At 67.5% G+C, this 55,360-nt stretch carries 58 protein-coding genes and 1 tRNA gene (1 of these 59 cut by a window edge); 8 read left to right on the top strand and 51 right to left on the bottom strand.

All coding sequences use genetic code 11. The annotated features are described in order from the left end of the window. Positions 1–131: 131 nt before the first annotated feature. The 21 genes from rpsQ to ACQPWU_RS05385 form a co-directional block, all read right to left on the bottom strand. A complete protein-coding gene (rpsQ, locus tag ACQPWU_RS05485) occupies positions 132–425 on the bottom strand; it encodes a 30S ribosomal protein S17 (RefSeq protein ID WP_360687291.1) in 294 nt (97 codons plus the stop codon). Continuing rightward, a complete protein-coding gene (gene rpmC / locus ACQPWU_RS05480) occupies positions 418–654 on the bottom strand; it encodes a 50S ribosomal protein L29 (RefSeq protein ID WP_364112950.1) in 237 nt (78 codons plus the stop codon). Before rpmC ends, rpsQ begins: the two co-directional genes overlap by 8 nt. Then, positions 654–1,073, bottom strand: coding sequence for a 50S ribosomal protein L16 (rplP, locus tag ACQPWU_RS05475; RefSeq protein ID WP_344997584.1), 420 nt, complete (start codon positions 1,071–1,073; stop codon positions 654–656). Before rplP ends, rpmC begins: the two co-directional genes overlap by 1 nt. 2 nt (positions 1,074–1,075) lie before the next feature. Next, a complete protein-coding gene (gene rpsC, locus ACQPWU_RS05470; protein WP_185070622.1) occupies positions 1,076–1,921 on the bottom strand; it encodes a 30S ribosomal protein S3 in 846 nt (281 codons plus the stop codon). Beyond that, a complete protein-coding gene (rplV, locus tag ACQPWU_RS05465) occupies positions 1,921–2,274 on the bottom strand; it encodes a 50S ribosomal protein L22 (RefSeq protein ID WP_020542306.1) in 354 nt (117 codons plus the stop codon). Before rplV ends, rpsC begins: the two co-directional genes overlap by 1 nt. Positions 2,275–2,298: 24 nt before the next feature. Further along, positions 2,299–2,577 (bottom strand): 30S ribosomal protein S19, encoded by a 279-nt coding sequence (gene rpsS, locus ACQPWU_RS05460; RefSeq protein WP_026214153.1) that lies wholly within the window; start codon positions 2,575–2,577, stop codon positions 2,299–2,301. Positions 2,578–2,588: 11 nt separating this feature from the next. Continuing rightward, positions 2,589–3,425 (bottom strand): 50S ribosomal protein L2, encoded by an 837-nt coding sequence (gene rplB / locus ACQPWU_RS05455; RefSeq protein WP_080043237.1) that lies wholly within the window; start codon positions 3,423–3,425, stop codon positions 2,589–2,591. Between the two features lie 103 nt (positions 3,426–3,528). Further along, positions 3,529–3,831, bottom strand: coding sequence for a 50S ribosomal protein L23 (gene rplW, locus ACQPWU_RS05450; protein ID WP_080043238.1), 303 nt, complete (start codon positions 3,829–3,831; stop codon positions 3,529–3,531). Beyond that, the gene (rplD, locus tag ACQPWU_RS05445; protein ID WP_360687282.1) at positions 3,831–4,481 is read right to left on the bottom strand and encodes a 50S ribosomal protein L4; all 651 of its coding nucleotides are present in this window, start codon (positions 4,479–4,481) and stop codon (positions 3,831–3,833) included. Before rplD ends, rplW begins: the two co-directional genes overlap by 1 nt. Next, a complete protein-coding gene (rplC, locus tag ACQPWU_RS05440; RefSeq protein WP_360687279.1) occupies positions 4,478–5,131 on the bottom strand; it encodes a 50S ribosomal protein L3 in 654 nt (217 codons plus the stop codon). Before rplC ends, rplD begins: the two co-directional genes overlap by 4 nt. Positions 5,132–5,145: 14 nt before the next feature. After that, positions 5,146–5,454 carry a 30S ribosomal protein S10 gene (gene rpsJ, locus ACQPWU_RS05435; RefSeq protein WP_012887830.1) on the bottom strand — a complete coding sequence of 103 codons (309 nt, stop codon included), beginning with the start codon at positions 5,452–5,454 and terminating at the stop codon, positions 5,146–5,148. A gap of 252 nt (positions 5,455–5,706) precedes the next feature. Further along, positions 5,707–6,900 (bottom strand): elongation factor Tu, encoded by a 1,194-nt coding sequence (gene tuf / locus ACQPWU_RS05430; RefSeq protein WP_360687276.1) that lies wholly within the window; start codon positions 6,898–6,900, stop codon positions 5,707–5,709. Between the two features lie 252 nt (positions 6,901–7,152). Continuing rightward, positions 7,153–9,201 carry an elongation factor G gene (fusA, locus tag ACQPWU_RS05425; protein ID WP_433437332.1) on the bottom strand — a complete coding sequence of 683 codons (2,049 nt, stop codon included), beginning with the start codon at positions 9,199–9,201 and terminating at the stop codon, positions 7,153–7,155. Positions 9,202–9,285: 84 nt separating this feature from the next. Further along, complete coding sequence (rpsG, locus tag ACQPWU_RS05420) at positions 9,286–9,756, bottom strand: 30S ribosomal protein S7 (protein WP_219462039.1); 471 nt, start codon at positions 9,754–9,756, stop codon at positions 9,286–9,288. A gap of 2 nt (positions 9,757–9,758) precedes the next feature. After that, positions 9,759–10,133: a 30S ribosomal protein S12 gene (gene rpsL, locus ACQPWU_RS05415; protein ID WP_020542315.1), complete on the bottom strand. Its 375-nt coding sequence runs from the start codon at positions 10,131–10,133 to the stop codon at positions 9,759–9,761. An 896-nt stretch (positions 10,134–11,029) separates the two neighbouring features. Continuing rightward, positions 11,030–14,905 carry a DNA-directed RNA polymerase subunit beta' gene (locus ACQPWU_RS05410; RefSeq protein WP_360687268.1) on the bottom strand — a complete coding sequence of 1,292 codons (3,876 nt, stop codon included), beginning with the start codon at positions 14,903–14,905 and terminating at the stop codon, positions 11,030–11,032. A 17-nt stretch (positions 14,906–14,922) separates the two neighbouring features. Beyond that, entirely contained in the window at positions 14,923–18,393 is a 3,471-nt protein-coding gene (gene rpoB, locus ACQPWU_RS05405) for a DNA-directed RNA polymerase subunit beta (protein ID WP_433437329.1), read from the bottom strand. 435 nt (positions 18,394–18,828) lie between these two features. Further along, the gene (locus tag ACQPWU_RS05400) at positions 18,829–19,326 is read right to left on the bottom strand and encodes a hypothetical protein (protein WP_433437327.1); all 498 of its coding nucleotides are present in this window, start codon (positions 19,324–19,326) and stop codon (positions 18,829–18,831) included. Then, entirely contained in the window at positions 19,323–19,823 is a 501-nt protein-coding gene (locus tag ACQPWU_RS05395) for a hypothetical protein (RefSeq protein WP_433437325.1), read from the bottom strand. Before ACQPWU_RS05395 ends, ACQPWU_RS05400 begins: the two co-directional genes overlap by 4 nt. 297 nt (positions 19,824–20,120) lie before the next feature. Further along, positions 20,121–21,122 carry an ABC transporter ATP-binding protein gene (locus ACQPWU_RS05390; RefSeq protein WP_360683139.1) on the bottom strand — a complete coding sequence of 334 codons (1,002 nt, stop codon included), beginning with the start codon at positions 21,120–21,122 and terminating at the stop codon, positions 20,121–20,123. A gap of 167 nt (positions 21,123–21,289) precedes the next feature. Beyond that, positions 21,290–21,799 (bottom strand): TetR family transcriptional regulator, encoded by a 510-nt coding sequence (locus ACQPWU_RS05385; protein WP_433437323.1) that lies wholly within the window; start codon positions 21,797–21,799, stop codon positions 21,290–21,292. Between the two features lie 146 nt (positions 21,800–21,945). Here ACQPWU_RS05385 and ACQPWU_RS05380 point away from each other — a divergent pair, with 146 nt between their 5' ends. Continuing rightward, positions 21,946–22,338, top strand: a complete 393-nt coding sequence (locus ACQPWU_RS05380; RefSeq protein WP_433437322.1) for a nuclear transport factor 2 family protein — start codon at positions 21,946–21,948, stop codon at positions 22,336–22,338. Positions 22,339–22,689: 351 nt separating this feature from the next. Here the strand turns inward: ACQPWU_RS05380 and ACQPWU_RS05375 are convergent, their stop codons facing one another. The 9 genes from ACQPWU_RS05375 to ACQPWU_RS05335 all read right to left on the bottom strand — a co-directional run bounded on the left by ACQPWU_RS05375 (position 22,690) and on the right by ACQPWU_RS05335 (position 30,159). Beyond that, positions 22,690–24,639, bottom strand: coding sequence for an ArnT family glycosyltransferase (locus ACQPWU_RS05375; protein ID WP_433437321.1), 1,950 nt, complete (start codon positions 24,637–24,639; stop codon positions 22,690–22,692). A gap of 252 nt (positions 24,640–24,891) precedes the next feature. After that, complete coding sequence (rplL, locus tag ACQPWU_RS05370; RefSeq protein WP_358099763.1) at positions 24,892–25,284, bottom strand: 50S ribosomal protein L7/L12; 393 nt, start codon at positions 25,282–25,284, stop codon at positions 24,892–24,894. Positions 25,285–25,355: 71 nt separating this feature from the next. Continuing rightward, the gene (gene rplJ / locus ACQPWU_RS05365) at positions 25,356–25,880 is read right to left on the bottom strand and encodes a 50S ribosomal protein L10 (RefSeq protein WP_360683351.1); all 525 of its coding nucleotides are present in this window, start codon (positions 25,878–25,880) and stop codon (positions 25,356–25,358) included. Between the two features lie 238 nt (positions 25,881–26,118). Beyond that, complete coding sequence (locus ACQPWU_RS05360; protein WP_433437319.1) at positions 26,119–26,940, bottom strand: LppX_LprAFG lipoprotein; 822 nt, start codon at positions 26,938–26,940, stop codon at positions 26,119–26,121. Positions 26,941–27,524: 584 nt separating this feature from the next. Beyond that, complete coding sequence (gene rplA / locus ACQPWU_RS05355; protein ID WP_360683149.1) at positions 27,525–28,244, bottom strand: 50S ribosomal protein L1; 720 nt, start codon at positions 28,242–28,244, stop codon at positions 27,525–27,527. Positions 28,245–28,308: 64 nt separating this feature from the next. Continuing rightward, positions 28,309–28,740: a 50S ribosomal protein L11 gene (gene rplK, locus ACQPWU_RS05350; protein WP_138719455.1), complete on the bottom strand. Its 432-nt coding sequence runs from the start codon at positions 28,738–28,740 to the stop codon at positions 28,309–28,311. A gap of 174 nt (positions 28,741–28,914) precedes the next feature. Beyond that, the gene (gene nusG, locus ACQPWU_RS05345; RefSeq protein ID WP_360683151.1) at positions 28,915–29,679 is read right to left on the bottom strand and encodes a transcription termination/antitermination protein NusG; all 765 of its coding nucleotides are present in this window, start codon (positions 29,677–29,679) and stop codon (positions 28,915–28,917) included. 83 nt (positions 29,680–29,762) lie between these two features. Next, positions 29,763–30,008 (bottom strand): preprotein translocase subunit SecE, encoded by a 246-nt coding sequence (gene secE / locus ACQPWU_RS05340; protein WP_433437316.1) that lies wholly within the window; start codon positions 30,006–30,008, stop codon positions 29,763–29,765. Positions 30,009–30,086: 78 nt separating this feature from the next. After that, positions 30,087–30,159 (bottom strand) — tRNA-Trp (locus tag ACQPWU_RS05335). A 171-nt stretch (positions 30,160–30,330) separates the two neighbouring features. Here ACQPWU_RS05335 and ACQPWU_RS05330 point away from each other — a divergent pair. Continuing rightward, positions 30,331–31,539 (top strand): pyridoxal phosphate-dependent aminotransferase, encoded by a 1,209-nt coding sequence (locus ACQPWU_RS05330; RefSeq protein ID WP_360683154.1) that lies wholly within the window; start codon positions 30,331–30,333, stop codon positions 31,537–31,539. 12 nt (positions 31,540–31,551) lie between these two features. Here the strand turns inward: ACQPWU_RS05330 and ACQPWU_RS05325 are convergent, their stop codons facing one another. Genes ACQPWU_RS05325 through ACQPWU_RS05310 form a run of 4 tightly spaced genes read right to left on the bottom strand, consistent with a single transcriptional unit; the run spans position 31,552 to position 34,049 of the window. Further along, a complete protein-coding gene (locus tag ACQPWU_RS05325) occupies positions 31,552–32,058 on the bottom strand; it encodes a hypothetical protein (RefSeq protein WP_433437314.1) in 507 nt (168 codons plus the stop codon). A gap of 32 nt (positions 32,059–32,090) precedes the next feature. After that, a complete protein-coding gene (locus tag ACQPWU_RS05320; protein WP_433437312.1) occupies positions 32,091–32,627 on the bottom strand; it encodes a hypothetical protein in 537 nt (178 codons plus the stop codon). A gap of 43 nt (positions 32,628–32,670) precedes the next feature. Then, complete coding sequence (locus tag ACQPWU_RS05315) at positions 32,671–33,552, bottom strand: PASTA domain-containing protein (RefSeq protein ID WP_433437310.1); 882 nt, start codon at positions 33,550–33,552, stop codon at positions 32,671–32,673. Then, positions 33,549–34,049, bottom strand: a complete 501-nt coding sequence (locus ACQPWU_RS05310) for a SigE family RNA polymerase sigma factor (protein WP_433437309.1) — start codon at positions 34,047–34,049, stop codon at positions 33,549–33,551. Before ACQPWU_RS05310 ends, ACQPWU_RS05315 begins: the two co-directional genes overlap by 4 nt. Positions 34,050–34,118: 69 nt before the next feature. On the opposite strand from ACQPWU_RS05310, the gene ACQPWU_RS05305 reads away from it, so the two are divergent. Further along, complete coding sequence (locus tag ACQPWU_RS05305; RefSeq protein WP_433437307.1) at positions 34,119–35,141, top strand: adenosine deaminase; 1,023 nt, start codon at positions 34,119–34,121, stop codon at positions 35,139–35,141. Here ACQPWU_RS05305 and ACQPWU_RS05300 read toward each other — a convergent pair. Next, a complete protein-coding gene (locus ACQPWU_RS05300) occupies positions 35,130–35,912 on the bottom strand; it encodes a hypothetical protein (protein WP_433437305.1) in 783 nt (260 codons plus the stop codon). The genes ACQPWU_RS05305 and ACQPWU_RS05300 overlap by 12 nt on opposite strands. Next, positions 35,899–36,438, bottom strand: coding sequence for an RNA polymerase sigma factor (locus ACQPWU_RS05295; protein ID WP_433437303.1), 540 nt, complete (start codon positions 36,436–36,438; stop codon positions 35,899–35,901). Before ACQPWU_RS05295 ends, ACQPWU_RS05300 begins: the two co-directional genes overlap by 14 nt. A 124-nt stretch (positions 36,439–36,562) precedes the next feature. Here ACQPWU_RS05295 and ACQPWU_RS05290 point away from each other — a divergent pair, with 124 nt between their 5' ends. Continuing rightward, positions 36,563–37,306, top strand: coding sequence for a class I SAM-dependent methyltransferase (locus ACQPWU_RS05290; RefSeq protein ID WP_360683169.1), 744 nt, complete (start codon positions 36,563–36,565; stop codon positions 37,304–37,306). 3 nt (positions 37,307–37,309) lie between these two features. Here ACQPWU_RS05290 and ACQPWU_RS05285 read toward each other — a convergent pair whose 3' ends face one another. The 5 genes from ACQPWU_RS05285 to ACQPWU_RS05265 form a co-directional block, all read right to left on the bottom strand. Continuing rightward, on the bottom strand, positions 37,310–38,194 hold the full coding sequence (locus ACQPWU_RS05285) for a carbohydrate ABC transporter permease (protein ID WP_433445158.1): 885 nt from the start codon (positions 38,192–38,194) through the stop codon (positions 37,310–37,312). Next, positions 38,194–39,078 (bottom strand): carbohydrate ABC transporter permease, encoded by an 885-nt coding sequence (locus tag ACQPWU_RS05280; protein ID WP_433437301.1) that lies wholly within the window; start codon positions 39,076–39,078, stop codon positions 38,194–38,196. Before ACQPWU_RS05280 ends, ACQPWU_RS05285 begins: the two co-directional genes overlap by 1 nt. Positions 39,079–39,144: 66 nt before the next feature. Beyond that, a complete protein-coding gene (locus ACQPWU_RS05275) occupies positions 39,145–40,413 on the bottom strand; it encodes an extracellular solute-binding protein (RefSeq protein ID WP_433445157.1) in 1,269 nt (422 codons plus the stop codon). Positions 40,414–40,620: 207 nt separating this feature from the next. Then, positions 40,621–42,492, bottom strand: a complete 1,872-nt coding sequence (locus tag ACQPWU_RS05270) for an acyl-CoA dehydrogenase family protein (RefSeq protein ID WP_433437299.1) — start codon at positions 42,490–42,492, stop codon at positions 40,621–40,623. Between the two features lie 66 nt (positions 42,493–42,558). Then, positions 42,559–43,788 carry an APC family permease gene (locus ACQPWU_RS05265; protein ID WP_433437297.1) on the bottom strand — a complete coding sequence of 410 codons (1,230 nt, stop codon included), beginning with the start codon at positions 43,786–43,788 and terminating at the stop codon, positions 42,559–42,561. A gap of 81 nt (positions 43,789–43,869) precedes the next feature. Between ACQPWU_RS05265 and ACQPWU_RS05260 the strand changes: the two genes are divergently transcribed. Continuing rightward, entirely contained in the window at positions 43,870–44,325 is a 456-nt protein-coding gene (locus ACQPWU_RS05260) for an Lrp/AsnC family transcriptional regulator (RefSeq protein ID WP_357595709.1), read from the top strand. A 69-nt stretch (positions 44,326–44,394) separates the two neighbouring features. Beyond that, a complete protein-coding gene (locus tag ACQPWU_RS05255) occupies positions 44,395–45,774 on the top strand; it encodes a serine hydrolase domain-containing protein (RefSeq protein ID WP_433437295.1) in 1,380 nt (459 codons plus the stop codon). Positions 45,775–45,811: 37 nt separating this feature from the next. On the opposite strand, the gene ACQPWU_RS05250 is transcribed toward ACQPWU_RS05255, so the two are convergent. The 8 genes from ACQPWU_RS05250 to ACQPWU_RS05215 form a co-directional block, all read right to left on the bottom strand. Continuing rightward, complete coding sequence (locus ACQPWU_RS05250) at positions 45,812–46,237, bottom strand: cytotoxic translational repressor of toxin-antitoxin stability system (protein ID WP_433437293.1); 426 nt, start codon at positions 46,235–46,237, stop codon at positions 45,812–45,814. Next, positions 46,234–46,650: a prevent-host-death protein gene (locus tag ACQPWU_RS05245; protein ID WP_433437291.1), complete on the bottom strand. Its 417-nt coding sequence runs from the start codon at positions 46,648–46,650 to the stop codon at positions 46,234–46,236. Before ACQPWU_RS05245 ends, ACQPWU_RS05250 begins: the two co-directional genes overlap by 4 nt. Before the next feature lie 215 nt (positions 46,651–46,865). Continuing rightward, positions 46,866–48,011, bottom strand: coding sequence for an acetyl-CoA C-acetyltransferase (locus ACQPWU_RS05240; protein WP_433437290.1), 1,146 nt, complete (start codon positions 48,009–48,011; stop codon positions 46,866–46,868). A gap of 81 nt (positions 48,012–48,092) precedes the next feature. Then, positions 48,093–48,746 (bottom strand): hypothetical protein, encoded by a 654-nt coding sequence (locus ACQPWU_RS05235; protein ID WP_433437288.1) that lies wholly within the window; start codon positions 48,744–48,746, stop codon positions 48,093–48,095. 25 nt (positions 48,747–48,771) lie between these two features. Further along, positions 48,772–49,503: a class F sortase gene (locus ACQPWU_RS05230; RefSeq protein ID WP_433437286.1), complete on the bottom strand. Its 732-nt coding sequence runs from the start codon at positions 49,501–49,503 to the stop codon at positions 48,772–48,774. 44 nt (positions 49,504–49,547) lie between these two features. Then, positions 49,548–50,828, bottom strand: coding sequence for a hypothetical protein (locus tag ACQPWU_RS05225; protein WP_433437284.1), 1,281 nt, complete (start codon positions 50,826–50,828; stop codon positions 49,548–49,550). Between the two features lie 133 nt (positions 50,829–50,961). Then, positions 50,962–51,747: a class F sortase gene (locus tag ACQPWU_RS05220; protein ID WP_433437282.1), complete on the bottom strand. Its 786-nt coding sequence runs from the start codon at positions 51,745–51,747 to the stop codon at positions 50,962–50,964. Then, positions 51,747–53,096: a hypothetical protein gene (locus tag ACQPWU_RS05215; RefSeq protein WP_433437280.1), complete on the bottom strand. Its 1,350-nt coding sequence runs from the start codon at positions 53,094–53,096 to the stop codon at positions 51,747–51,749. Before ACQPWU_RS05215 ends, ACQPWU_RS05220 begins: the two co-directional genes overlap by 1 nt. A 185-nt stretch (positions 53,097–53,281) precedes the next feature. Here ACQPWU_RS05215 and ACQPWU_RS05210 point away from each other — a divergent pair, with 185 nt between their 5' ends. Next, the gene (locus tag ACQPWU_RS05210) at positions 53,282–54,427 is read left to right on the top strand and encodes an acyl-CoA dehydrogenase family protein (protein ID WP_433437278.1); all 1,146 of its coding nucleotides are present in this window, start codon (positions 53,282–53,284) and stop codon (positions 54,425–54,427) included. A 37-nt stretch (positions 54,428–54,464) separates the two neighbouring features. Continuing rightward, positions 54,465–54,626, top strand: coding sequence for a hypothetical protein (locus ACQPWU_RS05205; protein WP_433437277.1), 162 nt, complete (start codon positions 54,465–54,467; stop codon positions 54,624–54,626). A gap of 15 nt (positions 54,627–54,641) precedes the next feature. Here the strand turns inward: ACQPWU_RS05205 and ACQPWU_RS05200 are convergent, their stop codons facing one another. Then, positions 54,642–54,992 (bottom strand): transposase, encoded by a 351-nt coding sequence (locus tag ACQPWU_RS05200; RefSeq protein ID WP_433437276.1) that lies wholly within the window; start codon positions 54,990–54,992, stop codon positions 54,642–54,644. Between the two features lie 51 nt (positions 54,993–55,043). Next, positions 55,044–55,360, bottom strand: the 3' portion of a protein-coding gene (locus ACQPWU_RS05195) for an ester cyclase (RefSeq protein WP_433437275.1). Its footprint extends 88 nt past the window's final position; the window shows 317 of its 405 coding nt (coding positions 89–405); its start codon lies off the right edge, out of view; the stop codon is at positions 55,044–55,046.

The following is a 55,360-nucleotide window of genomic DNA, read 5'->3' as shown; positions in this document are numbered from 1 at the left end:
TTGTTCCCACGGCCACAGCCCTCCTCAGAGGGCCGCACCGCAGGCGACGCGAGGCCGTTGGCCCCGCGTCCTTGGACGCCGTCATGGGGGCTCCGAGAGCCCCCACGAGGCGCGGTATATGTCGAGAGGGCTTACTTGGCCTTCTCGAGGATCTCCACGACCCTCCACCGCTTGGTGGCGGAGAGGGGGCGGGTCTCCATGAGCAGCACGCGGTCGCCCACGCCACAGGCGTTGGCCTCGTCGTGTGCCTTGTACTTGGTCGTACGGCGGATGACCTTGCCGTACAGACGGTGCTTGACGCGGTCCTCGACGGCGACGACGACGGTCTTGTCCATCTTGTCGCTCACGACGAGGCCCTCACGAACCTTGCGGAAGTTCCGCTGGTTCGCCGTCTCGGTGGTCTCGGTGGTCTCGGTCTCAGCCATCGCTCGTCTCCTTCTCGACCGTGACGATGCCCAGCTCGCGCTCGCGCATCACGGTGTAGATACGGGCGATCTCGCGGCGGACGGCGCGCAGCCGCCCGTGGCTCTCCAACTGACCGGTCGCCGCCTGGAAGCGGAGGTTGAACAGCTCCTCCTTCGCCTCCTTCAGCTTCTGGACGAGGGTGTCCTCGTCCTCCACCCGCAGCTCGCCGGCGGTCAGGCCCTTAGCCATCACGCCTCACCCACTTCACGCTTAACGATCTTGCACTTCATCGGGAGCTTGTGGATCGCACGCTGAAGCGCCTCGCGAGCGATCGGCTCCGCCACGCCGGACAGCTCGAACATCACGCGTCCGGGCTTGACGTTGGCGATCCACCACTCCGGCGAACCCTTACCGGAACCCATGCGGGTCTCGGCAGGCTTCTTGGTGAGCGGACGGTCGGGGTAGATGTTGATCCACACCTTGCCGCCACGGCGGATGTGACGGGTCATGGCGATACGGGCGGACTCGATCTGGCGGTTGGTCACGTAGGAGTGCTCAATCGCCTGGATGCCGAACTCGCCGAACGTGACCCTGGTGCCGCCCTTGGCGGCTCCGCTGCGGTCGGGCCGGTGCTGCTTGCGGTGCTTGACCCTGCGCGGGATCAGCATGGTCAGCTCCCTTCAGCACCCGGCTGCGCAGCCGGGCCGGTCTCGGGGGCGGCCTGCGAGGCCGCCTCAGTGCGGGGGGCGCGGTCGCCACGACCGCCACCACGACGGGGACGGTCACCGCCACCACGACGCGGACGGTCGCCGCCGCCACCACGACGGTCGTCACGCTCGCGACGCTGGCCGGCACGGGCGCCCGCGGCGGCCGCCTCGCGCTCGGCGCGGCTGGTCGGAGCCTCGCCCTTGTAGATCCAGACCTTCACGCCGATGCGGCCGAAGGTCGTGCGGGCCTCGTAGAAGCCGTAGTCGATGTCCGCGCGGAGCGTGTGCAGCGGCACACGGCCCTCGCGGTAGAACTCCGACCTCGACATCTCAGCGCCGCCCAGACGGCCGGAGCACTGGACACGGATGCCCTTGGCGCCCGACTTCATGGCGGACTGCATCGCCTTGCGCATGGCACGGCGGAACGAGACACGGCTGGACAGCTGCTCGGCCACGCCCTGCGCGACGAGCTGCGCGTCGATCTCCGGGTTCTTGACCTCGAGGATGTTGAGCTGAACCTGCTTCTTGGTCAGCTTCTCCAGGTCGCCACGGATACGGTCCGCCTCGGCGCCGCGGCGGCCGATCACGATGCCGGGACGCGCGGTGTGGATGTCCACCTGCACGCGGTCCGTCGTGCGCTCGATCTCGACCTTGGAGATGCCGGCCCGCTCCATGCCCTTCTGCAGCATGCGGCGGATCGCCACGTCCTCGGCGACGTACGACTTGTACAGCTTGTCGGCGTACCACCGGCTCTTGAAGTCGGTCGTGATGCCGAGGCGGAACCCGTGCGGGTTAACCTTCTGGCCCACTATCGGGTCCTTCCCTTCGGCTCGCGGGACTCCACGATCACAGTGATGTGGCTCGTCCGCTTGTTGATCCGATAGGCGCGACCCTGTGCACGCGGACGGAACCGCTTCAGCGTCGGGCCCTCGTCGACCCATGCCCGGCTGACGACGAGCGTCTGCGGGTCGAGGTCGAAGTTGTGCTCCGCGTTCGCCATGGCGCTGCTGAGCACTTTGTAGATCGGCTCGCTCGCCGACTGGGGAGCGAACTGCAGCACGGCCTGCGCCTCCGAAGCGGGCAGCCCGCGAATGAGGTCCACCACACGGCGGGCCTTCTGGGGCGTGACGCGGACGAACCGCGCCTGAGCCCTGGCTTCCATCGCTTTCTCCTACTTCCGGGACGCTTACCGCCGGCTGCGGCGGTCTTCCTTGACGTGGCTGCGGAACGTCCGCGTGGGGGCGAACTCTCCGAGCTTGTGGCCGATCATCGACTCGGTGATGAAGACCGGGACGTGCTTGCGGCCGTCGTGCACGGCGATCGTGTGCCCGAGCATGTCGGGAACGATCATGGAGCGCCGCGACCACGTCTTGATGACGTTCTTGGTGCCCTTCTCGTTCTGGACGTCGACCTTCTTCTGAAGGTGATCGTCCACGAAGGGACCCTTCTTAAGGCTACGTGGCATTTCGGCTGCTCCTACCGCTTCTTCCTCTTGCTCCGACGCCGGATGATCAGCCGGTCGCTGGCCTTGTTGGCCTGACGGGTGCGGCCCTCGGGCTTACCCTTCGGGTTCACCGGGTGGCGACCACCAGAGGTCTTGCCCTCACCACCACCGTGCGGGTGGTCGACGGGGTTCATCGCGACACCGCGAACGGTCGGGCGCTTGCCCTTCCACCGCATACGGCCGGCCTTGCCCCAGTTGATGTTGGCCTGCTCGGCGTTGCCGACCTGGCCGACCGTCGCCCGGCAGCGCACGTCGACCATGCGCATTTCACCGGACGGCATACGCAGGGTGGCGTACTGGCCTTCCTTGGCGAGCAGCTGGATCTGAGCGCCCGCGGAGCGGCCGAGCTTGGCGCCGCCGCCCGGACGGAGCTCCACCGCGTGGATGAAGGTACCGGTCGGGATGTTGCGCAGCGGCAGGCAGTTGCCCGGCTTGATGTCGGCAGCGGGGCCGTTCTCGATACGGTCGCCCTGCTTGAGGCCCGTCGGCGCGATGATGTAGCGCTTCTCGCCATCGGCGTAGTGGAGCAGAGCGATATTGGCGGTGCGGTTCGGGTCGTACTCGATGTGAGCGACCTTGGCCGGGATGCCGTCCTTGTCATGCCTACGGAAGTCAATGATCCGGTAGGCGCGCTTGTGACCGCCGCCCTGGTGGCGAGCGGTGACTCGGCCGTGTACGTTGCGGCCGCCCTTGCTGTGAAGGGGCGCAAGCAGCGACTTCTCAGGCGTGCTGCGGGTGATCTCGGAGAAGTCCGAGACACTCGACCCGCGGCGACCCGGAGTCGTCGGCTTGTACTTACGGATGCCCATCTTTTTCGTTCATCCTTCGTCGGTTACATGGGTGAGCCCGCCGCACCGAAGTGCGACGGTCTCAGCCCCGCGGGCCTAGCGGCCCGCTCACTATCTATGGCTGCTAGCCGATCTGACCGAAGATGTCGATCCGATCGCCCTCGACCAGGCTCACAATCGCGCGCTTGGTGTCGGGACGCTTGCCGTAACCGGTACGGGTACGCTTGCGCTTGCCCTGCCGGTTGATCGTGTTCACGCTGGTGACCTTGACCCCGAAGATCTGCTCGACGGCGATCTTGACCTGGGTCTTGTTCGCGGTCTTCTTCACCAGGAACGTGTACTTGTTGTTCTCATCGATCAGGCCGTAGCTCTTCTCAGAGACGACCGGCTTGATGATGATGTCGCGCGGGTCGGCGATCTTCTCCATCAGGCCTCTTCCTTCCCGCTGTTGCTCAGGCGAGCGATGACCTGGTCATACGCCTCTTGGGTGAAGACCACGTCGTCGGCCACGAGCACGTCGTACGTGTTGAGCTGCCCGGCGTCCAGCAGGTGGACCTCAGGCGCGTTGCGCAGGCTCAGCCAGGTCAGCTCGTCGGCCTCGTCGACCACGACGAGGACGCGCGGAGCCTGGGTGACCTTGCGCAGCGCCTCGAGGGCGGCCTTGGTCTTGGGCGTCTCGCCCGCGATCAGCGAGCTGACCACGTGGACGCGGCCGCCGCCGGCCCGGTCGGAGAGGGCCCCGCGCAGAGCGGCGACCTTCATCTTCTTGGGCGTGCGCTGGGAGTAGTCGCGCGGCACGGGGCCGTGGACGGTGCCACCGCCGGTGAACTGCGGCGCACGGGTCGAGCCCTGGCGCGCGCGACCGGTGCCCTTCTGGCGGTACGGCTTCTTGCCACCGCCGGAGACCTCACCGCGGGTCTTGGCCTTGTGCGTGCCCTGCCGGCGAGCGGCGAGCTGGGCCACGACCACCTGGTGGATCAGCGGCACGTTGACCTTGGCGCCGAACACGTCGTCCGGCAGCTCTACGGTGCCGGCCTTCGCCCCGCTCGCGTCGAGGACGTCAATGGTGGTGCTCACTTGGCAGCCCCCTTCTTGGCAGAGGTGCGGACGAGGACCAGGCTGCCGTTGGCGCCGGGGATCGCACCCTTGATCAGGATGAGACCCTTCTCGACGTCGACGGAGTGAACCTTGAGGCTCTGCACAGTGGTGCGGACGTTACCCATCCGACCAGCCATGCGCAGACCCTTGAAAACGCGGCCCGGGGTGGCGCAGCCACCGATGGAACCCGGCGAACGGTGCTTGCGCTGCGTACCGTGCGACGCGCCCAGACCACCGAAGCCATGCCGCTTCATGACACCGGCGAAGCCCTTGCCCTTGCTCTTGCCCGTCACGTCGACGAACTGGCCGGCCTCGAAAGTGTCGGCCAGCAGCTCCTGGCCCAGGGTGTAGTCGTTCGCGTCGTCGGTGCGGATCTCCGCGAAGTAACGGCGCGGGGTGATGTCGTGCTTACGCAGGTAGTCGCCGAGCGGCTTGTTGACCTTCCTGGGGTCGACCTGCCCGAAGCCGAGCTGAACGGCGGAGTAGCCGTCCTTCTCAGGAGTGCGGACGCGGGTCACCACGCACGGACCGGCCTCGACCACGGTCACCGGAACCATCCGGTTGTCCGCGTCGAAGACCTGGGTCATGCCGAGCTTCTTGCCCAGGACGCCCTTGATCGTCTTAGCCATGTCAGTGCGTTCCCTCAGAGCTTGATCGAAATGTCGACACCCGCGGGGAGGTCGAGCCGCATGAGCGAGTCAACCGTCTTGGGGGTCGGGTCGATGATGTCAATCAGCCGCTTGTGCGTGCGCATCTCGAAGTGCTCGCGGCTGTCCTTGTACTTGTGCGGCGAGCGGATGACGCAGTACACGTTCTTCTCGGTCGGCAGCGGCACCGGGCCCGCGACCTTCGCGCCAGTCCGCGTCACCGTCTCGACGATCTTCTTGGCCGAGCTGTCGATGACCTCGTGGTCATAGGCCTTAAGCCGGATGCGGATCTTCTGTCCCGCCATAGTGGCCTCGGTGTCCTTCGCTGTCGTCTGAAAAAGTATCGTGCGGCCTTTTGCCGCTGTATTGGTGCAGGTCGAAGCCTGCGTGACCCCACGAGGCAGACGCAGTCGATCTGCCATTTCTTCCGTGATCCGGCAGTGACTTCGGTCACTCGGCCGAAGCAACTGCTGGATCACGGCGCTTACCGTGAGGTTCGAACGTGGTTCGGCGGTCGGCTCCGAGACTCGGGGCCGACCGCCGGCCCGACGGTCTAGCTACTTGATGATCTTCGTGACCCGACCGGCGCCGACGGTGCGGCCACCCTCACGGATCGCGAACTTGAGGCCTTCCTCCATGGCGATGGGCTGGATCAGCTCAACGCGCATTTCGGTGTTGTCGCCCGGCATGACCATTTCCGTGCCCTCGGGGAGGTTCACGACGCCAGTCACGTCAGTCGTACGGAAGTAGAACTGCGGGCGGTAGTTGTTGAAGAACGGCGTGTGGCGGCCGCCCTCGTCCTTGGACAGGATGTAGACCTGGCCGGTGAACTCGGTGTGCGGCGTCGTCGTGCCCGGCTTGATGATGCACTGGCCGCGCTCGACGTCGTCGCGCTTGATGCCACGGAGCAGCAGGGCGGCGTTGTCGCCGGCGTGACCCTCGTCGAGCATCTTGTTGAACATCTCGATGCTGGTGACGGTGGTGGTCGTCTTCTCCGGCTTGATGCCGATGATGTCGACCTGCTCGTTGACCTTGACGATGCCGCGCTCGATACGACCGGTGACGACGGTGCCGCGACCGGTGATCGAGAAGACGTCCTCGACCGGCATGAGGAACGGCTTCTCCGTGTCACGCGGAGGCTCGGGCACGTTCTCGTCCACGGCGTTCATCAGCTCGACGATGCTGTCGGCCCACTTCTCGTCGCCCTCAAGAGCCTTGAGCGCGGAGACGCGGACGACGGGCAGGTCGTCGCCGGGGAACTCCTGAGCGGACAGGAGCTCACGGACCTCGAGCTCGACGAGCTCGAGGATCTCCTCGTCGTCGACCATGTCGGCCTTGTTGAGCGCCACGACGATGTAGGGGACGCCGACCTGGCGGGCCAGGAGGACGTGCTCCTTCGTCTGCGGCATCGGGCCGTCGGTGGCGGCGACCACCAGGATGGCGCCGTCCATCTGAGCGGCACCGGTGATCATGTTCTTCACGTAGTCGGCGTGACCGGGGCAGTCAACGTGAGCGTAGTGACGCTTCTCGGTCTGGTACTCGACGTGCGCGATCGAGATCGTGATGCCGCGAGCCTTCTCCTCGGGCGCCTTGTCGATCTTGTCGAACGGGGTCGCCTTGTTCAGCTCGGGGTAACGGTCGTGAAGCACCTTGGTGATCGCCGCGGTCAGCGTGGTCTTGCCGTGGTCGATGTGTCCAATGGTGCCGATGTTCATGTGCGGCTTAGTCCGCTCGAACTTGGCCTTGCCCACTGGTTCTCTCCTTGAGAATCTGACTGACTTTCGTCTACACACTCGGGCCCGGGAGCTCCCGAACCCCTTGGCGGCGGGGTGGCTCACACCACCCCACCAGGGACCCCAGGACTTGTTCGCCCCGGGCCCCTCGGCAGCGGGACGACGATCTCCGCCGAGCCCAGCCGCCTCGGGACCTGGAGTTATTCGCCCCGGGCCCCTCGGCAGCGGGGCGACGATCTCCGCCGAGCCCAGCCACCTCGGGACCAGGAGTTATTCGCCCCGGGCCTTCGCGACGATCTCCTTGGCGATGCCCGGAGGCACCTCCGAGTAGGAGTCGAACTGCATGCTGTAGCTCGCGCGCCCCTGCGTCTTGCTACGCAGGTCACCCACGTAGCCGAACATCTCAGACAGCGGCACGAGCGCCGTGACGACACGGGCGCCGGCCCGCTCGTCCATGGACTGGATCTGCCCGCGGCGACCGTTGAGGTCACCGATGACGTCACCCATGTAGTCCTCGGGCGTGGTGACCTCGACGGCCATCATCGGCTCGAGAAGCACTGCGTCGGCCTTGCGCGCGGCCTCCTTGAAGGCCATCGAGCCGGCGATCTTGAACGCCATCTCAGAGGAGTCGACGTCGTGCGCGGCACCGTCGATGAGCGTCACCTTCACGCCCACCATCGGGTAACCGGCCAGCACGCCGAACTCGGCGGCCTCCTGAGCGCCCGCGTCGACCGAGGGGATGTACTCCCTCGGCACACGGCCGCCCGTGACCTTGTTCTCGAACTCGTAACCGTCGTTGCCCTCACCCAGCGGCTCGAGGTTGATGATCACCCGCGCGAACTGGCCGGAACCACCGGTCTGCTTCTTGTGGGTGTAGTCGAGCTTCTCCACCTTGCGGCGGATGGTCTCGCGGTAGGCCACCTGCGGACGGCCGACGTTGGCCTCGACCTTGAACTCGCGACGCATACGGTCGACGAGGATCTCCAGGTGAAGCTCGCCCATGCCCCAGATGACCGTCTGACCGGTCTCCTCGTCGCGGCGCACCTGGAAGGACGGGTCCTCCTCGGCCAGCCGCTGAATGGCGGTCGACAACTTCTCCTGGTCGCCCTTGGTCTTGGGCTCGATCGCGACGTTGATGACCGGGGCCGGGAACGTCATCGACTCGAGCACGACCTGGTTCGACGGGTCGGACAGCGTGTCGCCGGTCGTGGTGTCCTTCAGACCCATGACCGCGACGATCTGGCCGGCGATCGCCGTCGGGCGCTCCTCGCGCTTGTTGGCGTGCATCTGGTAGATCTTGCCGATCCGCTCCTTCTTACCCTTCACAGAGTTGACGACCTGTGAACCGGTCTCGAGCGTGCCCGAGTAGATGCGGATGTAGGTGAGCTTGCCCAGGTGCGGGTCGCTGGCGATCTTGAAGGCCAGAGCGGAGAACGGCTCGGTCGGGTCGGCGTGCCGCTCGACGACCTTGTCCTCGTTGCCGACCGCGTGGCCCTTGAAGGCCGGGATGTCGGTCGGCGCGGGGAGGAAGGCGACGATCGCGTCGAGCAGGGGCTGAACGCCCTTGTTCTTGAACGCGGTGCCGCACAGCACCGGGTTGATGGCGCTGGTCAGCGTCGCGCGGCGGATGGCCGCGATCAGCTGCTCCTCGGTGGGCTCGACGCCCTCGAGGAAGAGCTCCATCAGCTCGTCGTCGTTCTCGGCGACCGTCTCGATGAGGCGGTCACGCCACTCGCGAGCGGCCTCGGCGTGGTCGGCCGGGATGTCGACGGTGTCGTACATCTCGCCCTTGGCCGCCTCGGCGCTCCAGAGGTAACCCTTCATCTTGATGAGGTCGATGACGCCCTTGAAGTCGGCCTCAACGCCCCACGGAAGCTGGATGACAGCCGGGGTCGCACCCAGACGGCTGATCATCATCTCGACGCAGCGGTGGAACTCCGCGCCGACCCGGTCCATCTTGTTCACGAAGCAGATGCGGGGGACGTCGTAGCGGTCAGCCTGGCGCCACACCGTCTCCGACTGCGGCTCGACACCCGCCACGCCGTCGAACACGGCGACGGCACCGTCAAGGACGCGGAGCGAACGCTCCACCTCGATGGTGAAGTCGACGTGACCCGGAGTGTCGATGATGTTGATGGTGTGACCGAGCCACTCACAGGTCGTCGCGGCAGACGTGATCGTGATGCCGCGCTCCTGCTCCTGCTCCATCCAGTCCATCGTGGCAGCGCCCTCGTGGACTTCACCGATCTTGTAGTTGATGCCGGTGTAGAACAGGATGCGCTCGGTCGTGGTGGTCTTGCCCGCGTCGATATGGGCCATGATCCCAATGTTGCGGACCTTGGCCAGGTCAAGAGCGGTCGTGGTGGCCACTTCTCTCGCGTCCTCGTCGTCTCGTCGGATCCACTACCAGCGGTAGTGGGCGAAGGCCTTGTTGGACTCGGCCATCTTGTGGGTGTCCTCGCGCTTCTTGACACTCGCCCCAAGGCCGTTGCTGGCGTCGAGGAGCTCGTTCATGAGGCGCTCAGTCATGGTCTTCTCGCGGCGGGCGCGGGAGTACTGCACCAGCCAGCGCAGGGCCAGGGTAGTGCTGCGCGCGGCGCGCACCTCGACCGGCACCTGGTAGGTCGCGCCACCGACGCGACGGCTGCGGACCTCAAGGGTCGGCTTGACGTTGTCAAGCGCGCGCTTCAGGGTGACGACCGGGTCGTTGCCGGTCTTGTCCCTGCAGCCCTCGAGGGCGCCGTAGACGATCGACTGCGCGATGGAGCGCTTGCCGTCCAGAAGCACCTTGTTGATCAGGGCGGTCACCAGCGGCGAGCTGTAAACCGGGTCAGTCATGAGCTGACGACGGCCAGGAGAACCCTTACGAGGCATTGTTAGCTCTTCTCCTTCTTCGCGCCGTAGCGGCTACGGGCCTGCTTGCGGTTGCGGACACCCTGGGTGTCGAGCGAACCGCGGATGATCTTGTAGCGAACACCAGGCAGGTCCTTCACACGACCGCCACGCACGAGCACGATGGAGTGCTCCTGCAGGTTGTGACCCACACCGGGGATGTAGGCCGTGACCTCGATGCCGTTCGTGAGCCGAACGCGGGCCACCTTGCGCAGTGCCGAGTTGGGCTTCTTCGGGGTCGTGGTGTAAACGCGCTGGCACACGCCGCGCCGCTGCGGACTCCCCTTGAGGGCAGGAGTCTTGGTCTTGGAGACCTTGTCCTGCCGGCCCTTGCGGACCAACTGCTGAATAGTGGGCACTGCCACTCCGTTTCGTGCCTTGGCCGGTGCTACGTCAGTTGTGGTGCATTTCGCAGGTGCTGCCGGTGTCATGACCTGCTGATTCTTTCTCGGCCCGGTGCCCCCGCGCTCGGGCGTGTCGCGCTATTCACGCAGACGTCCCGTGAGGTTTACGAGCCAGGAAGCCGTCCTACGCCCGTAATGAGCGCACGGTCGAGAGCCCGCATAGAGACGGGCACGATGCACAAGACTACCCAGGCCCATGCGACACGTCAAAACGGCGCGGCAAAGCGGACAAGCCTTGCCACTCCATACCGCTGGGGCCTACTTCATCCAGCCCATCTACAGCTCCGGACGCCATGATATCGGGCCACCCGACCACTCCGCACGACGTTCCCAAACCCTCCTGCGCCCTCCCCAAACCCTCCCTCCGCCGGCGCGGCCGCCATCGGGCGACACGGGCACCCACCGGCGCCTCGCGCGGCCCCATGCGCCCGCACAACGGCCCCCACGCACACTGAGGCCAACCGGGTGGAGCGGCGGCGGGAAGGGCGCACGGCCGCCATCCGGCGTAACGGCGGCCCACCGGCGCCTCGCGCGGCCCCATGCGCCCGCACAACAGCCACCACGCACAGCGAGGTCAACCGGGTGAAGCGGCGGACACGGCGGGAAGGGCAGGAAACCACGGAGCCGGTCAACGATGCGCCGTTACGGCGGCCGGCCGGTGAAGGGTCAGTGGGCGTCTCCTGGAGGGCCCTCAGCCCTGTACGGCGGGTGGGGCCAAGGTGGCGCAGCCGTAACGGATGGAGCCAAAGAAAGCGGGTGGCGAAGCCGTAACGGATGGAGCCGGAGAAAGCAGCGCGCCCGGGCCCCCTGAAAGACAGGGCCCGGGCGCGCTACGGCGACCTAGTAAGGCATCACCGGTTGTACTGACCGAAGTCGTATTCCTCGAGAGGAACCGCCTCGCCGCTGCCGGTGCCGAAGGTGTAGTCGGCGGCGGAGCCGTCGTAGCCACCCACGGTGTACATGGCGGCCTTCGCCTCCTCGGTCGGCTCGACCCGGATGTTCCGGTACTGCGGCATGCCGGTGCCGGCCGGGATGAGCTTACCGATGATGACGTTCTCCTTCAGGCCCAGCAGCGAGTCGGACTTGGCGTGGATCGCCGCGTCCGTCAGCACCCTGGTCGTCTCCTGGAAGGAGGCCGCCGACAGCCACGACTCGGTGGCCAGCGACGCCTTCGTGATGCCCATGAGCACCGGACGACCGGCGGCCGGCGAGCCGCCCTCCGCCACCGTCTCGCGGTTCATCAGCTCGAAGCGCGGCCGCTCCACGAGCTCACCGGGCAGCAGGTCGGTGTCACCGGACTCCAGCACGTTCACGCGCTTGAGCATCTGCCGCACGATGATCTCGATGTGCTTGTCGTGGATCGACACACCCTGCGACCGGTAGACCTGCTGGACCTCCGCCACCAGGTGCAGCTGCACGGCCCGCGGGCCGAGGATGCGCAGCACCTCGTTGGGGTTGACCGCACCGGCGACGAGCTGCTGCCCGACCGTGACCCGCTGACCGTCCTGCACGAGCAGGCGCGAGCGCATCGACACCGGGTAGGCGATCTCTTCCGAGCCGTCGTCCGGAGTGATGACGATCTTCCTGGTCTTGTCGGTCTCGTCGATGCGGGCCCGGCCCTCGGCCTCGGAGATCGGGGCGACACCCTTGGGGATGCGCGCCTCGAACAGCTCCGTTACACGGGGCAGACCGTGGGTGATGTCGGCGCCGGCCACACCACCGGTGTGGAACGTACGCATGGTCAGCTGCGTGCCGGGCTCACCGATCGACTGGGCGGCGATGATGCCGACCGCCTCGCCGACGTCCACGAGCTTGCCGGTGGCCAGCGAGCGGCCGTAGCAGGTCGCGCAGACACCGATCTTGGCCTCGCAGACCAGCGCGCTACGGGTGCGCACGGTCTCAACGCCGGCCTCGACCAGCTTGGTCACGTGGATGTCGTTGATGTCGACACCCGCCGCCGCGATGACCTTGCCGTCGACCTCGACGTCCTCGGCCAGGATGCGGCCGTGCACGTTGGACTCGGCGTTCTCGGCCTTGACCAGGTTGCCCGACCCGTCGCGCTCACCCACGTGCAGCGGAACCGCACGGTCGGTGCCGCAGTCGATCTCGCGCACGATGACGTCCTGCGCCACGTCCACCAGACGACGGGTCAGGTAACCCGAGTCGGCGGTACGCAGAGCGGTGTCGGCCAGACCCTTCCGCTGACCGTGGGTCGAGATGAAGTACTCCAGCACCGACAGGCCCTCGCGGAACGAGGCCTTGATCGGCCGCGGGATCGTCTCACCCTTGGTGTTGGACACCAGGCCGCGGATGCCGGCGATCTGCCGGACCTGCATCTTGTTACCACGGGCGCCGGAGTTGACCATCATCCAGACCGGGTTGGTCGCCGGGAAGGCGTTGACCATGTCGGTCTCGACGTCGGCCGTCGCGTGCGTCCAGATCTCGATGAGCTCCTGACGGCGCTCCTCGTCGGTGATCAGACCGCGCTCGTACTCGCGCTGGACCTTGTCGGCCCGGCGCTCGTAGTTTTCCATGATGTCGGTCTTGTTCGGAGGCGCGACGACGTCCTCGATCGAGATCGTGACACCGGAGCGCGTCGCCCAGCGGAAGCCGGCGTCCTTGAGCGCGTCGAGCGATGCGGCGACCTCGATCTTGGGGTAGGTCTCCGCCAGCTCGTTCACGATCGTGGACAGCTGCTTCTTGCCGACCTGGAAGTCGACGAACGGGTAGCTGTCGGGCAGCGTCTGGTTGAACAGGCACCGGCCGAACGTCGTCTCCAGCCTGATCGGGTCGCCCTGCTCCCAGCCCTCGGGCGCAACCCACTCGCGCGGCGGCAGAACGTCCTTCAGCCGGATCTGGATCTTCGCCTGAATCTCCAGCTCGCGGCGGTCGAAGGCCATCTGCGCCTCGGCGATCGAGCCGAACACGCGGCCCTCGCCCTGCGCGCCCTCCTTCATGGTGGTCAGCCAGTAGAGGCCGATGACCATGTCCTGGGTGGGCATCGTCACGGGCTTGCCGTCGGCCGGCTTGAGGATGTTGTTGGTCGAGAGCATCAGGATGCGTGCCTCGGCCTGGGCCTCAGCCGACAGCGGCAGGTGCACGGCCATCTGGTCGCCGTCGAAGTCCGCGTTGAACGCGGTGCAGACGAGCGGGTGGATCTGGATGGCCTTGCCCTCGACCAGCTGCGGCTCGAACGCCTGGATGCCCAGGCGGTGGAGCGTCGGAGCACGGTTGAGCAGCACCGGGTGCTCGGTGATGACCTCTTCGAGCACGTCCCACACCACAGGGCGGGCGCGCTCGACCATCCGCTTGGCCGACTTGATGTTCTGGGCGTGGTTGAGGTCAACCAGCCGCTTCATCACGAACGGCTTGAACAACTCCAGCGCCATCTGCTTGGGCAGACCGCACTGGTGCAGCTTGAGCTGCGGGCCGACGACGATGACCGAACGGCCGGAGTAGTCGACTCGCTTGCCCAGCAGGTTCTGGCGGAACCGGCCCTGCTTACCCTTGAGCATGTCGCTCAGGGACTTCAGCGGCCTGTTGCCGGGACCGGTGACCGGGCGACCGCGGCGGCCGTTGTCGAACAGCGCGTCGACGGCCTCCTGCAGCATCCGCTTCTCGTTGTTCACGATGATCTCGGGCGCGCCGAGGTCGAGAAGCCTCTTGAGACGGTTGTTGCGGTTGATGACCCGGCGGTAGAGGTCGTTGAGGTCGGAGGTCGCGAACCGGCCACCGTCGAGCTGCACCATCGGGCGCAGGTCCGGCGGGATGACCGGGATGCAGTCGAGCACCATGCCGCGCGGCGAGTTGGTGGTGTTGAGGAACGCCGACACGACCTTGAGCCGCTTGAGCGCACGGGCCTTCTTCTGGCCCTTGCCGCTGCGGATGGTCTCGCGCAGGTTTTCGGCCTCGGCGTCGAGGTCGAAGGAGATCAGGCGGTCCTGGATCGCCTGCGCGCCCATGCCACCCTTGAAGTAGCGGCCGAAACGGTCGCGCATCTCGCGGTAGAGCAGCTCGTCGCCCTCGAGGTCCTGGACCTTGAGGTTCTTGAAGCGGCTCCAGACCTCCTCGAGCCGGTCCAGCTCACGCTGGGCCCGGTCGCGGAGCTGACGCATCTCGCGCTCGGCGCCCTCGCGGACCTTGCGGCGCTGGTCGCCCTTGGCGCCGGCCGCCTCGAGCTCGGCCAGGTCGCCCTCGAGCTTCTTCTGCCTGGCCTCGACGTCGGCGTCGCGGCGCTGCTCGATGTGCTGCCGCTCGACGGAGATCTTCGCCTCCAGCGAGGGCAGGTCACGCTCACGCATCTCGGTGTCGACATGCGTGATCATGTACGCCGCGAAGTAGATGACCTTCTCCAGGTCCTTCGGGGCGAGGTCGAGCAGGTAGCCGAGGCGCGACGGGACGCCCTTGAAGTACCAGATGTGCGTGACCGGCGCGGCCAGCTCGATGTGACCCATCCGCTCGCGGCGCACCTTGGCGCGAGTCACCTCGACGCCACACCGCTCACAGATGATGCCCTTGAACCGGACGCGCTTGTACTTGCCGCAGTAGCACTCCCAGTCGCGGGTGGGACCGAAGATCTTCTCGCAGAAGAGTCCGTCCTTTTCCGGCTTGAGGGTGCGGTAGTTGATGGTCTCGGGCTTCTTCACCTCGCCGTGCGACCACTGACGGATGTCGTCGGCCGTCGCGAGGCCGATCCTGAGCTCGTCGAAGAAGTTGACGTCTAGCATTTTGTGCGATCTCCCCCTCAGACTTCTTCCACGCTGCTCGGCTCACGCCGGGACAGATCGATGCCGAGCTCTTCCGCGGCGCGGAAGACGTCCTCGTCGGTGTCGCGCATCTCGATGGACATGCCGTCGCTGGAGAGCACCTCGACATTCAGGCACAGCGACTGCATTTCCTTGATGAGGACCTTGAAGGACTCCGGAATACCAGGCTCGGGGATGTTCTCGCCCTTGACGATGGCCTCGTAGACCTTCACCCGGCCGAGAACGTCGTCGGACTTGATGGTCAGCAGCTCCTGCAGAGCGTAGGCGGCGCCGTACGCCTCGAGCGCCCACACCTCCATCTCACCGAAGCGCTGGCCACCGAACTGGGCCTTACCGCCGAGCGGCTGCTGGGTGATCATGGAGTACGGGCCGGTCGAACGCGCGTGGATCTTGTCGTCGACCAGGTGGAGCAGTTTGAGGATGTAGATGTAGCCGACCGAGATCGGATACGGGAACGGCTCACCGGAACGGCCGTCGAACAGCCGGGCCTTACCCGTCGACTGCACCATCCGGTCCCCGTCACGGTTGGCGACGGTGTTGCCGAGCAGGCCGACGATCTCCTGCTCGTGAGCGCCGTCGAACACCGGCGTGGCCATGTTCGTACGCGGGGCCACCTTCTCGAAGCCCTTGTCGCGCAGCCGCTCGGCCCACGCCTCCTGGATCCCGGAGATGTCCCACCCGCGGGCGGCGATCCACCCCAGGTGAGTCTCCAGCACCTGACCGACGTTCATTCGGCCGGGCACGCCCAGCGGGTTGAGGATGATGTCGACCGGGGTGCCGTCCTCCAGGAACGGCATGTCCTCGACCGGCAGGATCTTGGAGATGACACCCTTGTTGCCGTGCCGGCCGGCCAGCTTGTCGCCGTCGGTGATCTTACGCTTCTGGGCCACGTAGACGCGGACCAGCTCGTTGACGCCCGGCGGCAGCTCGTCGCCCTCCTCACGGGAGAACACCCGGACGCCGATGACCTTGCCCTGCTCGCCGTGCGGCACCTTCAGCGAGGTGTCGCGGACTTCGCGGGCCTTCTCACCGAAGATCGCGCGCAGCAGCCGCTCCTCCGGCGTCAGCTCGGTCTCACCCTTCGGGGTGACCTTGCCGACCAGGATGTCACCGGGCACGACCTCGGCACCGATGCGGATGATGCCCCGCTCGTCCAGGTCGGCCAGCACCTCCTCGGAGACGTTCGGGATGTCGCGGGTGATCTCCTCGGGGCCCAGCTTGGTGTCGCGGGCGTCGACCTCGTGCTCCTCGATGTGGATCGAGGACAGGACGTCGTCCTGCACCAGCCGCTGAGACAGGATGATCGCGTCTTCGTAGTTGTGGCCCTCCCACGGCATGAACGCCACGAGAAGGTTCTTGCCCAGGGCCATCTCGCCCTTGTCGGTGCACGGACCGTCGGCGATGACCTGGTTGACCTCGACCCGGTCGCCCTCGGCGACGATGGGCTTCTGGTTGAAGGAGGTGCCCTGGTTGGACCGCTTGAACTTGGCGACCCGGTACGTCGTCCGCGTGCCGTCGTCGTTCATGACCGTGATGTAGTCGGCGGAGACCTCCTCGACCACACCGGCCTTCTCCGCGCTGATGACGTCGCCCGCGTCGGTCGCGGCACGGTATTCCATGCCGGTGCCGACCAGCGGCGCCTCGCTCTTCAGCAGCGGCACCGACTGCCGCTGCATGTTGGAGCCCATGAGCGCGCGGTTGGCGTCGTCGTGCTCGAGGAAGGGGATCATCGCGGTGGCGACCGACACCATCTGGCGCGGCGACACGTCGATGTAGTCGACCTCCTCGGCACGGGCGAGTTCGGTCTCACCGCCCTTGGTGCGGACCAGGACGCGGGGCTCGGCGAACGAACCGTCCGAGTTGAGCGCCGTGTTGGCCTGCGCCTTGACGTAGCGGTCTTCCTCGTCGGCCGTGAGGTAGTCGATCTGGCCGGTGACCTTGCCGTCGACGACCTTGCGGTACGGCGTCTCGACGAACCCGAAGGCGTTGATCCGGCCGTAGGAGGCCAGCGAGCCGATGAGGCCGATGTTCGGGCCTTCAGGGGTCTCGATCGGACACATCCGGCCGTAGTGGGACGGGTGCACGTCGCGGACCTCGAAGCCGGCCCGCTCACGGGACAGACCACCGGGGCCCAGCGCGGACAGACGCCGCTTGTGCGTCAGCCCGGCCAGCGGGTTGGTCTGGTCCATGAACTGCGACAGCTGCGAGGTGCCGAAGAACTCCTTGATCGACGCCACGACCGGGCGGATGTTGATCAGGGTCTGCGGCGTGATCGCCTCGACGTCCTGCGTGGTCATCCGCTCGCGGACGACACGCTCCATGCGGGCCAGGCCCAGGCGGACCTGGTTCTGGATCAGCTCGCCGACGCTACGCAGACGACGGTTGCCGAAGTGGTCGATGTCGTCGACCTCGACGATGATCTCGCGGTCACCCGCGCCCGGCATCGACTCCTCGCCCGCGTGAAGGCGGACGATGTACTCGATCGTGGCGACGATGTCCTCTTCGGTCAGGGTGCCCTGAGAGATCTCCGAGTCGACCCCGAGCTTCTTGTTGATCTTGTAGCGACCCACCTTGGCGAGGTCGTACCGCTTGGGGTTGAAATACAGGTTCTCCAGCAGGGTCTGCGCCGACTCCTTGGTCGGCGGCTCACCCGGCCGCAGCTTGCGGTAGATGTCGAGCAGCGCGTCATCCTGGCCGGCCGTGTGGTCCTTCTCCAGGGTGGCCCGCATCGACTCGTACTGGCCGAACCGCTCGAGGATCTGCTCGCTGGTCCATCCCAGTGCCTTGAGAAGCACGGTGACGGCCTGCTTGCGCTTGCGGTCGATGCGCACACCGACGCTGTCGCGCTTGTCGATCTCGAACTCCAGCCAGGCACCCCTGGACGGGATGACCTTGCAGCCGTACAGATCCTTGTCGGACGTCTTGTCGACATTACGTTCGAAGTAGACGCCCGGAGAGCGGACCAACTGCGAGACCACGACACGCTCGGTGCCGTTGATGATGAACGTGCCCTTCGGCGTCATGAGCGGGAAATCGCCCATGAACACCGTCTGGCTCTTGATCTCACCAGTGGTGTTATTGATGAACTCCGCCGTCACGAACATCGGGGCGGAGAAGGTCATGTCCTTGTCTTTGCACTCATCTACTGAGTACTTCGGCGGCTCGAACCGGTGGTCGCGGAACGACAAGGACATGGTCCCCGAGAAGTCCTCGATCGGACTGATCTCTTCGAAGATCTCTTCGAGGCCCGACTGAGTCGGGACGTCCTTGCGCCCGGCCTGGCGAGCCGCCTCTACCCGGGCCTTCCACTTCTCGTTTCCAAGCAGCCAGTCGAAAGACTCGGTCTGCAGGGCCAGAAGGTCAGGAACTTCGAGGGGCTCCTGGATGCGCGCGAATGACACGCGACGGGGACCAGCGGGTACGGCGGAGGCGTTGCGCGAGGCTGCCAACAGATGTCCTTCCGAGGGCTCGCGGCGGACTGACTACACGCACGCCAGACAACCTCGCAACGTGAGCAAGCATCACGGGTCGTCAAAGGGCAGCGCAAAGGGGCAGTGTAGCCGAACGGCACACGCCTGTCCACTTCGCTCTCGCTGCATGCTCCACGTTGGTCGCAGCATCGCCCGTTCAGGCGGAAACGTCAAGCCCACAACCCCGACTTTTAGCCGACTAGGGGCCCGGACGCTGGGTTTTCTCCCCTGTGTGACAGGTCGCCTACCGCCAGGCCCAAGACGATACCCGCGAACGGGGGCGGTTAACGCTCCGTCACACCGGGGGTCGAACCCATGCCGACAACCGGTGCAGCTGTGACTGAGGTACCCGTTCCCAAGGCTTCGCTAAACCTGATTTTTGGTAACAATTGAAAGAAGCGGCGCGCTGAGGCGTCAAGCGGTCCCCAGGAGGGTCGACATGTCGGCGACCAGCCAGTGCGAATCTTGCCGGACCATGACGAACCTGGCCCGGTTCTGGGTGAACTGTTGCTGAAGCCCGGTCTTGGCGGCGGTCTCCTTGACCGTACCCGTGTTCACGAAGAGCAGAACCTCTACTCGGTCAGGCCCGGCCCGCTCGACTCCGGCCCCCGCCACGGCCACGGTCTGCACGATCTTCTGCGCCTTGGCCCGCGACACGAGGGACGTGGTCAGTTCCTTGTAGTGCTTCGTCAGCTCGCCGGTCGTGTGCGTGCCGGCCCGCGCCAGGTCCGCCTCCACCGTCCGGTAGTCGTACGAGAGAAGATCGGGTGCCACCTCCTTGGCCGCCGCCATCGCCTCCGCCCCGGCCGCGTCGGCCGCCCGCAGGTCGCGCAGGTTGAACCACATCGTCGGCACCAGCACGCCCGCCACGACCACGAGGACGCCCAGCAGCACGATCGCGAACGTCCTCACGTCACCTGCACCACCTTCGACACCAGCCAGACGCCGGCGACCTTGGTCACCTCCATCGACCACCGGTAATACCGCTCCTGCGGCGGGCTCTTGGAGCCGTCCCAGCGGATCTCCACGTCGGCCACCACCAGCACCTTCGCCATGGCGCCCGCCGTCGAGGCGAGCCCCGTCGCGCGCAGCACGCCGTGCTGGACGACCTTGTTCTCGACCGTGGTGGACTTGAGCTTCGCCGCGTTGGCCTCGTACTCCGCCTTGGCCGCCCCGGTCGAGGAGTCGATGATGCGTTTCACGTCGGCGTCGACGGTCTTGTAGTCGAGCGAGATCAGGTTCTTCGCGTGGGTCCCCGCGGCCAGGAGCGCTGCTTGCTTGTCGCCTGCCCTGCCCTGCTCATCGCGCGCCTGTGCGGCGATCCACACGCCCGTACCGACCAGCACCGCGAGCACTCCGCTGAGCGCGGCGATCAGGATGCGAGCGGGCCGGGCGGCGAGTAATGCCACGTCTGCTCACCTCTCCTTCGGCCGGTCCGCCGGATCATAACGCGCCGCCCGCTGCTGGAGCCCCCGAATCAACCGAGGCGGTTGGGAACTCGACGCGAATCGGTCAAGGCGCTTAGATCTCCGCAAATACCTCCAGACGGCCCTCAGATGCCCGCTGAGCGCCCAGCAGGCACCCTGGTGTCCGAAGCAGCCCCGGAGGCGTCCAGCCCGCGACCGCGCCAATCAGCCCACCCAGAAGACGAAGGCCTTCCGCGCGGGATCAAGCAGGAACAACCGGGAGGCTGCCGGGCGCCGGATTCAGCGGATGCCGTGGAGGTAGGCGTTGACCAGCCGGGGATACTCCTCCAGCCAGTTACGACCGCGTTCGTCCACGAACGACCCCGGCGGCGGGATCACCCCGTTGGCCGCCAGCCACGTGCCCGGCGGCTGCTGCGTACGGCGGATCTTGTTGCCGCTCGGCATGAGCTGCGGCGGGATCGGCGGCAGCGAGCCGGGATCGAGGCCCATCTGAGTCTCGGCCTCCAACTCGGAGAGGTCCTTCTCCTCCGACATTCCGATCGGGCCGTGCCGCCTGGCGTTGAGGAACTGCCGCACCACCGGCTCCTCGCTCGACAGCAGCATCTCGCGCGGGCCGAACATGACCAGCTCGCGCCTGAACAGCATCCCGATGTTGTCGGGGACCGTACGGGCGGTGTTGATGTCGTGCGTCACGATCAGGAACGTCGCCTCGATCTCGGCGTTGAGGTCGACGATGGTCTGGTTGAGCAGCGCGGTGCGGACGGGGTCGAGGCCGGAGTCGGGCTCGTCGAACAGGATGATCTCCGGATCCAGCACCAGCGCCCTGGCCAGTCCCGCACGCTTGCGCATGCCGCCGGAGATCTCCCCGGGCAGCTTGGATTCGGAGCCGAGCAGGCCGACCAGCTCCACCTTCTCCATCACGATCTGACGGATCTGCGCCTCGGTCTTCTTGGTGTGCTCGCGCAGCGGGAAGGCGATGTTGTCATAGAGGTTGAGCGAGCCGAACAGCGCGCCGTCCTGGAACAGGACGCCGAACAGCCTGCGGAGCTCGTACAGCTTGTTCTCGTTGCAGTTGGCCAGGTCATAGCCGTCGATCCAGATGTGGCCGCGCTCGGGCCGCAGCAGGCCGACCAGCGTCTTGAGGAAGACCGACTTTCCGGTGCCCGAGGGGCCGAGCAGAACGGAGATCTCGCCCGCGGGCAGCGTGAGCGAGACGTCCTCCCAGATGACCTGCCGGCCGAACGACTTGGTCAACCCGTCGACCATGACTTCGACTCCCACTGGACACCTTCCGATCGCAGTGAGTATTCGGGAGACAACGTGCCGCATACCTAGCTCGCGCGGTGTCCTCACCGTAATGGGGCTCCGCTGAATTGGAACTAATTCCAATAACTTGTTACTGCCCGGTTATGAAACCGGTGGTCCGGCTCCCTGGACCTGCCGCGGGATCAGTCCTCCGCATCGCCGGTCAGAGCCCGCAGGCCGGGCCGTAGCAGCCGCGCGATCTCCTCCTGCGGCACTCCGCGCAGCTCTTCGAGCTCCAGCAGCTGATGCCCGACGGTGACGCCGAGCATGATCGTCGTCATCAGCGCCGCACGCACCCGCGCGTCCTCCCCGGGAATGGCCTCCGCCAGCCGATCGATCTGCCGGCTCAGCACCTCCCGCGCCGACACGGCCGCCTCGGGGTGCGTCAGCATGGACCGCATCATGGCCAGCGAGCTTTGAGGCAGCTCGCCCATCTTCACGTTGAGCGTGCCGAGCAGCTGCTCGACGAGCTCCTCGGCGGTCAGTTCCCCGTCGCTGATCGGCGTCACCCGTACGGCCTGCTGGAAGAGCTCCTGCTTGCTGCCGAAGTACTGCATCACGAGGGCGGGATCGACCTCGGCCGCCTTGGCGACGGCCCTGATGGTGGCCCGCTCGAATCCCAGCTCGGCAAAGAGCGCCCGGGCAGCGTCCAAGATCCTTGCTTCGGTACGGCGCCGCCTCTCGGCCCGCGGAAGCACTCTCTCGCCCACGCTCCGACTCTACATGCGTTGACCAAAGCTTGCCCTTCGCTCTACGCTCGTTGAGTCAACGTTCGTTGAGTGAGCGAGGTGCCATTTCCATGTCCATCGACGAGATCGTCACCGCCTACCACGCGGCCATGCTCCACAAGTCCCCCGACGAACTGGCCGGCCTCTACGCGGAGGACGGGCTGCACGAGTTCCCGTTCGGGGGGCTGGCGCCGTACAAGGGGAGAGAGGAGATCCGTGCGGGTTACCACGCGATGTGGGGCGGGACCACGTTCGAGGCCCAGGAGGTACGCCGCGTGGCGCTCTACCAGACGACGGACCCGGAGGTCGTGGTGGTGGAGCAGAACGTGTTCGCCGTGGCCGCCGGTCACCAGATCACGGTGCCTGGCCTGCTGGTGCTCCGGATCAGAAACGGCCAGATCGTCCACGCCAGGGACTACATGGACACCAGCGCCATAACCCAGGTAAGAGCCGCCGCCTCCTGACCTCCACCCCGCCCGCGATCCGACCCAACACGCGCCCGGCGAATGGACCCTTGGGGAGGCGGCCGGGCACGGCCGTACCAACGCACCGCGGGTCCGGCGCCGTGCGCGAGCTGCGCGACCGCGTCGTTGCCGCCCGGCGCCGGACAAGGCAGCAGCCGGCGCGCTCAGGAAGCAATCGGGGTGGTCGGGACCGCGACCGACGCTCTCGGATACGACGGCGCGCTTGGAACAGCGGTCAGCGCCGGTCGGCACCGCGATCGGCGTGATAGGGACGGCGACGGGTGTGGACGACACGGCAGGCCGGGCGGAAGGCATCGCAAGCCGGGGTGGGCGGTGTCCGACGGGCCGGGGTCAGGTCTGGGTGAGGTCGAAGATGGTCGTTCCGCCGACGGTGGCGCTGGTGAACGTGTCCTGCACCCAGGCCGCGATCTGGGCCGCATCATCGCTGCCACCCGCGCTGCGACGCCCCCCTCCCATACCGGCGCCGATGAAGTAGTGGATCTTCTTCTCGGCGACGTACTGCTTGAACTGCTCGAGCGTCGGCGCGGGATCGGTGCCGTTGAACCCGCCCACCGCCATCACCGGCTGACCACTGGCCAGCTGATATCCGGCCGCGTTGTTGGAGCCCACCGTCGCCGCAGCCCACGTGTAGGCGGAGGCGTTGGTCTTCAGCAGCGCGGTCAGCTCGGCGGCCGGGGTGCCCGCGTTGAGCAGGCCGCCCATGCCCATGCCGCCGCGTCCCGTCCCACGGCCGCCGGACCCGTCACCGCCTTGCCCTTGCCCACCACCCGGCGGCTGCTGGAACGCCTGACCGTTTCCAGGCTGCTGACCGGGCGCCCCGCCGTTTCCAGGCGGCTGGCGGAACTGCTGGCCGCCTCCCCCGCCCTGACGCGGGAACCCTCCGCCGAATCCCCGCCCGAAGCCTCCGGTGGAGGGCCCGGCGGTCGGGATCGCCCCGGTGTGCGCAGAAGCGGCCGTGTCAACGGCGTAGGCCGCCGGACCCGCCAAAGCCGCCAGGCAGGCCACCAAGGCAACGGCCACCACGGCCAGGGCCCGGCGCGTGAACAGCATCGCCAGCGCCGCTCCCAGCCCCACCACCAGCACGGCCACGCCCAGCCACGAGTTCCACTCCGCGCTGCGGGACAGCAACACGTACGACCACACCGCCGTCCCCGCCGCGACCACGGCCAGCAGCCGGAACGAGCGCCGCTCCCACAGCAGGGCCACTCCCATGCCCACCAGCACCGCGATGGCCGGGGCCAGCGCCACGGTGTAGTAGGCGTGGAAGATCCCCTGCATCAGGCTGAAGATCAGCCCGGTCACGATCAGCCAGCTCCCCCACACCCAGAGGGCGGCACGGACCGGATCGACCCGCGGCGCCCGCCGGGTGAGCCAGGTGGCGGCGATCAGGAGCGCCAGCGCGGACGGAAGCAGCCAGGAGATCTGGCCGCCCGCCTCCGTGTCGAACATCCGCAGCCAGCCGGCCTGCTGGTTGAGATTGCCCAGCCCGCCGTAGTCGGCGCCGTTGAGCCGCCCGATCCCGTTGTAGCCGAGCGCCAGCTCCAGCACGCTGTTGCTCTGCGAGCCCCCGATGTACGGCCGCTCAGACGCGGGCACCAGCGCCACCGCCAGCAGCCACCACCCGGCCGAGACCACCATGGCCGCACCGGCCAGCAGCAACTGCCACACCCGCCGCCAGAACGCCACCGGCGCGGTGATCAGATAAACCAGCGCGAAACCGGGCAACACCAGAAACGCCTGCAGCATCTTCGCCAGGAACGCGAACCCGATCGCGGTCCCCGCCAACACCAACCATCGCGTGGCCCCACGCTCCTGCGCCCGCACCATGCAATATCCGGCGGCCGTCAGCAGCAGGACGAGCATCGCGTCCGGATTGTTGAACCTGAACATCAACACGGCCACAGGGGTGAGCGCCATCACGACCCCTGCCAGCAGCCCGGCCCAGGCGGTGAACAACCTGCGCACGGACGCGTACACCAACGCCACCGCACCGACGCCCATGAGCGCCTGAGGAACGAGCATGGCCCAGGAGTTGAGCCCGAACAGCCGCACGCTGAGCACCATCGGCCACAAGGAGGCCGGGGTCTTGTCGACGGTTATCGCGTTGGCGGCGTCGGAGGATCCGAAGAAGAACGCCTTCCAGCTCTGACTGCCCGCCTGCACGGCCGCTGCGTAGAACGAATTGGCCCATCCGGAGGCGCCCAGGCCCCAGATGTAGAGCACGCCAGTGCCTATGAGGAGAGCGGCCAGCGCCCATCGAGACTTCGCTTCGGTAACCACACCCCGCACGCTAGGCAGGCCGGTTGGCGTGGCGATGAGACGAACATGAGAATCTTCTGAGCCCCGCTCCCACCGCACGCGCCGGCGAGCCGTGGATCAGCCGGTACGCGCCCGTACCACACGCCGTTGAATCACCGCACTGGAACGAACACGACCCGGCAGGAGGAACCCTCCAGGAACGCGAAAAGAGGCGGCACACCCGGCACCAGGGTGTATCCGCCTCTTCCCGAAGAGCTCGCGTGAAGGGGAAAGTTACTTCACGGTCACGGTGGCGCCGGCGCCCTCGAGGGCAGCCTTGGCCTTCTCCGCCTGCTCCTTGTTGACCTTGCCGTCGAAGACGGCCTTGGGAGCGCCGTCCACCAGGTCCTTGGCCTCCTTGAGGCCCAGGGACGTGAGGGCGCGGATCTCCTTGATGACCTGGATCTTCTTGTCGCCGGCGGCCTCGAGGATGACGTCGAACTCGTCCTGCTCCTCAACGGCGGCGGCCTCGCCACCACCAGCGGCGGCGGGGGCAGCGGCGACCGCGACGGGGGCGGCGGCCTTGACGTCGAAGACCTCTTCGAACTGCTTCACGAACTCGGACAGCTCGAGGAGGGTCATCTCCTTGAACGCGTCGAGCAGCTCGTCGGTGCTGAGCTTCGCCATGATGTTTTCCTTACGTTTAGGACTTGCTGAAAACTAGGAACGGGACCGCGGGTGTTGCGGCAACCCCCGTGTTACTCGCCCGCTTCTTCGCGCTTCGCGCGGAGGGCGTCGGCCAGCTGAGCCATCTGCGTGGGCAGCGCGGCGAACACAGCGGCAGCAGCGCTCTGCTTCGCCTTGAGCGCGCCAGCAAGCTTCGCGAGGAGGACCTCGCGGGACTCGAGGTCGGCGAGCTTGGTGATCTCGGTGGCGTCGAGAGTCTTGCCCTCGAGGACACCACCCTTGATCACCAGAAGGGGATTGGCCTTGGCGAAGTCACGCAGACCCTTGGCCGCCTCGACAACGTCGCCGTTGACGAAGGCGATCGCGGTCGGACCGGCGAGCAGGTCGTCGAGACCCGCGAGACCGGCCTGGTTGGCCGCGATCTTGGTCAGAGTGTTCTTCGCCACGGCGAACTTCGCATTCTCACCGAGAGACTTACGCAGCTCCTTGAGCTGCGCGACGGTGAGACCGCGGTACTCGGTCAGAACGGCGGCGGCGCTGCCTTCGAACTCGCTCTTGAGCTCGGCAACCGCTGTCGCCTTATCCGCCCTCGCCATGGGCCTCCTTCCAGATGTGCCACCGGCGAAGGCCAGAAATGAGAACAGCCCCGGGCGCAGGGCGCACACGGGGCTCACGCATATGGATCAGACCATATGGGAAACTCGCATCACACCTGCGCGGGCCGTCCACATGACGTGGAACCTTCGGTCGCCGGGCTTTGAGGCACCCGACGACGACCGGCGGTCTTTGGCAACGACCAGAGTACGTGCTGGCCGCCGAGTTTCCAAATCGTTCTCAGTTGGTCGTGCCCTTGGGCAGCTCTCCGATCTGGTCGGCGGGCGGGGTCTCGATGGTGACCGGCTCGTTGAAGCCCTTGAAGAGCAGGGTGGCGTCGAGCGTGCTGCCGTCCTTGGAGCCGTTCAGCGCGAGCTTGCGAGGCAGTCCGTCACCGGCCACCCAGATGTCGAACTTGACGTCCTTGAGCTCGGCCATGTTCGTACGGGCCTGCTCCTGCTTGTCGGCGGGCAGCAGCTGCACGGCCGCGTCGACGGGGAACGTGCCGCTGTAGTGAGTGGTGTCCTCACCGTTGACGCTCTCGTTGCCGACCGACTTGACGTCCTGGGAGGCGGTGACCAGCTTGGTCACGTTGCCCAGGTCGAACTGCTGGATCTGAGTCAGGTACTGGTTCACCTGGCTGGAGTCGCCCATCTCGCTGAGCGAGACCTTGATCCACGGCTTGGTGGCGCCGAGGAGGTCCTTGAGCGCCTCGACCTTGACGTAGACGGTGTCGCCCTGCAGGATGGCGCGCGCGCCGCCCGGCAGGCTCCTCCCGCCCATGTCCACGGTGTCCAGGGTGAGGTCAGCGGCAAGCTGGGGCTTGCTCTGGTAGAGCATGCGCCCCTGCACCTTGCCGGTGCCCTCCTGGGGGTGCGTGACGTTGACCACGGCGTCGACCGTGTAGCTGGTGACCTCCGCGGTCTTCTGCGCGGCTTGCGCGAGCACCTCTGAGGCGGCCAGGTTGACCTGGATGGGCTGTGCGTTCGATCCGCAACCGGCGACCGCCGCCACGACGAGGGCGGCCCCGGCCGCTGTGAGACTTATCGTGCGCTTCAGCATGTCTTGACCCTACGTTTAAGTTTCCCCGCCGTAGCGACTTCCCCTCACAATTAGGGGAAAACCCAGGGTTATCCCCCACACACTCCACACATTCCCTTCACAAGCCACCCGACTCCCGCGAAGCCCAGGGCGGCTGATGATGAAGGGGCTCGTGGCCCGGGTTCTCCCTGCGAGGACGCGACGAGTGGCGGGCCCGGGTACGGCGATGGCTGCCTGAGCGAGAAGCCCGGGCCGGTCCCATCCATGACGACGCGACGGGTGACGGGCCGCTCCTGAAGGCGGACGTCCGACGCGCCGTTCGGTGAAGGCCGGCGACGAATGGCGAGTGGGGTGGCGGGCACGGATTGCACGACCCAACAGCGCGCACGTAACGGCGCCCGGCCACGCACCGGTCAGCGGCCGTTCTCCTGGAGGCCCTCAGCCCCGTATGGCGGGTGGCGGTAGCCACGGCTTGCCGTAACGACAAAAAGGAGGACAGCAGCCACAACCGGCCGCGACAACAAACGAAAGAGCCCCGCCCGGAAACCCGGGCGGGGCTCAATCAGGAAGCCCCCCGGAAACCGGACGGGGCTCCGTCGAAACGACTATTCGCCGAGCTCGGCCGTGAGGCCGCGGGTGACGTTGGGGTCGACCGGGACACCCGGGCCCATCGTCGTGGAGAACGTGACCTTCTTCAGGTAACGCCCCTTGGCCGCGGACGGCTTGAGACGCAGCACCTCGTCAAGGGCGGCGGCGTAGTTCTCGATGAGCTGGCGCTCCTCGAACGACGTCTTGCCGATGATGAAGTGGAGGTTGGCCTGGCGGTCGGTGCGGAACTCGATCTTGCCGCCCTTGATCTCCGTCACGGCCTTGGCGACGTCCGGCGTCACCGTGCCGGTCTTCGGGTTGGGCATGAGACCGCGCGGACCGAGCACGCGGCCCAGGCGACCCACCTTGCCCATCAGGTCGGGCGTGGCCACCACGGCGTCGAACTCGTTGAGCCGGTTGCCCTTGGAGATGTCGTCGATCAGGTCGTCGGCGCCGACGATGTCGGCGCCCGCCTCGCGGGCTGCCTCGGCACGGTCACCGGTCGCGAAGACCAGGACCCGGGCGGTCTTGCCGGTGCCGTGCGGGAGGTTGACCGTGCCGCGCACGATCTGGTCGGCCTTGCGAGGGTCGACGCCCAGCCGCAGCGCGACCTCCACGGTGGCGTCGAACTTGGTGGTCGACGTCTCCTTGGCCAGCTTCGCGGCCTCGACGGGCGTGTAGAGCTTGTCGCGGTCTACCTTGGAGGCCGCGTCTTTGTGCGCCTTGCTGCGCTTCATTGCTGTGACTCCTGAGTGGTACGGCGAGCCCCTGCGAAGGGCCCTCCCACGAATTGCGAAGAACTTACTCGGCGACGGTGATGCCCATCGACCGGGCGGTGCCGGCGATGATCTTCTCGGCCGCCTCGATGTCGTTGGCGTTGAGGTCGGGCATCTTCGTCTCGGCGATGCTGCGCAGCTGCTCGCGGCTGAGCTTGCCCACCTTGTCGCGGTGAGGGACCGCACTGCCCTTGTCGAGACCGAGGGCCTTCTTGATCAGCTCCGGCGCCGGCGGCGTCTTCGTGATGAAGGTGAAGCTGCGGTCCTCGAAAATGGTGATCTCAACGGGGATGATGTTGCCCCGCTGGGACTCCGTCGCAGCGTTGTACTGCTTGACGAAGTCCATGATGTTGACGCCGTGGGGACCGAGCGCGGTACCCACCGGCGGTGCCGGGGTGGCCTGGCCAGCGGGGAGCTGGACCTTCACCAACGCGGCGATTTTCTTCTTCGGAGGCATTTGTCCTTCTCCGGGTCCTGATTGCGATGCTTGTCAGAGCTGCGGATTGCGGCCCTGACATGTCGGAGGCCGCCCAGCCAACAAGAGACCCGCCTACCAGACCGCAAGGCCGTGACAGGTTTCCCGTTGGTCGCGTAAGGCGGCCGACCGAACGTCTAAGTGTATGTGATCGTCTTAGATCTTCGAGACCTGGTTGAACGAGAGCTCGACCGGAGTCTCGCGACCGAAGATCGAAACGAGCACCTTGAGCTTCTGCGACTCGGGGCTGATCTCGCTCACCGAGGCGGGCAGCGTGGCGAACGGGCCGTCCATGACCGTGACGGACTCGCCGATCTCGAACTCGACCGTCGGGCCCGCGGCCGTCTTGGCCGCCGCCTTCTTGGTCTCCTCGGTCGGCTCGGGCGCCAGCAGCTTGGCGACCTCGTCGAGGCTGAGCGGGCTCGGCTTGTTGGACAGGCCGACGAAGCCGGTCACACCGGGCGTGTTACGCACGGCGGCCCAGGACTCGTCGGTGAGCTCCATGCGCACCAGCACGTAGCCGGGCAGCACGCGCTCCTTGACCGGCACCTTCTTGCCGCTCTTGAACTCCTGGACGGTGTGCGTCGGCACCTCGACCTGGTAGATGTAGTCCTCCATGTTGAGCGACACGTTGCGGCTCTCGATGTTGGACTTCACGCGGTTCTCGTAACCGGCGTAGGAGTGAATGACGTACCACTCGCCGGGAAGGCCGCGCAGCGAGCTCTTGAACTCCTCGACGGGGTCGACGTCGGGAAGGACCTCACCGTCTTCGACGGCGGAAGCCTCGACATCGGCTGCCTCGTCGCTCTCCGCGACCTCGGCCCCCTGGAGCGCCGACTCGGCGGCCTCCTCAGTGGCCTCTTCCAGCTCGTCGCCCCACTCCTCGCGGGACTCGTCGGCCGGAACTGAAGACTCGGACACGGTGACTCTTCCTCTTTCGTCTTTTCGCGATTCAGCTCGGAACGAACGGCGACTCCGTCAAGCGACACCGGCGGGCGTCTGGATCAGCCGCCGCCGAAGACCTTGAGGACCGCCCATCCCAGGGCACTGTCAAGCCCGTACACGATCGCAACCATGATCAGAACGAATACCAGGACGACCGTGGTATAGGTGACGAGGTCCTTGCGGGTCGGCCAGATGACCTTGCGGAGCTCGTTGACGGCCTGCCGATAGAAAAGGGCAGGTGAAGTGCGTGTCTTCTTCTCGCCACTCGGCTTGCCTGCGGTCTCGCCGCGCGTGTCGATCGCCACAGTCCTCACCTGAAATCTGTCGTATCCGACGCAGTTTTGCGGCGCGCTTACACGCCATTATTGCGCGGACCGCACTCGCAGGGCACGAGGGACTCGAACCCCCAACCGCCGGTTTTGGAGACCGGTGCGCTACCAATTGCGCCAGTGCCCTATGTCGCTAGACCAGACTACCCTGATCGACCCACTGCCTGGACCGAACCGCTCGCCGACATGCTGTGCGGAAGGACCAGCCGAAAGCATACGGGGGATTGCCTGGTACGTCGAACCGAATACCGATCGCCCAGGTCACGACTGCGCGGGAGCAACGTGGGAGCATGGACGCATGTCCACCCGACCTCGTATCTCCGCGAGAATTTCCGCGATTTCCGAGTCCGCCACGCTCGCCGTGGACGCCAAGGCCAAGGCGATGAAGGCGGCTGGCCGCCCCGTCATCGGCTTCGGCGCCGGCGAGCCCGACTTCCCGACGCCCGGCTACATCGTCGAGGCGGCGATCCAGGCGGCCCGTGAGCCCCGCTTCCACAAGTACACGCCGGCGGGCGGCCTGCCCGAGCTCAAGCAGGCCATCGCCGACAAGACGCGGCGCGACTCCGGCTACGCGGCCGAGGCGTCGCAGGTGCTGGTCACCAACGGCGGCAAGCAGGCGGTCTACGAGGTGTTCGCGACTCTGCTCGACCCCGGCGACGAGGTCCTGGTCGTGGCCCCGTACTGGACCACCTACCCCGAGGCGATCAAGTTGGCCGGCGGCGTGCAGGTCGACGTCGTGACCGACGAGTCCACCGGCTACCTGGCGAGCGTCGAGCAGCTCGAGGCCGCGCGCACCGAGCGCACCAAGGTCCTGCTGTTCGTCTCGCCGTCCAACCCGACGGGCGCCGTCTACTCCCGCGAGGAGACGACGGCGATCGGCCGCTGGGCCGCCGAGCACGGCCTGTGGGTGGTCACCGACGAGATCTACGAGCACCTCGTGTACGGCGGCGCCGAGTTCACCAGCATCGCCACGGCCGTCCCCGAGCTCGGCGACCGGGTCGTGATCCTCAACGGCGTGGCCAAGACGTACGCGATGACCGGCTGGCGCGTGGGCTGGCTGATCGGCCCGTCCGACGTGGTCAAGGCCGCCACCAACCTGCAGTCCCACGCCACCTCCAACGTCTCGAACGTCTCCCAGATCGCCGCGCTGGCCGCCGTCTCCGGCGACCTGTCGGCGGTGGCCGAGATGCGCACGGCGTTCGACCGGCGCCGCCAGACGATCGTCAGGATGCTCAACGAGATCCCGGGCGTGTTCTGCCCGGAGCCGAAGGGGGCGTTCTACGCGTATCCGTCGGTCAAGGAGCTGATCGGCAAGGAGCTGCGCGGCAAGCGGCCTCAGTCGTCCGGTGAGCTGGCCGAGCTGATCCTCGAGGAGGCCGAGGTGGCGGTGGTGCCGGGCGAGGCGTTCGGCACACCTGGTTACTTCCGCCTGTCGTACGCGCTGGGCGACGACGACCTGGTCGAGGGCGTCAGCCGCATGGGCAAGCTGCTGTCAGAGGCGCGCTGAAGCCCGCGTCCGTCAGGGCGCGGGTTTCAGGGTGACCCCGGCGGCGATCTGCTTGATCTGGGCGGCCAGGCCGGGCGTCGCGGCGATGTAGACCGCGGTGCCCGGCCGCTCCAGCCACATGAAGTTGCGCAGGCCGGTGCGCGTGGTCCAGCGCAGCGCCGGCCTGCCCTTGTACGCCGTCAGCGTCGACCTGGCGACCAGCGTGACGAACTGCTCGACGCTCCGCACCCCGCAGACCACGCCGACGTACAGCTCCTCGTCGTTCTTCCGCCAGATCAGGCCCTTGACCTCGAGTTGCCGGGTGAGCGACCCCAGGCGGGCGAACGAGCCCGTCCTGATCAGCCCCTCTGACGTGGCCGGCAGCTTCACGTCGGTCGACCCGCAGGCCAGCGAGCGGCCCTCGTGCGGTACGGGCGTGGGCGGCGGCATGGCTTGGGACTCGGGCTCGGACACGGGCGTGTCGCCACTGCCGCACGCCGCCAGCGTGAATACGAGGAGCACCGCTGCCAGACGCCGCATCGGACCCCCCAAGAAATGCACGGAAAAGGCTCCTAGTCTCCTACAGGACCTTTGACGGAAGCGGCAATTGCGACCAGTTCGCGGCTGAGCGACTCGCTGACCCGGATCCACGCGCCCTCGCCGGCGCGCTCCGGCCAGACGATCAGCCGGCCGCCGCCCGGATGCCTGCCTGCCACGGCGGGCCTGCCGCGCACGGTGGTCGCGCGGGCGTCCAGCACACTGGCCCGACTACGGTAGCTCGCCCAGTCGGCGGCGGGCTCGACCTGGGCCTCGACGAACCGGTCGCCCGAGCCGAACCTGGCCCACGCCCCCTTGGGCTCGATCGCTCCCCCGCCGCTGCGCTCCAGCCCGGCGGGCAGGTAGGTGAGCCAGAAGTCGTGGGAGACCACCGCGAGAGTGGCCTCCGGCGGGGTCCGCACGGGGACGGCGTCGGCCACGGCGTCGGGCCGCAGGCGTCCGAAGCCCGAGGAGAAGAGCGCGTAGATGATCGAAACCGCCACTCCGGACGCCAGCACCGCGAGCGCCGCGCGCCGTCCCTGTCCGATGCCGGCAGGCTCCTCAGGGATCATGCCTGGTTGATCCCCCGTTCAGCCCCGTCCGTACCGCCGGCGTTCACTTGATCGCCCGGATGCCCTTCGCAATCTTCTTCAGCTCGGAATGGTTGCCGACCGCCATCTCGTAGTCGGGGCTGACGGTCAGTCTGACGGCCAGGTCGTCGCGGAGCTTCCAGGCCATCGTGAGCGTGCTCTTGTCCGTGAAGAACGGTTCGACCTCGCCCGCCTCGCCGAGGTTGGCCAGCCACGCCTTCTTGCCGTTGACGTCCACGATCTCGGCCCCCTTGGGGGACTCGACGTAGCGCCCCTTGGCGGCCTCACCCTCGAACACGATCACTTGGACCCAGAACATCCGCTCGTCGGTGGCCGGCTTGTCGAAGCTCGTCGCGTAACTGTGCCCGGACGTCCCCTTGCCCGACCACCTGCCCCAGATGAACCCGTCCGGCAGGTAGCCCAGGCGGATGGCGCCGAACTTCCGACCGTCGCCCAGGTCGCCGAGGTGTTGCGGCGGCGTACCGACGTCGATCTCGACGTGGGTGCGGGGGGCGACCTTCTCGCCCGACACCGGGTTCTGCCTGCGGACAAAGCCGTTCCTCAGCTCGGTTCCGACGTTGTCGACCACCAGGCCGACGTTGCGGAGCGCGGAGATCGCCTCGGCGGCGCGCCTGCCCGTCACGTTCGGAACGGTGACGCCGCCGGTCTCCACCACGGACTGGCCCCGGCCGCCGGCGGTGTTCGTGGTGCCCGCGAGTTCGGCCGAGTTCAGCGTCATAGGTACGGCCACCGCCAGGGCCGCCGTGACGAGCGCGGCGCCCGCCACGCGGAACCGGACCACGCGGGAGCGGTGCCGGCGCCGTACGGTCCTGCCCAGGTCCGGCGGGGCCTGCACTTCGGCGACGTGCGCCGCCATGGCGTCCGCGAGATCGTCCTCGATCCTCATCCGATCACTTCCTTAGCGAGATTCAGGTTTTCGCGGATCCTGGCGAGCCCCCGTGCCGCCTGGCTCTTCACGGTCCCGACCGAGCAGCCGAGCAGGGCCGCGGTGTTCCCTTCTGTCTGGTCCTCCCAATAGCGCAGGACCAGGACGGCCCGCATCCGGGGCGGCAGCCTGCGCAGCTCCTGGATGAGCGTGTCGCGCAGGTCGAGGTCGGGAGAGTCGGCGGCGGTCTCCGGCGGCCGGGCGAAGGTGATCTCCTGGATGATCTTGCGCCGCCGCGCTCCGCTGATCGCCGCGTTCACGACGATCTTCCTCGCGTACGCCTCGGGGTTGTCGCCCCTGATCCGCGGCCAGTGCCGGTAGACCTTCTCCAGCGCGTGCTGGACCAGGTCCTCGGCGTCGTGCCTCGTCGCTCCGCAGACCAGGATCGCGGTACGCAGCAACGACGTGCTCCGAGCGGCGAGGAACTCGTCGAACGCCGCTTCGTCGTCATCTGTCATGAGTGAGGGTCCCCTTTCGCCCTCCCCAACGCGCGAACCCCACCCGAGGTTGAGTGGCAAGATATGTCAATGGCAAGGCCCCTGATCTCGCTGCCCAAGGCCCATCTTCACCTGCACTTCACGGGATCGATGCGGCATTCCACGCTGATCGAGCTGGCCAGGGAGCAGGGGCTGCACCTGCCCGATGCGCTGGAGGTGGACTGGCCGCCCAAGTTGCGGGCCACCGACGAGCGCGGGTGGTTCAGGTTCCAGCGGCTGTACGACATCGCCAGGTCCGTGCTGACCCGCCCCGACTACGTCTACCGGCTGCTGCGCGAGACCGCCGAGGACGAGGCGGCGGCCGGGTCGCGGTGGCTGGAGATCCAGGTGGACCCGTCGGGCTACGCGCAGCGCTTCGGCGGGCTGACGGCCACGCTGGAGCTGACGCTGGACGCGGCGCGCCAGGCCGCCGAGCACGCGGGGGTCGGGATCGCGGTGGTCGTGGCGGCCAACAGGACCCGCCACCCGCTCGACGCGAACACGCTGGCCAGGCTCGCGACCCAGTACGCCGGCAAGGGCGTGGTGGGGTTCGGGCTCTCCAACGACGAGCGCCGCGGCGAGGCCAGGGAGTTCGAGCGGGCGTTCAGGATCGCCAAGCGGGGCGGGCTCCTGTCCGTGCCGCACGGGGGCGAGCTGATGGGGCCTCGGAGCATCTCGCAGTGCGTCGACGACCTGGGTGCCGATCGCGTCGGGCACGGCGTGCGGGCGGCGGAGGACAGGCGGCTGATGGAGCGGCTGGCCGACCGGCAGATCTGCTGCGAGATCTGCCCCACCTCGAACGTGGGGCTGGGGGTGGCCGAGCGGGCCGCCGACGTGCCGGTGCGGCGGCTGTTCGACGCTGGAGTGCCGATCGCTCTGGGCGCCGATGACCCGTTGCTGTTTGGTGCGCGGCTGTTGCGGCAGTACGAGCTGGCTCGTGACGTTTACGGCTTCAGCGACGCGGAGCTGGCCGAGCTGGCCCGCCAGTCCGTCCGCTCCTCCGCGGCCCCCGATTCGGTACGCAAGGAGTTGCTCAAGGGCGTGGACGACTGGCTGACGGGCTCATTGGAGTGACGTGGCGACGCGGATGGCCTCTTCCTTGCTCTTGAGGCCTTCCAGCCGGTAGCTCAGCGTGTCCTGCTGCCAGATGAGGGTGGGTCCGGCCTGGCGCAGGGGGACCTCGGTGCCGTCCTGGCGCAGGATGTAGCCGAGGGGATGCGCTCCCGGGACCCACCACGCGTTGTACGGGCCGACCTTGACGTAGTCGGGCCACGGCGGGCCGAGCTTCTTGAAGAACACCGGATCCACGCCGCCGTCGAACTGGTCGAGCCTGACGCCGTTCGGCCAGAACATCGACACGACCCTGCCGTTGTCGGCGACCGTGACGCTCCTGGCGTCGCCGAGCGCTTTCAGCGTCTTGACCTTGAACTTCACCTGGCCCGGGGCCTTGTCCGGCTCCACGGTGTGCTCGCCGGGCATGGGCGCGGTGGTGGTGACGGCCTTGGGCGGCCTGTCGCCGATCTGGAGCTCGATCCCGGCGAACCGCAGGATCCTCACCACGGCTGCCCGGCCCTGAGGGGTGGCTGCTGTGATGGCGATGACGACGAGGACGACGGCCGCGACGACCTTCCACCTCGCCCGCCGAACACGTCGTACCGGCCCCCGGGGGTGCGGTCGCACGGGGCCATGCGCCGGATCGGGCCCAGTGCTTTCGCCTGGGGCGGGTTCGAGGCGGGCGCGGACGGCGGCGGCGACGTCGGCCGGCGGTGGGCTGGGGACGTCCAGGAGCTCCCCGAGCGCCAGAAGTTCGGACTCCAGGTCGTCGAAAGGCTCACGCGAGTTCATTGCCCACCTCCTCCCTCAGCCGGGCCAGCCCCCGATGCGTGCTGGATTTGACGGTGCCGACGGGCCAGTCGAGCACCTGTGCCGTCTCCGCCTCGGTCAGCTGTAAGAAGTACCGGCAGACGACGGCCTGACGTTCCCGCTCGGGCAGCCGCCGTACCGCCTCCAGAAGGCGGGACCGCCGGTCGGTGGCCACCGCCGCACCCTCGGGGTCGTCGGGCGCGGCCACGGAGGCCGTGGCGCCCAGCCGCAGGGTCAGCTCGGAGCGGCGCCCGCGCGACCGGGTCAGATTGTGGGTCTCGTTGGCCACGATCCGCAGCAGCCAGGGGCGGAAGGGCGAGTCCCTGCGGAAGCTCGCCAGGTGCCGGAACGCCTTGACGAACGCCTCCTGCACGACGTCCTCGGCTTCGTCCCCCGCCCCGAGCATGGAGGCGGTACGGTGGGCGAGCACGCTGTAGCGGGCGACCAGCGCCTCATAGGCGGCAAGGTCACCGGCGAGCGAGCGCTCGACAGCCTCGTCGTCGTTCATGGCGAGTCAGATTCCACCCCATTCGCGGCCTCCGCGGAAGAGGCTTTCACGCTTCATGTGACCCCACCCGTGATCGGGGCATTAGACTCGGGCAATCCATGAGCCCCCTCGAAGGAACTGGACAATGTCTTCTGGGTATGACCGTGTAGTGCAACCGGCGGCCGGTGACGAGGCGTTGGAGAACCACCTAGGTGGCGACGAGGCCAAGAACTATCGGCAGTACGAGTTCGACATGGTCGCCCCGCATGTCGGCCGTTCGATGCTGGAGATCGGCTCGGGGCTCGGCCACTTCGCCGAGCAGTTCCTGCCGCGCCTCGACAGGCTCGTGGTGAGCGACTTCGACCCCTACTGCGTCGAGCAGCTGGAAAAGCGCTTCGCGGACCGCGACGACATCAGCGTCCTGCAGTTCGGCCTGCCCACCGACATCCCGCTCGAGGACAAGGTCGACACCGTCGTCATGATGAACGTCCTGGAGCACATCGAGGACGACGCCGAGGCGCTGCGCTCGCTGGCCCGCGTCACCCTGCCGGGCGGGCGGATCATCATCTGGGTGCCCGGCTACCCGCAGCTCTACGGAGACTTCGACCGCAAGGTGGGCCACGTCCAGCGCTACACGCCCAAGACGCTGGGCGCGACGGTCGCCAGGGCGGGCCTCGACATCGAGACGCTCAAGCCGATCAACTTCCTGGGCGGCATCGCCTGGTGGGCGGCCGTGCGCCGGGGCGGCGTCGGCTACCCGGACCCGCGCCTGGTCAAGATCTACGACCGCACGGTGGTCCCGACGACCCGCTTCATCGAGCGGTTCATCAGGCCACCGTTCGGCCAGACCGTCTTCTGCGTGGCGAGGGTCCCCACGCCCAAGGCCTGACGGCTATTTGATGGAGCCGGCGGTGAGGCCGCCGACCACCTTCCGCTCGATCAGGGCGAAGAGGATGATCACGGGGATGGTGGCGATCACCGATCCGGCGAACAGGTTCTGCCAGTCCACCTGATATTGGCCGATGAACGAGTTGAGAGCCACCGTGAGCGGCTGGTTCTCCGGCGTCGTGGTCAGGGTCAGCGCGACCACGAACTCGTTCCACGCGGCGATGAACGTGAAGATCAGCGCCGTGATGACGCCGGGCATGGCCAGCGGCAGCGTGATCCTGAAGAGCGCGCCGAAGCGGCCGTTCCCGTCGATGAACGCGGCCTCCTCCAGCTCGCGCGGGATCGAGGCGAAGTACGCGTTCAGGATCCACACCGCGAACGCCAGGTTGAACCCGGCGTTGACCAGGATCAGCGACCAGACCGAGTCCACCAGCCCGAACTGGTAGAACTCGCGGTAGATGCCGACCAGCATGGCCGTCGGCTGGAACATCTGGGTGATCAGCACCAGGATCAGGAACGCCGTGCGCCCTCTGAAGTCGTGCCGGGCGGAGTAGTACGCGGCGGGCAGGGCCACGAGCAGCACCAGCACGGTCGAGCCGCCGGCGACCTTGAGCGTCACCCACAGGTTCCCGGCCAGGCCGCTGCTCCAGAAGTTGGCGAGGTTGGACCAGACCCACTCCTTCGGCCAGAACGTCACGTCACGCAGCGAGTCCTGGGCGCGCAGCGAGGTGAGCAGCATCACCAGGTACGGGAACAGGAAGACGAACGCGATGACGTACGCGGCGGCCGCGATGACGACGGTCTTGAGACGCGGCATCCTGCGCCGCGCGACCGGCCTGACGTGCTGGTGCGGCCTGGTGGCGGCCGGGCGCATCGTGTTCAGGGCCATCACGCCACCTCCTTGTTCCAGCGCGAGACCTTGAGGAAGACCGCGGTCAGGATGATCACCATGCCGAAGTTGACGACGGACATGGCCGCCGATTCGCCGATGTTCGAGCCCTTGAGGATGAACATGAGGATCGTCGAGGTGGCCGTGGAGTAGCCCGGCTGGCCGTGGGTCATGGCCCAGATGATCGGGAAGCTGTTGAAGACGTTCATGACGTTGATGAGGGCCGCCACGGTGAGCGCGGGGCGCAGCAGCGGCAGCGTGATCGACCAGTACGTACGGAACCGTCCGGCTCCGTCCATCTTGGCCGCCTCATAGACGTCGGCGGGGATCGTCGCCAGCCCGGCCAGCAGCGCGTACGTGGTGAACGGCACCGACACGAAGACGGCCACGAACACCAGCCACGGCATCGCGGTGGACGCGTCGCCGAGCTGGTCGGCCGAGGCGCCGCCCATCGCGTCGATCAGCCCCAGCTTCAGCCGGATCTGGTTGATCACGCCGACCTCGGGGTCCAGCATCCACTTGAAGATGATCGCCGTCATCAGCACGGACGCGGCCCACGGCGCGATCAGTGCCCACCGGGCCAGCTTGCGCAGCGGGAAGCGCTGGTTGAACAGCTGGGCGAGGGCCAGCGAGATCAGCACGGTGAGCGCGACGACCGCGACCACCCAGATCACGCTGCGGACCATGATGTCGGCGAAGTCCTTCTCGCCGAACAGCTTGTCGTAGTTCGCGAGCCCGTTGCTCCCCTGGACCACCCCGAACCGGCTGATCTTGAGGAACGACGACCTGATCATCTCGATCACGGGCCAGAGCACGACCAGCGCGATCAGCACCACGGCGGGCCCGACCCACGCGAGGGGCTCGAGGGCGCGCAACCTTCTCATGAGCAACCTTCCAAGACGGTGCGGCCGGCACCGGTGACAGCGCCGGCCGCACGGGCCCCCGATCGATCAGCCGGCAGATTCGGCGGTCTTCTGGAGCTCACCGAGGACCTTGGCCGGGTCGTCCTTGACGGCCCCGCCGATGGTCTGCTTGATCGCCGGGTTCACCTCTGCCCACTTGGGGTCCTGGAAGGGGTAGAAGCTGGCGTTCGGCAGCGCGTCGAGGAACGGCTTGAGCTTCTCGTCACCCTCGAGCTTCTTGATGCCGCCGTTGGTGACGGGCAGCAGCTTGTAGGTGTCGGAGATCTTCTGCGCGGCGCTGCCGGTGTAGAAGAAGTCGAAGAACTTCTTGATCTCGGCGGCGTGGCCGTTCTTGTTGAACGCCATGATCCAGTCCATGACGCCGAGCGTGGTGTCGAGCGGGCCGGTCTTGCCGGGGATGGCCGCGACGCCGTAGTTCTTCAGCCCGGCCGCGTCGAAGATCGGGATGGACATGGGGCCGCCGTTGACCATGCCGACCTTGCCCGCGCCGAAGTCCTCCCAGACCGTCTTACGGTCCTTGGTGCCCGGGTTCGGGGTGGTCAGGCCCGCGTCGACCAGGCCCTTCATGTACGTGAACGTCTCGACGTTCTGCGGCGAGTTGATCGCCCACTTGCCGGAGGCGTCCTTGTAGCCGCCGCCGTTGCCCAGCATCCACAGGAACGACTCGCCCTGGGCCTCTTCCTGGCCGAGCGGCAGGCCGAACGGCTGCGTGACGCCGGCCTTCTTCAGCTTCTCGGCGTCGGCCTTGAGCTCGTCCCACGTCTTCGGCGGCTCGGCGATGCCGGCCTTCTGGAACAGGTCCTTGTTGTAGAACAGGGCGCGGGCGGAGGAGACGAACGGGATGCCGTACGCGGTGCCGTCGACCTTGCCGAACTCGGCGAACTTCTGCAGCATGTCGCCCGAGACGTTCGGCGACAGCACCTCGTCCACCTTGTAGAGCAGCCCGTCCTTGACGAAGCCGGAGTAGTCGCCGGTCTGCAGGATGTCGGGCACCTGGCCGTTCTGGACCATGGTGGCGACCTGCTTGTCGATGTCGTTCCAGTTGATGACCTGGACGTCGACCTTGATGTTCGGGTTGGCCGCCTGGAACTCGTCCACGACGCCCTTCCAGAACGTCTCGCCCGAGTTCGGCTTGCCGGGGCCGTCGCCGTAGTCGGCGGCGACCATCTTCAGCGTGACCTGCCCGCCGCCCGACGCCTTGTCGCCGCCACCGGAATCGCCGGAGCCACCCGATCCGCAACTGGCCAGAACCAGCATCGTGACGACGGATGCAGCGGCGCCGCCCACAAGCTTCATGTTCACTGGAGATACCGCCTTCTCGTCGGGCGGGTCGCTGGTCCGTACCAGCTGACGGACCCCGCCCTGGGGGATGGGGCGCGCGAGCACGCAGCCCGACGCGTTTGCGCCAGCGTAAGCCTGCCTCACGGAGCCGGTCTATACCGGCTCGTATCAGTTTGAAAACATCGAAGCCGGAAAACCCTCACAACCGGTCTAGACCGGGCGTCAGAGGATCTTTCTCCGGACGCTCTCCCCGCCCTCTGGCGCACCGATCCACGGCCCCTCGATGGACGGGTCGAGTATGCCCTCCTCGAGGAAGCCGTAGCGGCCTTCGAGCACGTACTCGGCCAGCCGCACGTCGTTGGTGTCGGTGTTGTCCCAGAGCTGGTCGAACAGCGACTCCACGCGACGTCTTGCCTGGTGGCAGAAGGTGTCGGCCAGCTCGTACGGCCGGCGCCCCAGGTCCGCGGAGTCCTCCTCCGCCTTGACGCAGGCGGCCGTCATGGCGAACAACTCGGCCCCTATGTCCACGATCCTGCCGAGGAAGGACTGCTTGTGCTCCAGCCTGCCCTGCCAGCGGGACATGCCGTAGAAGGTGGACCTGGCCAGCTTCCTGCTGGTCCGCTCCACGAAGCGCAGGTGCTGGGCCAGCGGGCCGAAGTCGCCGTACGAGGTGGGCAGGTTGCCGGTGCCGGCCACCAGCGTGGGCAGCCACGTGGCGTAGAAGCGGCTCGCCCGGCGCAGGGCCTGGGCGCGCTCCTGGCGGGAGGCCTCCGGGTTGATCAGCTCCCCCGCGGCCGACAGGTGCGCGTCCACCGCCTCGCGCGTGATCATCAGGTGCATGATCTCCGAGGAGCCCTCGAAGATGCGGTTGATGCGGGAGTCGCGCAGCATCTGCTCGGCGGGCACGCCGCGCTCGCCGCGCGCCACGAGCGACTCGGCGGTCTCGTAGCCGCGCCCGCCCCTCATCTGGACCAGCTCGTCGATCGCCTGGTACGACAGCTCCGACGCGAAGAGCTTGGCCAGCGCCGCCTCGATCCTGATGTCGTTGCGCTGGTCGTCGGCCAGGCGGCTGGTGAGCTCGCAGACGGCTTCGAGCGCGTAGGCGGTGGCCGCGATGAAGGAGATCTTCGTGGCCACGGCCTCGTGCCGGCCGACCTTGCGCCCCCACTGCACGCGCTCGTTGCCCCACTCGCGGGCGATCTTTACGGCCCACTTCGCGTTGCCCGCGCAGGTGGCCGGCAGCGACAGGCGGCCGGTGTTGAGCGTGGTGAGGGCGATCTTCAGCCCTTGCCCCTCGCGCCCGATCATGTTCTTGGCAGGCACCCTGACCTGGGAGAACTCGGTGACGCCGTTCTCGATCCCGCGCAGCCCCATGAAGCCGTTGCGCCGCTTGACCGTGATGCCGGGAGAGTCGGCCTCGACCACGAACGCGCTGATCTTCTTGCCGGTCCTGGCCATGACCACGAGCAGGTCGGCGACGACGCCGTTCGTCGTCCACAGCTTGACGCCGTCGAGCACGTAGTCGTCGCCGTCGCGGACCGCCGTGGTGGACAGACGGGCCGGGTCTGAGCCCACGTCGGGCTCGGTCAGCAGGAAGGCGGAGATCTCGCCCCGCGCGCACCTCGGCAGGAACTCCCGCTTCTGCTCCTCGGTGCCGAACAGCTTGAGCGGCTGCGGCACCCCGATCGACTGGTGCGCCGACAGCAGCGTGGCCAGCGCCGGGCAGTACGAGCCGACGAGCATGAGAGCGCGGCAGTAATACAGGTAGGGAAGGCCGAGCCCGCCGTACTCCTCGCCGATCGTGATCCCGAACGCCCCGAGCGCCGCCAGCCCCTTCACCACCTCGTCGGGCACCTGCGCGGTCCGCTCGATGAGCGCCGGATCGACGTGCGCGTCGAGGTAGCGCCGCATCGCCCTGACGAACTCCTCACCTCGCTTGGTGGCCTCGTCGGACAGCGACGGCACGGGATACACCAGATCCAGCCGGAAGTCGCCGAGGAAGAGCTGCTTGGCGAAGCTGGGCCGCGTCCACTCCTTCTCGCGGGCCTGCTCGCCGACCTCTCTGGACTCCGCGTACTTGGCGTGCTCGGTCATGGCACCTCCCGACGATGCGCCGTCTAGTGCTAGGAGTACTGCCCGCCTGACGGCGCTCTGCGCTGTTTATAGCCGGAATTTGTACGAACGGCGAGCATTCGCTTTCAGCACCCCGAGCGCCACCAGAGCCAGCACGGCGGGAACCACCAGGTAGACGCCGCAGAACGCCAGCGCCACGAGCGACAGCCCCACGCCCACGACGGCGGTGGTCCTGTGCCGCCCCGCGGGCAACATCCGCACGGCCGCCGCCACACCCGCGGCCGTGACGGCGGCCAGGCACGCCGAGGTGGCCCGCATGAGCAGGTCCAGGTCCACCGCCCACACCAGCACGGGCACGCTCAGCACGGCGAGCAGCCCCAGGCTCCGGTACGGCGTCCGGCCCGGCGCCCCTCCCCTGGCGAACCAGCCGGGCAGCGCCCCATCCCTGGCCAGGGCCGCACCCAGCCGGGCGGCCCCGGCGATGTAGGTGTTGACGGCCCCGAACGTCAGCAGCACCGCCACCACCCCGGTGACCGGCCGCGCGGCGGGGCCGATGCCGGTCTCCAGCATGGCGGTGAGCGGCACGCCGGGCATGTCGGGGCCGAGCACGCCCACGGAGGTGACGGAGACGCCCGCGTACAGGAGCGCGATCACGACGAGGGTCACCACGGTGGCCCTGACCAGGCCGTTCTTGCCGCCGGCGAACTCGGCCGACAGGTGGCTGGCCGCCTCCCAGCCGACGAAGGCGAACATGAGCACGCCTGCCGCGCTGGCCACGCCCCCGGCGCCGTACGGGGCGAAGGGGGTGAAGTTGGCCGGGTCGGTGTGCGGCGCGGCGGTGATCACCGCGGCGGCCAGCAGGGCGACGAGCAGGGCGACGAAGCCGATCTGCAGCCGCCCCGAGGTGCGCAGCCCGGCGGCGTTGGCGGCGAAGGCCGCCGCCAGGATCAGGCAGGCGGCCAGGGTGGCGTTCGTGCCCAGCGTGGCCTCGACGTACTGGCCGCCGATCAGCGCGCCCGCGACGGTGCCGATGGGGACGGCGCCGTAGAACCACCAGCCGACCACGGCGGCGGCGTGCCGCCCGAACGCCAGCCCGGCGAAGCTGGCCACTCCGCCGCCGTCCGGATACCTCACGCCGAGCGCGGCGAAGGTGAGCGCGACGGGCACGCTCAGCGCGAGCAGACCCGCCCAGGCGAGCACGGACGCGGGCCCCGCGGCGGAGGCGGCGAGGTGCGGCAGCACCAGCATCCCCGGCCCGAGCACCGCTCCCACCAGCAGCGCCGTGCCCTGTCCCGCGCCGATGCGATGTTCCGTCATGCAGACGAAATTAGTGCAGTCATTCGGCTGTCTCGGGGGTTGACCGAACGTATGGCCGGAAGGGCATGCGAACATCCAGTCATGGACGAACTTGATTCGGAGATCGTACGGCTGCTCCAAACGGATGCGCGGCAGTCCAACAGAGAGCTCGCGCGGCAGCTCGGCATCGCGCCCTCGACCTGCCTCGAGCGGGTCAGGGCGCTCACCCGGCGCGGCGTCATCCGCGGCTACCACGCCGACATCGATCCGGCCGCGCTCAACCGGAGCGTCCAGGCCATGATCATGGTGCAGGTACGGCCGCTGAGCCGGGCGGTGATCAACGCCTTCAAGTCGTCGGCGGCGGCGATGCCGGAGGTGCTCAGCGTGTTCGTGCTGGCGGGCGGGGATGACTTCCTGCTGCACGTGGCGGTGCAGGACCTGGACCACCTGCACGCGTTCCTGCTCGACCGGCTGAGCAAGCGCAAGGAGATCGTCGGCTTCCGCACGTCGGTGATCTTCCAGCAGGTGCACAACACCGTCCCTGAGCGCCTGACCTGACTTTCGTCAGGGGTGGGACTGGACGGTCGGCCGATCCGGAAGGGGGCGGCGCCTCCCTAGGTTTCTCCCGTGAAGTCCCTCCTGATCGGCCTCTCGGCCGCTTTGACGTTCAGCGCCGCCCCCGCCGGGATGACGCCCCCCTCCATCGACGCCTTCCTGCGGCAGGCGCTGGAATCCACCGGCCTGCCCGGGTTCTCCGTGGTCGTGACGCACAACGGCACGATCGTGCACGCGGCCGGGTACGGTCATGACTCCGCAGGCGACGCGGTCACCGAGAACACTCCGATGCGGGTGGCCTCGGTGAGCAAGTCGTTCACCGCGATGGCCGTGATGACGCTCGTGGAGCGTGGCAAGATCGCGCTCGACGGGCCGGTGGCCGCGCAGCTGCCCGGCTTCAGGATGGCGGATCCGCGTGCGGCGAAGATCACCGTACGGCAGCTGCTGAACCAGACCTCCGGCCTTTCGGACACGACGGTCGATATCGCCGCGGTGGAGAGCGCCACCTCGCTCGCCGACTACACCTCCCGGCTGGCCGGCTCCGAGCTCCGCGCCGACCCGGGCACCCGCTGGGAGTACTGCAACGTCAACTACGACCTCGCCGCGAGGCTGGTGGAGGTGGCCTCCGGGCAGCGGTTCGGCGACTACCTGCGGGATCGAGTGTTCGGCCCGCTCGGCATGAAGTCCAGCGCCGTCAGCGACCAGGTCGTCAAACCGGCCGACGGCCACAACTCGATCTTCGGCGCCTGGCTCCCGCGCCCCGAGCTGTCCGGCTTCCTCAACGACAGCGGCTCAGGCGGGGTCATCACCACCGCGGCCGACATGGGCAAATGGCTGATCGCCCAGACGGGCGACGGCCGCCCGCTGGTCAAGCGGAAGAGCCTCGACGTCATGCACACGCCCACCAAGATCCGGGACTACGGCATGGGCTGGGGCGTCGAGCGGGACACCGGACTGCTCGCGCATTCCGGGAATCTGTTCACGTACAACGCCGTCGAGGCCGTCTCCCCCAAGACCGGCTACGGCTTCGCCGTCATGGCGAACGGCGCCGCCCTGACCGACGACACGTACACCATCATGAAAGGGCTGGTCGCGCTGACCGAGGGCCGCACGCCCGAGACGCCCGGAGGCGACCGGCAGCTCTTCGAGCTGGTGCTTGGCGTGCTCGCGTTGGTCGCGGCGGGCCTGGGCGCCGTGGGCGTGCTGCGCTCCCGGCGCTGGGCTGCCAGGCGTTCGGGCCGGCCGTGGCTGCGGCTGGTGCCGCCGCTGCTGCCCGCGGCGGTGCTGGCGGCGTACCCGGATCTGGTCTCGTTCCTCATGAACGGGCGGACGGTGACGTGGGCCCAGCTCACCTACTTCGCCGCGCCTCTGTCGATCACGCTGGTGGTGGCGGCGCTGTCGGGGGTGCTTGTCACAGCCGCCCGCATTCGCGTACTCCTCCGAGCGCGCTAATCAGGCATCGGGCGCACACCGAGTCGTAGCCGCCGCATCAGGCGCCTTCGGTCCAGTACCTCTGCAGCCTGGCAATGGCGTCGTCCTTGCTCATCGCCGCGACCTCGGCATCATCCAGGCCCACTCTGGCAATCAGCAAGTGAACAAGATCAGCGGGCAATGCGTCCGACGACGGCTCGGGCGTTCCGCGATCGGGCTGGGTGCTGTCCTTGACGCAGGCCCAGAACGTCGCCTCGTCCACCTGCAACTGATCACGAAGAATGTGGCTCCACATGCTCTGGCCGTAGGAGCTTCGATCCACCGGATGGGAGATCCGAGTCCTCAGGATCCGCCCATCCGGGAGATCCAGTTCGTACGTGACAGTGTGGGTTTCCGTTCGCCCACGGGCGTTCCGTACTTGACGCCAGCCTTCGATCTGGCAGAACCGATCGTGGTCCTCGCGGGTGGGTTGGGGCCAGGTCACCGAGCCTTCCCCACCAGCCATTCACGGAGCTGATCGTCATCACTGAGGCTGATCAACTGCACCAGCCCCCAGTTCTCACGGTGGTTCGGCGCATCGAGCAAATGATCTTGCCAGTCTTCGGCGTACTCACGCAGCGCATCGACCATCTCCGAAACGGCCTCGTTGAAGGTCTGGCCGTCTGCCGCGATCGGCAGCCCCGGGATGATGATCGACCAGCCGCCGGCCTCCGGAACCGTCTGCGCATGAGACGGAGTGACCGCGGCGAGATAATGACGCAGTCTCTCAACGTCCACGAGTGCGGTGGTGGCCGCCTCGCGACGCACCGTGGCCACACGACCGCGCTCGGCGGCATCCAAGAGTGCTTTGAGATGCGCGCGGGCCTCTGTGTAGCTGTCGAAATGAACGGCAGTCATGGCGGGCACCTCCACTGGAGCGTGCCTCCAGAATGCCTCTCGCAGATAAGTACGTCAAGTACGTCACGTACCTACGCGCTGCATCGCTGGCACTCGCCGAACCTTCCGCGGCGGCAACTGAGCTTTGAGGCCAGCCCGGGCCTGCGCGGTGAATCTGCGTAGAGAGCATCGGCGGGCGCCGCCTCACGTACACCTGGAGGCGGCGCCCGCGCGGCTCACAATCTCTCGATGATCGTGACGTTGGCCTGGCCGCCGCCCTCGCACATCGTCTGCAGCCCGTACCGGCCGCCCGTGCGCTCCAGCTCGTGCAGCAGCTTCGTCATGAGGATGGCGCCCGTGCCACCGAGCGGGTGTCCGAGCGCGATGGCGCCGCCGTTCGGGTTGACCTTGGCGGGGTCGGCGCCGAGCTCCTGCGTCCAGGCCAGCGGCACCGGCGCGAACGCCTCGTTGATCTCCACGACGTCGATGTCGTCGATCGACATGCCGGCCTTCTCGAGCGCCCGCCGCGTGGCGGGGATCGGCGCGGTCAGCATGTAGATGGGGTCGTCGCCCTTGAGGGCGAGCTGGTGGATGCGGGCTCGCGGCCTCAGGCCGTGGTCCTTGACCGCCTGTTCGGAGGCGATGAGCAGCGCTCCTGAGCCGTCGGAGATTTGCGAGGAGGTGGCGGCGGTGATCTGGCCGCCCTCCTTCAGCGTCTTCAGCGAGGCCATCTTCTCCAGCGTCGTGTCGGCCCGCGGGCCCTCGTCGTCCTCCACGCCGTTGATGGGGGCGATCTGGTCCTTGAAGTGACCGTTCGCGATGGCCTTGGCGGCCCGCTGGTGGGACTCGAGCGCGTACTGCTCCAGCATGTCCCTGGTGTAGCCCCACTTCTCGCACATCAGCTCCGCGCCGCGGAACTGCGAGATCTCCTGCTTGCCGTACCGCTCGACCCACTTCTCGCCGAACGGGAACGGCATGCCCTTCTCCAGCGCGGCCGTGATCGAGGAGCCCATGGGGACGATGCTCATCGACTCGACGCCGGCCGCCACGACCAGGTCCTGGGTGCCGGACATGACGCCCTGGGCGGCGAAGTGGATCGACTGCTGCGAGGAGCCGCACTGCCGGTCGATCGTGACACCGGCGGTGGTCTCGGGCAGCCCCGCCGACAGCCAGGCATTTCGCGCGATGTCCATGCTCTGGGGGCCGAACTGCATGACGCACCCCATGATGACGTCCTCCACCGCCGCGGGGTCGACTCCCGTGCGGTCGATCAGCGCCTTCAGTGTGTGAGCTGCCAGGTCAGTGGGGTGGACGGTGGAAAGGCCGCCCTTCTTCTTGCCGACCGGGGTGCGGACCGCCCCGACGATGTACGCCTCTGCCACAGTGCCTCCTGAAACCGAGCATTATTCGGTTACTAAGGGCAGACTACAACAGAACGACGTTCTGCTCACGTGGGCGGGACCTCAGGCGGGCGGGTTCAGGTCCTCAGCGGCGTCGACCCTGAACCGCCACCGGTCCACGACCAGCCCGTTCAGCGCCTCGGCCAGCTCGAGAGCCAGCGCGCCGAGCTTGGCGGGCTCGTCGCCGCGCAGCTCGATCGCGGTCAGCTCGGTGGCGAAGGGCAGCAGCTCCTGCACTGCCGGCGGCTGCCCCTTCTGCGGTACGAGCCCGGCCCGGATGTCGCCCGCCGTGAAGGTGAACTCGTCCTCCTCGTCCGGCTCCAGCAGCGGCGCCAGCTCCTCGGCGGTGGGCCGTACCGGAAGGATGACGGCGGGGCCGCTCCCCTGGTCGTCGGCCGGATCGCTCACCTCACCCCGGCACACCGCGAGCCCCTTGAGCCGGAAGGCCAGGCCCTCGGCGAGGAAGCGATCGAAGTAGTCCAGCGGCAGCGGCCCCTCAGCGGCCACCCGGACCGCCCACACCTGCTCCAGCTCGCCGCCGGTCAGCTCGCTGTCGGCCTCCACGGGCGCGTAGACCCGCACGTCGGTGGCCACGATGTCGTCGCCGTCCTGCCGCGCGCCCGGATCCGCGAGCCGTACGATGCGCAGCAGCTCGTCCGGCTCGGGTTTCGCGGGCAGGGCCGCCGTCGGGCCAGTACGCAGTCTCCGCTTCGCCATCCAGCCCATAGCCCGCCTCCGCGCTTCAGCTTCGATAGGAGCTCGTCATCGTCGCGTAGACGATGATGTTGTCGGTGTAGTGCCCGATACGCCGATCGTAGGTGCCACCGCAGGTGATGAGGTGGAGTTGGGCGTTCTCCTGGGCCCCGTAGACGCGCTGGGTCGGGAACGTCTTCTTGCTCGCCTGCTCGACCCCGCCGACCGTGAACACCGCGGTCGTCCTGTCCTGGCGCTTGACCTCGATGATGTCGCCGTTCTTGATCTCGAACAACCGGCTGAACACGGCACTGCGCGTCCTCGTGTCCTTGTGCCCGAGCATCACGGCCGGGCCCGCCTCGCCCGGGGTGGACATGTTCCGGTACCACCCGACCAGGTTGGGGTCGTTCCCCGGAGGCACCTCGATCGTCCCGTCCTTGGCCAGCCCGATGGACTTGACCGGCGCGTTGATCCCCAGCCTCTTGATCACGATCCGCACGGGCGTGGAGGGCATCATGGGGGGCGCGGGCTTGATCTGCGGCAGCGGCGGCGGCACGTCGGGAGCGGCCTGGAAAAGCGCCTGCTCGGGCTGCCCGCTGGCCTTCCCGTTGGGCTGCTGCGGCAGGGTGAGTGCGTCGCGGTTGCTGGCCAGGCCGTATTCGTCGGGGGACTTGATCACGATGAGCAGCCCGGCCACGACCGTGACGACGCCGGCGATGGCGGCCACGATCAGGACGGTCCTGAGCGCCACGCTCCCCTTGTCCTGCTGAGGCGGCGGCACGGCCCCGCCACCGCCTCCATATGGATAGTGCCCCGACATCTGCGTCAACTCCGGATGGAACGACGGCGCATGATCAGACCGCCTACGGCAGCGGCCCCGATCAGGGCGGTACCGGTCAGGATGAACAGCCGCCCGTCAGGCCCCATCTCGCCGCCCTCGCCCGTGTCGGCGCCGGCCTTGGGCGTCTTGGACTTGCTGGTGTTGCTGGAGGGGGTGACGGTCACCGTGTGGGTGCTCGTCTTCGTGGGCTTGGGCGTGGTGGTGGTCGGGGTGGGCGAGGGGCTCGGGCTGCTGCTGGCGGAGCCCACCGTGAAGGTGAACGCCTTGAGCCCGGACGTGGGCGCCGCGCACTTGATCGCGGGCGAGGTCGAGGAGGTGCCGAAGGCCAGGTCGCCCGTGGTCAGCGACACGGTGCCCGTGGTGGTGGGCTTGACCTTGATGGTGACGCTGGGGAGCGTCGTGATGTCCTGGCCGACGGTGACGGTGCTGAGCGTCGCTTCACCCGTCGCGGTGGCCGGGGCTCCGGCGCCGCTCGCCTTGATGGTGACGAAGATCTTCGGGCTGGTGGTGGGGAAGCCTGTGGGCACCTTGAGTCCATCACCGGTGGTTTGGATGGTTCCGGTCCAGGTGATCGAGGCGTCCGCATTGGCCGAGGCGCTGGTCGGCGTCGTCATGGCGACCTTGATGTCGACGTCGGCCGGGTAGTCGGCGTCGCCGCCGCTGGGAAGCGTGCAGTCATAGGCGACGATGTCGGTGTCGGTCCCGCCGCCACCAGTGCCGATCGTGACGTCCAGCACCTCGGTGGAGGTCGTCGTGCACGTCGCCGTCGTGGTGCTAGGGGAGGCGAGGCTCAGCACAAGTTGTCCGGGCTTTACGCTGACCTTGCCGGTTGTGCCGGTCGGCACAGAGACCTTGTAGACCACGTCCTTGGCCGGCACGGTGGTGCTGGTCGTGACATTGGCGCCCGTCTTGACACCAGGATCTTGAATCGAGCCTGGGGTCGGCGTCAACGTAGCGTTGACCTGCAGAGTCGTTGCCGTCGTCGGAGCGGTCGCAAGCGTCAGCTGAGGAATGTTCACCGTCAGGTCGAAGGTCGCGCCAGCCGTCGCCGAATCGGGAGCACTGAGCCCGACACTGACGGTCTGAGCAGCGCTGCCGAACAGCGTCCCCTGACATGAGTAGCTGAACTGCTTCGTGGCAGCGGCCGAGGCCGCCGTCGGGGTCGAGACTAAGAAGATCGAGCCGACGAAGACGACGAGCGTACCCATCAATCCCAACGCGGACGTCTTACGGGCGAGGCGGCGCCACGCCTGGGACATAAGCACGGGTCCATCTCCGTTTCAAGCCAGCATTAACAGTCGTGCCAGAATTCCAGCCGTTGGTCACGGTTAGGTTGAGATCTTACGAACTGTCCCTGTTAACTTCCCGTAAACAGCCAAATCGGCCAGAACTTATCTCTCAGCCCTTCTTCTTCGACAACGTTGCGTACACGACGATGTTGTCTGTGTAACTGTGCGCCGCCTGGTTGAAGACCCCACCACAGGTGATGAGCCTCAGCTGAGAGTCCTTCGTGTTCCCGTACACGCGAGATGTCGGGAACGACGTCTTGCTTGCCTGCTCGATCCCGCTGACCGTGAACCGCGTGACCTTGCCGTCCGACCGGTACACGTAGATCTGGTCGCCCTTGGCCAGCTCGCGTAGGCGGTCGAAGACGGCGGGGCCCTTGCGGGTGCTCACGTGGCCGTTGATGATCGCGGGGCCGACCTCACCGGGTACCGGCGAGTAGCGATACCAGCCCGTCTGGCCCGGCTTGGTCAAGGGCGGGGTGCCCAGCTTGCCCGCCTTGTCCACGGTGACGGCGCCGATGGCCGAGTTCACCTTGATCTTGGGGATCTTGATGCGGGTCGGCCTGGCCCTGGCGGTCTTGGTCTTGGCCGGGGGGATCGGGGCCACGATCGGGGCGGCCGCGAGGGGTGGGGGCGCGTCGAGGCGGGCCGGGGTCAGGGGGACGTTCTTGCCGCCGGGGCCCACGGTGGGCGGGAGGACGAACGCACCCGCGTTCGCCATCTCCACCTGCGTCGGCGTCTCCTGCGCCGCCGCCAGCGAACCCGGGCCCGAACCGTCGCCCGCGGTGGGCACCAGCGAGAGCAGCGTCACCATGACCAGGCCGACGCCGCCCAGCGAACCGGCGATCAGCAATCCGGGCTGCGCCCGCTGCATCGGCGTCTTCTGCTGTTCGGTCATCACTGAACTCCTCCCGCGTGCGCGGCCCTGCGCCGGCGCAGCAGCAGCCCGCCGCCCGCGCCTCCCATCACGAGCGCCGCCATCAGCCCGTACGGCTGGGTCTGACGATCCGGCGCCTCACCGCTGTCCACGCCGCCCTTGGGTGTCTTGGGCACCTGCGCCTTGTAGTACTTGGTCGCGGTCGGCCCGGTGGTCTTGGGCGTGGCCGAGCCGGAGTTTGTGGCGGTGGCGCTGGGCAGCACGATCACACGACCGAGCCCGCCGTCGTTGGAGCCGCTGTGCGGCGTGGTGTTGGTCGCGGTGGGCGTCGATGACGGGGTGTTCGTCGGGGTGTTGTTGGTGGGCGGGGTGACCGTGGGGCTGTCCGTCGGCGTCGGGCTCGTCGGGGTGCTGCCAGGGATGGTGATGTCGATGGCACCGGGGTCGCCCTGGAGCGTGCAGGTGGCCTGGTTGTAGATCGGCGGCTCCGGCACGTCGCTGATCGTCACCCTGAACGCGTCCACATAGGCGTCCTTGGCCTCGGTGTTGATGACCTCGAGCGTGTGGGGCCCGTATGCGAGCTGCGGCGACTCCCAGAGGACTTGCTGGCCCTCGGTGCCCGTCATGGGGGTCCCGCTGCGGTCCTTGCCCGGCTCGACCAGGGGATCGGTCACGGTGTCCCCGTCGAGCTTCACCTGGATCGCGCCGAGGCCTGGCGCGCGCCTGCCGATGTAGGCGACCTTCGTGCCGGTGAAGTCAAGCGTGGCCTTGGCGTCCTGTGTGCTGGTCTTGTGCACGTCGTTGAGGAAGTCCCCGTACTCCTGCTCGGTGTGCTCACGCCACCAGCCGGCCGAGTAGGTGATCGCCGGCTTGTGGTTGTTGACCATCACCTCGCCCTCGGCGGGCGTGAAGCGGACGAACAGCGCGCCGGGCTTGAAGCGAATCTTGCCCGAGCGGCTGATGGAGCCCTGGTCGGACAGCCCTTCGGGGAGGTCGAGGTACTCGCCGGGCACCAACTCGCCCTGATCCTTGCCACCCCTGGGCCGGAGCTGGCCGTTCCAGGCGCCGCTGATGTCCACGACGCCCTCCAGGTCCAGCGAGGAGCCTGCGGGGAAGAAGCCCGGCGAGCCGAACTCCCTCACGCTCTTGTACGACATGTCCCAGCGGACGCTCATCAGCCCGCCCGCCTCGACCTGCGGGGTCATGCGGGCCTCCAGGTCCACGCCGGCACCCGCGATGCCTCCGGTGCACCTGTAGTTGGCCACCAGCGAGGCCTCGGCCTGGCCCGGGATCGAGGACGTCGCGACGAACGCCGCCGACGCGGCCATGCCCACCGATGCGGCGATCAACGCCTTGCGCCATCGACTCACGGGAAGACTCCGATCAGCCATAAATAGACCGAAGGTAGATCTTAGAGTCGCAAACACCTGCAACACATGCCGAACGAGGCAACGTACGGCACTTGTGATGAAGCCGTGTCCACAACCTCCCCCCGTACTAGAAAAGCGGGTATACCTGCCAGTAACAGAACCCTATTCGGGAGGCGAGGCGACCGATGCGGCGAGACCTCTTCGACGAGGAGCACCTGCTCTTCCGCGAGACCGTGCGCGAGTTCATGGCCCGTGAGGTCGTGCCGCACCACGCTCAGTGGGAGAAGGACGGCATCGTCCCGCGTGAGGTCTGGAAGAAGGCCGGGGAGCTGGGGATGTTCGGGTTCTCGGTGCCGGAGGAGTACGGCGGGGCGGGGATCAAGGACTTCCGGTACAACGCGGTCATCCTCGAGGAGATCACCCGGCACGGCGCCTCAGGGCTCGGGTTCTCGCTGCACAACGACGTCATGGCGCCGTACCTGGTCGATCTGACGAACGACGAGCAGAAGCAGCGGTGGCTGCCCGGCTTCGTCGGCGGCGAGCTGATCACGGCGATCGCGATGAGCGAGCCGGGCGCCGGGAGCGACCTGCAGGGGATCAGGACCACGGCCATCCTCGAGGGCGACCACTACCTGGTGAACGGCCAAAAGACGTTCATCACGAACGGCATCAACGCCGACCTCGTCGTCGTGGTGGCCAAGACCGATCCCGGCGCCGGCGCCAAGGGGACGACCCTGGTCGTGGTCGAGCGCGGCATGGAGGGCTTCGAGCGAGGGCGGAACCTCGAGAAGATCGGGATGAAGGCACAGGACACGGCCGAGCTGTTCTTCGAGAACGTACGGGTGCCCGTCGCGAACCGCCTCGGCCCGCGCGACGGCGAGGGGTTCTTCCAGCTCATGAACAACCTGCCGCAGGAGCGCCTGTCGATCGCCGTGGGGGCGGTCGCCGCGGCGGAGGCCGTCCTGGAGGAGACCATCGAGTACTGCAAGACCCGCAAGGCGTTCGGGCGGAGCATCGGCTCGTTCCAGAACACCCGGTTCGTCCTGGCGGAGCTGGCCACCGAGACCGAGATCGCCCGCCACTACGTGGACAAGTGCATCCTGGCGCTCAACGTCGGCGAGCTCACCGCGGTGGACGCGGCCAAGGCCAAGTGGTGGACCACCGAGCTGCAGAACAAGGTCATCGACCGCTGCCTCCAGCTCCACGGCGGGTACGGCTACATGATGGAGTACCCGGTCGCCAAGGCGTGGCTCGACAGCCGGGTGCAGACGATCTACGGCGGCACCACCGAGATCATGAAGGAGATCATCGGCCGTACCTTCGGATTCTGACCGCGCGGCAAGGCGGTCCGCACCCCATACTGGACGCATGGACGGCGGCCTGATCCTCCTGGTTTTCCTGGCGTTCCTGTTCGCCTGGGGCCTCAACCGCGTGCGCCGGGCGTTCCGCCTGGGTCCGGTCGGCTATGTCGGCGTGATGGTCGTCTTCGTCATCGCCATGCTGCTCGTCTGGGGCCAGACCAAGCTTTGACTTGCTCCCCGGCCTTCACCGGGGAATCCCGTGCCGCTTATCGCCTAAGGCTTCGGATCCACAAGATGGCTCCGCGTAGATGAAGGCCGGCGAGGTAGCTGCTGGGATTCTTGTCGAAGCGGAAGGCCCCGCGATCATGGCCTGCATCAACTGCTCGAAGACACCGGCAGTGACCCATAACCTGTCATACACGGTCGACCACGGTCCGTGCTCAGCAGGCAGATCCCGCCACGGACTGCCGGTACTAAGCCGCCACATCACGCCGTTGAACTGCTGTCGCCGGTCCGGGATCGGGCCTCGCTCACCCAGCGGCAGGTGCGGTTCGATCAAGGACCACTCGTCATCGGTGAGGTCTCCCCGCGCCATGGCGATGGCCTACCAGGTTGCAGATCAACGCGCAGGGGAATCCCTCTGGTCTCAGCCCCCTGCAGGTCCTAGCTGGTTCAGCAGTCCCAACATGTTTAGCTGTCCGAAGTGCTGGGAGATCGTCCCACCTTCGAAATGATCGATGTGAATGACTCCGACCGAGACACTCCTACCGGTCGGCGCGATCTGCTGGAACGCGCCGGTGTGCGTACCCTGAAAACGACAGCGAGTCACGACCGCATCGTCGCCGACCACATACTCATCGATGACGTGGTGCCCGTCCGGGAAGCCCTCGTGAAACGCTTCCAGCTGTTGACGCCACTCCGCGAGCCCCATCGGCGACCGGTCGCCCACTGACGCCACGAAGT

This window comes from Nonomuraea sp. CA-141351, from assembly GCF_050944675.1.
Lineage (GTDB): Bacteria > Actinomycetota > Actinomycetes > Streptosporangiales > Streptosporangiaceae > Nonomuraea.
Note: the sequence above shows the minus strand (reverse complement) of the source record. Positions and strands in the feature narration are given on the sequence as shown.

Excerpts from the sequence above, each read along its gene's own strand:
- ACQPWU_RS05210 (WP_433437278.1), top strand. The coding sequence starts at position 53,282 with ATGCGGCGAGACCTCTTCGACGAGGAGCACCTGCTCTTCCGCGAGACC.
- rpmC (WP_364112950.1), bottom strand. The coding sequence starts at position 654 with ATGGCTAAGGGCCTGACCGCCGGCGAGCTGCGGGTGGAGGACGAGGAC.
- rpsG (WP_219462039.1), bottom strand. The coding sequence starts at position 9,756 with ATGCCTCGTAAGGGTTCTCCTGGCCGTCGTCAGCTCATGACTGACCCG.
- ACQPWU_RS05330 (WP_360683154.1), top strand. The coding sequence starts at position 30,331 with ATGTCCACCCGACCTCGTATCTCCGCGAGAATTTCCGCGATTTCCGAG.
- rplV (WP_020542306.1), bottom strand. The coding sequence starts at position 2,274 with ATGGAAGCCAGGGCTCAGGCGCGGTTCGTCCGCGTCACGCCCCAGAAG.
- ACQPWU_RS05360 (WP_433437319.1), bottom strand. The coding sequence starts at position 26,940 with ATGCTGAAGCGCACGATAAGTCTCACAGCGGCCGGGGCCGCCCTCGTC.
- rplW (WP_080043238.1), bottom strand. The coding sequence starts at position 3,831 with ATGGAGAAGATCGCCGACCCGCGCGACATCATCATCAAGCCGGTCGTC.
- ACQPWU_RS05315 (WP_433437310.1), bottom strand. The coding sequence starts at position 33,552 with ATGAGGATCGAGGACGATCTCGCGGACGCCATGGCGGCGCACGTCGCC.
- rplA (WP_360683149.1), bottom strand. The coding sequence starts at position 28,244 with ATGAAGCGCAGCAAGGCGCACAAAGACGCGGCCTCCAAGGTAGACCGC.
- ACQPWU_RS05200 (WP_433437276.1), bottom strand. The coding sequence starts at position 54,992 with ATGGCGCGGGGAGACCTCACCGATGACGAGTGGTCCTTGATCGAACCG.
- rplK (WP_138719455.1), bottom strand. The coding sequence starts at position 28,740 with ATGCCTCCGAAGAAGAAAATCGCCGCGTTGGTGAAGGTCCAGCTCCCC.
- rpsJ (WP_012887830.1), bottom strand. The coding sequence starts at position 5,454 with ATGGCGGGACAGAAGATCCGCATCCGGCTTAAGGCCTATGACCACGAG.
- ACQPWU_RS05235 (WP_433437288.1), bottom strand. The coding sequence starts at position 48,746 with ATGGCGAAGCGGAGACTGCGTACTGGCCCGACGGCGGCCCTGCCCGCG.
- ACQPWU_RS05380 (WP_433437322.1), top strand. The coding sequence starts at position 21,946 with ATGTCCATCGACGAGATCGTCACCGCCTACCACGCGGCCATGCTCCAC.
- ACQPWU_RS05205 (WP_433437277.1), top strand. The coding sequence starts at position 54,465 with ATGGACGGCGGCCTGATCCTCCTGGTTTTCCTGGCGTTCCTGTTCGCC.
- ACQPWU_RS05245 (WP_433437291.1), bottom strand. The coding sequence starts at position 46,650 with ATGACTGCCGTTCATTTCGACAGCTACACAGAGGCCCGCGCGCATCTC.
- ACQPWU_RS05275 (WP_433445157.1), bottom strand. The coding sequence starts at position 40,413 with ATGAAGCTTGTGGGCGGCGCCGCTGCATCCGTCGTCACGATGCTGGTT.
- rplB (WP_080043237.1), bottom strand. The coding sequence starts at position 3,425 with ATGGGCATCCGTAAGTACAAGCCGACGACTCCGGGTCGCCGCGGGTCG.
- ACQPWU_RS05410 (WP_360687268.1), bottom strand. The coding sequence starts at position 14,905 with ATGCTAGACGTCAACTTCTTCGACGAGCTCAGGATCGGCCTCGCGACG.
- ACQPWU_RS05300 (WP_433437305.1), bottom strand. The coding sequence starts at position 35,912 with ATGAACTCGCGTGAGCCTTTCGACGACCTGGAGTCCGAACTTCTGGCG.
- rpsS (WP_026214153.1), bottom strand. The coding sequence starts at position 2,577 with ATGCCACGTAGCCTTAAGAAGGGTCCCTTCGTGGACGATCACCTTCAG.
- ACQPWU_RS05320 (WP_433437312.1), bottom strand. The coding sequence starts at position 32,627 with ATGATCCCTGAGGAGCCTGCCGGCATCGGACAGGGACGGCGCGCGGCG.
- rpsQ (WP_360687291.1), bottom strand. The coding sequence starts at position 425 with ATGGCTGAGACCGAGACCACCGAGACCACCGAGACGGCGAACCAGCGG.
- ACQPWU_RS05310 (WP_433437309.1), bottom strand. The coding sequence starts at position 34,049 with ATGACAGATGACGACGAAGCGGCGTTCGACGAGTTCCTCGCCGCTCGG.
- ACQPWU_RS05280 (WP_433437301.1), bottom strand. The coding sequence starts at position 39,078 with ATGAGAAGGTTGCGCGCCCTCGAGCCCCTCGCGTGGGTCGGGCCCGCC.
- ACQPWU_RS05285 (WP_433445158.1), bottom strand. The coding sequence starts at position 38,194 with ATGGCCCTGAACACGATGCGCCCGGCCGCCACCAGGCCGCACCAGCAC.
- rplC (WP_360687279.1), bottom strand. The coding sequence starts at position 5,131 with ATGGCTAAGACGATCAAGGGCGTCCTGGGCAAGAAGCTCGGCATGACC.
- ACQPWU_RS05270 (WP_433437299.1), bottom strand. The coding sequence starts at position 42,492 with ATGACCGAGCACGCCAAGTACGCGGAGTCCAGAGAGGTCGGCGAGCAG.
- ACQPWU_RS05325 (WP_433437314.1), bottom strand. The coding sequence starts at position 32,058 with ATGCGGCGTCTGGCAGCGGTGCTCCTCGTATTCACGCTGGCGGCGTGC.
- rplL (WP_358099763.1), bottom strand. The coding sequence starts at position 25,284 with ATGGCGAAGCTCAGCACCGACGAGCTGCTCGACGCGTTCAAGGAGATG.
- ACQPWU_RS05295 (WP_433437303.1), bottom strand. The coding sequence starts at position 36,438 with ATGAACGACGACGAGGCTGTCGAGCGCTCGCTCGCCGGTGACCTTGCC.
- fusA (WP_433437332.1), bottom strand. The coding sequence starts at position 9,201 with ATGGCCCATATCGACGCGGGCAAGACCACCACGACCGAGCGCATCCTG.
- ACQPWU_RS05260 (WP_357595709.1), top strand. The coding sequence starts at position 43,870 with ATGGACGAACTTGATTCGGAGATCGTACGGCTGCTCCAAACGGATGCG.
- ACQPWU_RS05305 (WP_433437307.1), top strand. The coding sequence starts at position 34,119 with ATGGCAAGGCCCCTGATCTCGCTGCCCAAGGCCCATCTTCACCTGCAC.
- ACQPWU_RS05290 (WP_360683169.1), top strand. The coding sequence starts at position 36,563 with ATGTCTTCTGGGTATGACCGTGTAGTGCAACCGGCGGCCGGTGACGAG.
- rplJ (WP_360683351.1), bottom strand. The coding sequence starts at position 25,880 with ATGGCGAGGGCGGATAAGGCGACAGCGGTTGCCGAGCTCAAGAGCGAG.
- rplP (WP_344997584.1), bottom strand. The coding sequence starts at position 1,073 with ATGCTGATCCCGCGCAGGGTCAAGCACCGCAAGCAGCACCGGCCCGAC.
- ACQPWU_RS05265 (WP_433437297.1), bottom strand. The coding sequence starts at position 43,788 with ATGACGGAACATCGCATCGGCGCGGGACAGGGCACGGCGCTGCTGGTG.
- ACQPWU_RS05220 (WP_433437282.1), bottom strand. The coding sequence starts at position 51,747 with ATGACCGAACAGCAGAAGACGCCGATGCAGCGGGCGCAGCCCGGATTG.